We start from the raw sequence: 56089 nt of genomic DNA, 5'->3' as shown, positions 1-56089 counted from the left end.
CGTCCGGACACGTGACGATCGGCGGCCACGCCTTCCGCAGCCTTCCCAACGCCCCCCGCCAGGTCGGGGCGCTGCTCGACGCCAAGGCCGTGCACGGCGGGCGCAGCGCCCGTAACCACCTGCTGTGCCTGGCCCAGCTGGCGGGTATCCCGGCGGCCCGGGTGGACGAGGTCCTCGGCGTCGTCGGGCTGCAGGACGTCGCGAAGAAGCGGTCCAAGGGCTACTCCCTGGGCATGGGCCAGCGGCTCGGGATCGCGGCGGCGCTGCTCGGCGACCCGCAGGTGCTGCTCTTCGACGAGCCGGTCAACGGGCTCGACCCCGAGGGCATCCTCTGGGTCCGCAACCTGATGAAGCAGCTGGCGTCCGAGGGCCGCACGGTCTTCGTCTCCAGCCATCTGATGAGCGAGATGGCGGTCACCGCCGATCATCTGATCGTGATCGGGCGCGGGCAGCTGCTCTCCGACATGAGCATCAAGGAGTTCATCTCCGCCAACTCCGCCGACTTCGCGCGGGTCCGGGTCGCGGCGGGCCCGCCGGAGGAGCGGGAGAAGCTGACGGCCTCACTCACGGAGGCGGGCGCCGGGGTGATGACGGAGCCGGACGGCGCGCTGCGCGTCACCGGGCTGCCGCTGCCCCGCATCAGCGATCTGGCCCACGCGTCGGACGTCCGGCTCTGGGAGCTCTCGCCGCACCAGGCGTCGCTGGAGGAGGCGTACATGCGGATGACGCAGTCCGCCGTGGACTACCGCTCGACGGCGGACGCCAAGGAAGGGCTCCAGCCGCCCCCGCCGGGCTACGGACAGCCCGGTCACGAGGGCTACGGGCAGCCCGGGTACGCACCCGAGCCTCCCCCGGAGGTCCCGCAGCAGGGCTGGTACGCCCCGCCGCCCCCGGGACAGAACCCGTACGCCGCGCCCGCGCCCGCCGCGGACCCGGCCGCACGCAAGAGCAGCGAGGACCCCCGATGACGATGCCGCCGCCCCCGCAGGCGCACCCGGCCCCCCAGCCGCCGCAGCAGCAGGGCTGGGACGGCGCACCCGGCCTGTACTCCTCTCCGATCCCCGTGCGCACCCCCGGCCTCGGTGACGCGATCGCCTCCGAGTGGACGAAGATCCGCTCCGTGCGCTCCACGATGTGGACGCTCGGCGTGATGATCGTGCTCCTGATCGGCGTCGGGCTGCTCACCGCGCTCGCCGTGAGCCTGTCGGACTCCCCCATGGACGAGACGCCCGTGCTCAGCCTCGGATTCTTCGGCGTCCTGCTCGGGTCGATCTGTGTGATCACCCTCGGCGTGCTGACCATCGCGTCCGAGTACGGCACCGGGATGATCCGTACAACGCTGACCGCGTGCCCGAGCCGGGCCCGGATCCTGTGCGCGAAGTCGATCGTCTTCTTCCTGCTCGCCTTCACGATCACCACGGTGACCACCGGGATCGTCGGCGTGCTGCAGACGGCCCTGCTGGACGGCGCGACGCCCGACACCGGCTTCTGGGTGCGCTCCACGGTGGGGATCGGCCTCTACGTCGCGACGCTCGGGCTGCTCTCGCTCGCGCTCGGGGCGATCATCCGGCACTCGGCCGGTGCCATCACGATCATGATCGCGCTGGTGCTGCTCCCGCTCGTGCTGGCGATGTTCATGTTCTCGCCGACGCTGGCCCGGGTGCAGCAGGCGCTGTTCGAGTACTCGATCCCCAACCAGCTCGGGGCGATGTACGACGTGTCGGTGACCGCGTCGGGCCCGACCGGCTGGGAGCCGCTGTTCATCATCCTCGGGGTGACCGCGGTGGCCATGGCCGGCGCCCTCCTGTCGCTGGACCGGCGGGACGTCTGACCCGGAGGCCTTCTCAGTAGCGCGGGGCGTTCCTGGACCGCTGCACCCGTGTGGTGCGGCGGTCCTTCGCGTTCCAGCAGGCCTTGTGCCAGTGCCTGCGGTCGTCGATCCCGCCGAACTCGGGCCAGGCGACGAGGTGCGGCACCCCGGACGGGATCTCCTGGTCGCAGCCGGGGCAGCGGTAGCGCTTGCCCGCCGCGCTCGCGCCGCTCACCGGGCGCACCGACCACTCCTCGCCCTGCCAGCTCTCCGTGGCGCCGCCCCCGCCGTACCGCTCCCCCGGCCCTCGGTCGTTGCCGGCAGGACTCTCGCCGCCTCGGGGGCGGTTACGGCGCGGGGACACGGGACACCTCACGGGGCGGGCACGGGCGGATTGTTCCGTCCAGCCTAGAGCCACCGGCCCCCGGACTGTGTCGGGAGTGGCTGGTGAGCATGTGCGGGGCGGGTGGGTTACCGGAAAATCGCAACAACTTCGCCGTGGACCGTGCCTTTGGCACGTGTCAGACGTTGTTGCCAGTGAGGGGGACAGCCGCGTCGGCCGTAAGGAGGCAGAAGGCGATGCGCGTAGGAACGTTCGTACTGGCAGCTCAGTTTCCGGGCCAGGGACAGGGTGAGGCCCTGCACCGGGCCGTCCGCTCCGCGGAGGTGGCGGAGGAGTCCGGGCTCGATTCCGTCTGGCTGGCGGAGCATCATTTCGTGCCGTACGGGGTGTGCCCGTCCGCCACGACACTGGCCGCGCTGCTGCTCGGCCGCACCCGCAGGATCCGCGTGGGCACGGCGGTCAGCGTGCTGCCGAACCAGCACCCGGTCGCGCTCGGCGAACAGGCAGTGCTGCTGCACCTGACCAGCGGCGGGCGCTTCTCCCTCGGGGTGGGGCGTGGCGGCCCCTGGGTCGACCTGGAGGTGTTCGGAGGCGGACTCGAGGCGTACGAGCGGGGCTTCCCCGAGGCGCTGGAGCTGCTGCTCGACTGGCTGGACAAGCCCCGGGTGGCGGGCAGCGGGGAGCGTTACGGCTTCCGTGAGGTGGCCGTGGTGCCCCGCGCCGACGAGCTCCTCGGGGACGGTCCGCCGGGCCCCGAGGTGATCGTCGCCTGCACGTCGCCGAAAAGCGTGAAACTCGCCGCTGAAAAGGGTTTGCCGATGCTCCTCGGGATGCATTGCGGCGACGAGGAGAAGGCCGACATGGTCGCTCTGTGGCGATCGGCGGCCCGGGAGGCCGGTCAGCCGGCGGAGGTCTCGGAGCGTGTAGCACATGTGTCCGCAGGGGTGGCTCAGATCGCCGACCGTCCGGCCGACGCCGTGGAGACGCTCGTGAAGGCCATGCCGGGCTGGCTGCGGCAGGGGCTCGACGCCCATGTGACGGTCGACGGCCGGCACCGGGTGATGCGGGATCCCGTCGCGTACACGGAGTTCCTGTGCGGCCTGCATCCGGTGGGTCCGCCCCGCTTCGCCGCGGACCGGCTCGCGGCCACGGCGGAGCGCACGGGCATCACCCGCTTCGCCCTCATGGTCGAGGGGTCGGGTGATCTCGCGTCGACGGAGACGAATGTGGAGCGGCTGGGCACGGAAGTGCTGCCGCTGCTGGAGTGACGCGTTCACGCTGGTAGTCCTGGTGGTGCGGTGGTGCGGGAGCTGCCGCCCCGGAGCCAGTTGCACCTCCCGCGGCCCGAAGCGGCAGCAGAAGCGTTCAGCAGTCCCGTAGTTCGGGCGACTGGTTGAGCAGCTGGCCCCTCACCGAGGTGAATTTGGCCAGCCGGTCGTCGACCGAGGCGTCCAGCGGGAACACCGCGACGCGGTGGCAGTTCTGGAATGCCAGGCGCACTCCGAAGTGCCGCTGCAGCGCGCCGCGTATCGCATCACTCGCGAGCGCACGCAGCAGCTGACCACGTGCCTGCTCGTCCGGCGGGGGCGTCTGGTTGTCGGCGAATTCTCCGCCGTCCACCTTCAGCTGGGCCACCAGGGAGCTGATCATCTCCCATGCGTAGGGCAGGGAGGTCCGGACGCAGTCGACGAAGTCGGCTTCGTCGACCTCGCCTCGCTCGGCCTGTTCCAACAGCGCCGGTGAGACGTCGAGCGACATGGGTTCTCCTCTCGCGACCCCGACAGGTGGCCGGGGCCTTACGGGCAGGGCAGGGTGGCGACGCTGCGTACACAGACGACGACCTCCTGCTTCCACGGTAAGGGCGCAGTCCGGGCCGCACCAGGAGATTGGGAACACAACCGGCCAATAACGAACGGTCGCAAAGAGGGGCAAGCCAGATCGGTCCGGGGCGGGAGGTGCGCCGGGGGCGTCCGGGAATCGCGTCGACCAGGGGTCGTCGAGTAGCGTTGCCGACCATGCGTCTCGTCATCGCCCGTTGCTCCGTCGACTATGCGGGCCGGCTCACTGCCCACCTGCCCTCCGCCCCCCGTCTGATCCTGGTGAAGGCGGACGGCAGCGTCTCGATCCACGCCGACGACCGGGCGTACAAACCTCTCAACTGGATGTCCCCGCCGTGCACCCTGAAGGAGGGCGCCGACGACAGCGAGGGCGTCTGGACCGTGGTGAACAAAGCGGGCGAGAAACTGATCATCACGATGGAGGAGATCCTCCACGATTCGTCGCATGAGCTGGGCGTCGACCCAGGGCTCATCAAGGACGGTGTGGAGGCGCACCTCCAGGAGCTGCTCGCCGACCGCATCGAGACGATCGGCGAGGGCTACACCCTGATCCGCCGGGAGTACCCGACCGCGATCGGCCCGGTCGACATCCTGTGCCGGGACGCGGACGGCGCGACGGTGGCCGTGGAGCTGAAGCGGCGGGGCGACATCGACGGGGTGGAGCAGCTGACGCGTTATCTGGAGCTGCTCAACCGCGATCCGCATCTGGCGCCGGTGCGGGGCGTGTTCGCGGCGCAGGAGATCAAGCCGCAGGCCCGGGTGCTGGCGACGGACCGTGGGATCGGGTGCCTGGTCCTGGACTACGACGCGATGCGCGGCATCGAGGACGACAAGCTGCGACTGTTCTGACCCGGGGCCGTTGCCCCGTGACGCCGTACGGTCCTGGATTCCGGGCCGTACGGCGTTCTCGTGCTCTCAGGCCGTCGTCGGGGAGACGGATCCGTCCTCGGTCGTCGAGGCGGTGACGCTCTCCGCCGGGCCGCTCGCGGAGTCGGACATCGACGGTTCCGTGGTCGTCTCCGACTCCGACGGGGTGGGCTCCGGGGACTCGGGGTCGGTCGGCGTCCCGCTCGGGGACTCGGACGCGTCGGGCGGGGTGGTCGGCGGCTTCGTCGGCTTCTTCGTCGGCGTGGGGCTGCCGTGGGTCGGCCGGTCGCTGGGGCTACCGCTCGACGAGGTGCTCGCTCCCGGGCTGGTGGCGGGGCCGGAGGCGCCGGGGGACGGGCTGCCGCTCGCGGAGGGGGTGGCGGTGCCGGACGGTCCGGGGGACTCGGAGCCGTCGTCGGCCTCGTTCTCCTCGGTGGCCGGGTCGTCGGTCGGCTCGTCCGCGGGGAGGCCGTTCTCGCTGTCGTCCTCGTTCGCGGACTGTTCGGTCGTGACGTTCTGCCCGTCGGGGTCCTCGCTCCCCGAGGTGGCGCCGAGCGTCACCACGGTGCCGAGCACGGCCGCCAGCAGCGCGCCCGCACCCACCGCGACGAGATTGCGCCGGGCCCCTCGAAGCACGCCCATGCGCCCGGCGGGCGGGCCGGGGGGCGGCGTGGCCTGACGGGCGATCAGGGTCGCGGAGGTGTCGGTCAGCCGGGGGAAGAGCGGCTTGGCCTCCGGGACACCGCCGGGGGGCGAGGCCGACTCGTCGTGGCGCGGGGCCGGCACCTCATCGCCCGCCGGGGTGCTGAGCACCGGTTCGCCCGAGCGGTCCGCGACGAGGGCGAGCGCCCGGCGTCCGGCGACCGCGCCGGGCTTGTCGGCGAGCGCCCCGCGCATGCCGATGGACGCCTCCAGTTCGGCCCTGGCCCGGTCCAGCTGGCCGGAGCAGAGCGCGAGGACACCCAACTCATGGTGGAAGTACGCCTCTTCCGCCACCTCACCGGCGATCCGTGCGGCCTCCTGGCCGGCCCTGAGGGCCTTCTCCCAGGCGCCCCACTGCATGCCCGCCGCGAAGGCGGGAGCGGCGCTGCGGGCCAGCAGGACGGCCACGCTGGCCTGTCCCGGCGCCTCGCCGGGGACGAGGCGGGTCATCGAGGCCAGGAGCGCGTCCGCCTCGGCGACCGCGCGTTCCGGGGTGACGGAGGGGTGCCCCGCCCACCAGGCGTAGTGCTGGGCGGCGCTGCGGGCGTGCGCGTCCGCGCTCTCGTCGTATCCGCTCGCCTCCAGCTGGGCCAGGACGCCGGCGGCCAGCCGGTAGCGGGGTCCGGCCGGGGAGAGCAGTCCGCTGAGGGCCAGCTCGCCCAGGGCGGCGTCGGCGTGGGTGTCCCCCACGAGGGCGGGCAGGTGCGCCTGGTGCGGCACCTCTCCGCCCAGCGCGACGGCGAAGCGCAGGGTCTCGCGGGCGGCCTCGCTGAGCCGGGAGGCGAGCAGGGCGGCGGGTGCGGCGCCCTCACCGAGGCTGGGCAGCGGGAGGCCGGCGGGCTCGGCCCGGCCGAAGGGGGCGTCGGCCGGGTCTTCGTCGTAGGCGTCGAAGGCGTCCTGACCGGCGCGCTGGTCGTCGCGCTGGCGCAGCAGGGCGCCGGCCTGGACGAAGCGCAGCGGCAGGCCTTCGGACTCGAACCAGAGGTCTCCCGCCCAGTTCGCCTCCTCGTCGGTGAGCGTGCGCTCCACGACGTGTTCCATCAGTTCGATGGAGGCGCTGCGGTCGAGACCGGTGAGGAAGACCTCTTCGAGGTTCGCCTCGGCCGCGGGGGCGGGGACGTCGGGGGTCGCGGCGAGGAGGAACGCGCACTCCGGGGTGGCGTCGAGCAGCTCCTGGAGCGCGGCGCCGCCGAGCTCCAGGTCGTCGACGACGACGACGGCGCCGATGCCGTGGACGAGCCCGAGGAGCCCTTCGCGGTCGGGGCGGTGCAGCGGAGCACGGTAGACGGCCTCGAAGAGTCCGTGGAGCAGTTCGGTGGCGGTCCGCTTGTAACCGGAGAGCCGTACGACGCCGTCCGGTGCCAGGTCCGCGCAGTCGGCGGCGACGGCGTCCAGGAGTGCCGTCCGTCCCGAACCGGCCGGTCCGGTGAGGCACACCGAGCGGCCCCGGGCGAGCAGCCGGACCAGCCGCTCGCGCTCCTCCTGGCGTTCCAGGAGGGGCATCTGCGGTGCGGGCGGCCCCGGAGGGACGGGCGGCGCGGCTGCGCGCTCGCGCTCCACGCGCTGGGCGGCGGTGTGCCGTACGGGCGGGTCGGGCTGTTCCCCCGGCCTGCAGGGCTCGATCTCGCTGCCGTCGACCGGATTGACGGTGAGCAGGAAGTCACCCGATATCAGCTGCACCGTGCGCGACTGCTGGGGTGTCTGGTGCCCGAGGTCGGGTGTCAGCGGGTCGCGGGACTGCCGCCGCCGCCCGGCGTCGTCGCCGGAACGGTCGGTGCCGTGGCCGTACTCTTCCGGTCCCCGGTTGATCGGGTCCATCGTCAAAGTCCCCCAGACGCGCAGCGCGCGGTTGCCCCCTCCGGCCTCGCACGCCCCGCTGTCGCTGTCGCTCCCGGTCCGGTGTCCGCCAGTGGGTCTCGTCGATCGGCAGACGGCCGAACCCTAAACCTTCGCACAGTATCTACGAACCGGCGGGGGGCCGCGCGGCCCGCGACATCACATTCTCGTGAGGATTGTGCGTGTATCGCCGCCCACGGGCGCTCCGCCCGGCCCCGGCCGGGCAGGCGGACCTTCACCACACGTGCTTAGACGCGTGGCAGGGAGTCCGCGGCGATCCCGCCCTCGATGGCCAGGATCCTGTGCAGCCTCGTCGCCACCAGCAGGCGCTGCATCTGCGGCGGCACGCCGCGCAGCACCAGCCGCCGGCCGGCCCGGCCGGCTCTGCGGTGCGCGCCCATGATGACGCCGAGTCCGGTGGCGTCCCACGAGTCGAGCTCGGTCAGGTTCAGCACGAGATCGCCGGCTCCGTCGTCGACGGCCGAGTGCAGGACCGTACGGGCGTCCGCCGCGCTTCGGACGTCGAGGCGGCCCCCGACGAGCAGCTCGGCGTGGTCGCCCCTGATGTGCATATGCGCTCCCCGGAAGTACTCCGCAGCAAGGTCGGTCTGTCTTTTTCTCTTTCTTCCTCTGCCACAACTGACTGCCGCAGCGACAAGGAAGTTGCCGTCTGTAAGCGAACCGATACCGAATTCACCCCGAGGGGTGAAGCAGGTCCGGCGATACCCGCTGGATCCGTGCGCCGGGCGGCGCCGGATCCCGGAACCCCGGCGCTGAATGACGGCACATCAGGCAGCCGGGGACCCGGTCGTGATCAGTAGGTGTAGAAGCCCTGCCCGCTCTTGCGCCCGATGTCACCTGCGTCGACCATCCGGCGCATCAGTTCCGGAGCGGCGAACTTCTCGTCCTGCGACTCGGTGTAGATGTTGCCCGTGGCGTGCAGGAGGATGTCCACGCCGGTCATGTCGGCCGTCGCGAGCGGGCCCATGGCGTGGCCGAAGCCCAGCTTGCACGCGGTGTCGATGTCCTCGGCCGAGGCCACGCCCGACTCGTACAGCTTGGCCGCCTCGACGACCAGCGCCGAGATCAGCCGGGTGGTGACGAAGCCGGCGACGTCGCGGTTGACGACGATGCAGGTCTTGCCCACGGACTCGGCGAACTCCCGCGCGGTGGCGAGCGTTTCGTCGCTGGTCTTGTAGCCGCGCACCAGCTCGCAGAGCTGCATCATCGGCACCGGCGAGAAGAAGTGCACACCGACGACCCGCTCCGGGCGCTCCGTCACGGCCGCGATCTTGGTGATCGGGATGGCGGAGGTGTTGGAGGCGAGGACGGCGTCCTCCCGTACGACCTTGTCGAGCGTACGGAAGATCTCGTGCTTGACCTCGAGCTTCTCGAAGACGGCCTCGACGACGACGTCGGCGTCGGCCACCGCGTCCAGGTCGGTGGTCGTGGTGATCCGGGCGAGCGCGGCCTCGGCGTCGGCCGCCGCCAGCTTGCCCTTGGCGACGAACTTGCCGTAGCTGGCCTCGATGCCGCCGCGCCCGCGGGCCAGGGCCTCGTCGGTGACATCACGCAGCACGACGTCCCAGCCCGCCTGGGCGGAGACCTGCGCGATACCGGACCCCATGAGTCCGGCGCCGATGACGGCGAGCTTCCTGGCCACGTTTCGCACCCCAATGCTTGTCAGTCGTTCGCATGCTCTCCGGCGGAGATTAGTACCCGTGAGGGTCGTTACGGCCCTGAAGAGATGCGCGTCACGTCTCACATGACGGACATCACACCGCCCGGCGTCACCCGGCGGCGCGTCGTGCGTAGTTGAGCACCTTCTCACCGAGGAGGTCCTCCATGTCGTCGAGCAGGACGAGCGCGTCGCGCGAGACCTCGTCCGTCCGGCGGCCCGCGACCATCTCGCCGCCGATGTACGCCATGAGCGTGCTGTGCACCCAGGAGAGCTGACCGGCCACCAGGACCGGGGCTTGGTCGCCGGGGTCCGCACCGGACTCCTCCCGCAGGGTCCCCTCCAGGTGGAGCTGTGCCTCCTGCCCGATGTGCCAGAGGCGGGCCTTGAGCGTGTCGGCGCCCTCGATGACCCGCATGAAGTCGGCGTACCCGTCGATGAGGCCGACCGTCGGCGAGACGCCCTCCACCTGGATCCGCAGTTCGCGCAGGACGGCTTCGGCGGCGGACTCGCCCGTGTCGCGGCCCCGCACGCAGCGCGAGAGCCGGTCGACGATGCCGCGGCTGCGGTCCAGGAAGAGGTCCTCCTTGGCCGGGAAGTAGTTGTAGACCGTGTTCACCGAGACGTCGGCGGCCTCGGCGATCTCGGCGATCGTGACCGCGTCGAAGCCCCGCTCCACGAAGAGCCCGGTGGCCACGTCCGAGAGGTGCTGCCTCGTCCGGCGCTTCTTCCGCTCCCTCAGTCCCTCTGCCATGGGTCCATCGTACGGATGCCGTGGTGCCGATGAAATTTTGGAGCCATTGCAATTTTTCATTGACTCTGTTTTTGTGGTCACCATGCCAATCATCAGCACGTCCGGGCTCGCCCGGACCTTCACCACCAAGGCGGGGCCGGTCCACGCCGTGCGCTCGGTCGACCTCGCCGTCATGCCGGGCGAGATCGTCGGCCTCCTGGGACCCAACGGCGCGGGCAAGACCACCACCCTGCGGATGCTCACCACCCTGCTCGCCCCGACCGGCGGCGCGGCCACCGTGGCCGGCTGCGATCTGACGGCGGACCCGGCGGGCGTCCGCGAGAAGTGTGGTTACGTCGCCCAGTCGGGCGGGGTCGACCCGCACATCAGCGTGCGGGAGGAGCTGGTCACCCAGGGGCGGCTGTACCGGCTGAGCAAGGCGGACGCCATCGCGCGGGCGGACGAACTGGCCGCACATCTGGGCCTCGGAGAGCTGCTGGACCGCAGGACGGCCGCGCTCTCCGGCGGCCAGCGGCGCCGGCTGGACATCGCGATGGGCCTCACCCACCGTCCGGCCGTGCTCTTCCTCGACGAGCCGACCACCGGGCTCGACCCGGGCAGCCGGGAGGATCTGTGGGACCTGGTCCGGGGGCTGCGGGACGACTTCGGCACGACGGTCGTGCTCACCACCCACTACCTCGACGAGGCCGACGCCCTCGCGGACCGGCTGGTCGTCATCGACGGCGGCCTGGTCGTCGCCGAGGGCGCGCCCGCCGCGCTGAAGACCGAGCACGCCGGCTCCCCCGACGCCTCGCTCCACGAGACCTTCCTCGCGATCACCGGGCGCACCCCGGCGCCCGCCGACCCCGCCCCCGTCGCCGTATAGGACCCCCATGCTGATCCACGACACCTCGCTGATCTTCGGCCGGTACGTCCGGCAGACCCTGCGCTCCCGGTTCCAGATCTTCTTCGGGATCCTGATGCCGCTGCTCTACCTGCTCTTCTTCGGCCCGCTCCTCACGGGCCTCCCGCTCGGCTCCACCGGTGACTCCTGGCAGGTCCTGGTGCCCGGGCTGCTCCTGCAACTGGCGCTCTTCGGGGCGTCGTTCACCGGCTTCGCGATCATCATCGAGCAGTCGACCGGGGTGGTGGAGCGCATGCGCGTGACCCCCGTCAGCCGGCTGGCCCTCCTGCTGGGCCGGGTCCTGCGGGACGCCCTGCTGTTCATGTTCCAGGCCGTACTGCTGGTGCTCGCCGCGCTGGTCATGGGGTTGCGCGCCCCGCTGCCCGGGGTGCTCGTCGGCTTCGCGTTCGTGGGCCTGCTGACGGTCTCGCTGGCCTCGCTGTCGTACGCGCTGGCCATGAAGGTGCGTACGCCGCAGGAGTTCGGGCCGGTGATCAACTCGCTGACCATGCCGGCGATGCTGCTCTCCGGCCTGATGCTGCCGATGACGCTCGGCCCCGCGTGGCTGGACGTGCTGTCGCACTTCACGCCGTTCCGCTACCTGGTGGACGCCGTGCGGGACGCGTACGTCGGCTCGTACGCCACGGCGCACATGCTGTACGGGGGGCTGGTGGCGCTCGCGTTCGCCCTTCTGGCCGTGACGGTCGGCACACGCGTCTTCCGTAAGGCCGGAGCGTAACTACGCTGACCTCATGGTCAATCTGACGCGCATCTACACCCGCACCGGCGACAAGGGCACCACCGCCCTCGGCGACATGAGCCGGACCGCCAAGACCGATCTGCGGATCTCGGCGTACGCCGACGCCAACGAGGCCAATGCCGTCATCGGCACGGCCGTCGCGCTCGGGAACCTCCCCGAGGACGTCGTGAAGGTCCTCGTCCGGGTCCAGAACGACCTGTTCGACGTGGGCGCGGACCTGTCCACGCCGGTGGTGGAGAACCCGGAGTACCCGCCGCTGCGGGTGGAGCAGTCGTACGTCGACAAGCTGGAGGCGGACTGCGACACCTTCCTGGAGGAGCTGGAGAAGCTCCGCAGCTTCATCCTCCCGGGCGGGACCCCGGGGGCGGCGCTGCTGCACCAGGCCTGCACGGTCGTGCGCCGCGCGGAGCGCTCCACCTGGGCGGCTCTGGAGGTGCACGGCGAGGTCATGAACGCGCTGACGGCGACCTATCTCAACCGCCTCTCCGACCTCCTGTTCATCCTGGCCAGGACGGCGAACAAGGAGGTCGGGGACGTGCTGTGGGTGCCGGGCGGCGAGCGCTGAGTCAGCGGCCCGCCCCGACCCGGTCCTCCGGTTCCCGCTTCGGGGCGACGGTGTAGCCCACGGCGATGATCAGGTTGATCCCGATCACCCAGAGCATCTTCTGCTGCCACATCCGCAGCGAGCCGGTGTCCCCGTCGGCGCCGACGTACCAGACCGCCGCCTGGAGCAGGGCCGCCGCCGTCACCGCGGCGACGGTCCAGCGGGCGGCGGTGCGCCACTCGTGGGCGGCCCGCGCCATCCCGTACTTCGGGGGCCTCACCGGCGGCGGTCCGCCCGCGAAGCGGTGGGCGACCCTGGCGTCCACCCACCTGATGGTGGAGTGGCCGAGCCCCACCGTGAAGCCGATGTAGACGGCGGCCAGGCCGTGCTTCCAGTCCGGCTCGGCGCCGTTCTTCAGGTCGACGGCCGTCACCACCAGCAGGACCACCTCCAGCAGGGGCTCGCACAGCAGGACGGCGGCCCCCAGGCGGGGCTTCTTCGCGACGTACCGCAGCGCGAGTCCGGTGGCCAGCAGCACCCAGAAGCCGACCTCGCACAGCACGATCAGTATGACGATCACAGCGCCTCCCCTTCCGGTCCCTTCCAGGCTGCCTTCCGTACGGCGCCGGATCGTCGTCGGCAGTGACGAGACGTGACTGCATCCTTCGATGTACCGGCGCCTCCGCCCGGGTACGGACGTGGCGCGGGCCCGCGCCGTGTTGGATGGACGGGTGTTCACCTCTCCGCGTCCGCACCGCCATGACGTACTGATCGCGGTGACCGGGCTGGCGGGCGGGCTGGTGCTCTGGACCGCCGGGCTGCACACCCAGGGCGGCCGGGCCTTCGGCGCCCACTGGGTCGCCCTGCTGCCGCTGGTGGCGACGGCCGGCCTGGAGCTGCTGCGCAGGAGCCGGCCGCAGACCGCGGTCGCCCTGGGGACGCTCGCGCTGGTCGCCGACCAGTTCACGACGGGCAGCCTGGCGACCGTCCTGATGTACACCGACCTCATGTACGCGGCCGTGGTCTACGGGACCCCGGCCGCCGCCCGCCGGATCCCGGTGGCCACCTTCCTGGTCACCGTCGCGTTCACCATCGGCTTCCTCGCCTGGTTCCGGGACCCCGAGGCCCTGCTGGTCGCCGTGGCGACCGGGCTGGTCCTCTTCGCGCCGGCCCTCACCGGCGTCAGCGTGCGCAACCACCGGGAGGCCGCCGAGGCGGCCCGGCTGCGCGCCGACCAGACCGCGCTGCTGGCCGAGATGGACCGGGTGCAGGCGGTGACCGCCGAGCGCTCCCGGATGGCCCGCGAGCTGCACGACATGGTCGCCAACCACCTCTCCGCGATCGCCATCCACTCCACCGCGGCGCTCTCCATCGACGACCCCGGCACCTCCCGCGAGGCCCTCGGGGTGATCCGGCGGAACAGCGTCGACGGGCTGGCCGAGATGCGGCGGCTGATCGGGCTGCTGAGGGAGAGCGGCGCGGGCGGACCGCCGAGCGCCGCTCCGACCCTCGCGTCCCTGGACACCCTCGTGGGGCAGGCGGGCGCGAACTCCGCGTCGAGCGGGCTCACCGTCACCCTGGAGGACGGCCGCGAGGAGTCCGGGCCGCTGCCCGCTCCGGTGGAGCTCGCGGCGTACCGCATCGTCCAGGAGTCGCTGACGAACGCGCTGAAGCACGCGGCGCCCGGGCCGGTGACGGTCCGGCTGGGGCGCTCGCGCGAGGTGCTGACGGTGGAGGTGAGCAGCGTGCTCGGCGAACGGCCCGGCCCGCGCGCGCCCGGTTCGGGGGCCGGCCTGGTGGGGATGCGGGAACGGGTGGCGCTGCTGGGAGGGACCATCGCGGCGGCGCCGGAACTCCGGGGTGACGGCACGAGGATCTGGCTGGTGCGGGCCGAACTGCCCGTCGAGGAGAGGACGTACCGGACATGACGATCCGGGTGCTGGTCGCGGAGGACCAGTCGGCGGTGCGCGCGGGGCTGGTGCTGATCCTGGGCAGCGCACCGGACATCGAGGTCGTGGGAGAGGCGGCCGACGGCGAGGCCGCCGTACGCCTGGCGCGTGAACTCCGCCCGGATCTGGTGCTGATGGACGTACAGATGCCACGGCTGGACGGGGTGTCCGCGACCCGGTTGGTGGTGGCGGAGCAGCTGGCGGACGTGCTGGTGCTGACCACCTTCGACCTGGACGAGTACGTCTTCGGCGCGCTCCGCGCGGGGGCGTCGGGCTTCCTGCTGAAGAACACCGACGCGCGCGATCTGCTGGAGGCGGTCCGCACCGTGGCGCGCGGCGAGGGCATGATCGCCCCGGCCGTCACACGCCGGCTGATCGCGGAGTTCGCCGGGGCGGCGCCCGTGCGCAGGGCCGACCCCGCGGCACTGGACGTGCTGACCCGCCGGGAGCGGGAGGTGCTGGGGTGCCTCGGCGAGGGGCTGTCGAACGCGGAGATCGCGGAACGGCTCCGGATGGCGGAGGCGACGGTGAAGACCCATGTCAGCAGGCTGCTCGGAAAGCTGGAGCTGCGCAGCAGGGTCCAAGCGGCGGTGCTCGCTCAGGAGTTGGGCCTCTGACCTCCGAGGAAACTTTGGTCTGGACCTCTTGACGATTGGTCCAGACCTTCCTAATCTCACCGGACACACTGCGGTGAGTACGCCATGACAAAGCGAGCTCAGGGCGACGCAGGGTTTGACGGACCATCCCGATTGCCGGACCTCACCCGAGGAGCACCGTTGAGCACTGACACCCCCGTACGCCTCTCCCGGTTCAGACGGAGACCCACAGCCGGCACAGCCATCAGGTCCAGGACGGTCGCGGGTCTCACCGCGCTGCTGCTCCCCCTCGCCGCGATGGTGGGCCTGGCATCCCCCGCCGAGGCAGCCACCTCCGCCACCGCCACCTACGTCAAGAAGTCCGACTGGGGCACCGGCTTCGAGGGCCAGTGGACGGTCAAGAACACCGGCACGACCGCCCTGTCCTCCTGGACGATCGAGTGGGACTTCCCCTCCGGCACCGCGGTCGGCTCCGCCTGGGACGCCACCGTCACCAGCTCCGGAACCCACTGGACCGCCAAGAACCTCAGCTGGAACGGTACGGTCGCCCCCGGAGCCAGCATCAGCTTCGGCTTCAACGGCACCGGCTCCGGCTCCCCCGCCGGGTGCAAGCTGAACGGCGCCTCCTGTGACGGCGGCAGCGTCCCCGGCGACAACCCGCCGTCCAAGCCCGGCACCCCCACCGCGAGCAACGTCACCGACACCTCGGCGAAGCTCAGCTGGAGCGCCGCGACCGACGACAAGGGCATCAAGAACTACGACGTCCTGCGCGACGGCGCCAAGGTCGCCACGGTGACCACGACGACGTACACGGACGCCGGCCTCACCAAGGGCACCGACTACTCCTACACGGTGCAGGCCCGTGACACCGCCGACCAGACCGGTCCGGTCAGCGCCTCGGTCGCCGTCCGCACCACCGGCACCACCGACCCGGGCCCCGGCCCCGGCGACAAGGTCAACCTCGGCTACTTCACCGAGTGGGGCGTCTACGGGCGCAACTACCACGTGAAGAACCTCGTGACCTCCGGCTCCGCCGCGAAGATCACGCACATCAACTACGCGTTCGGCAACGTCCAGGGCGGCAAGTGCACCATCGGTGACGCCTACGCCGACTACGACAAGGCCTACACCGCCGACCAGTCGGTCGACGGCGTCGCCGACACCTGGGACCAGCCGCTGCGCGGCAACTTCAACCAGCTGCGCAAGCTCAAGGCGAAGTACCCGAACATCAAGGTCATCTGGTCCTTCGGCGGCTGGACCTGGTCCGGTGGCTTCGGTGCCGCGGCGCAGAACCCGGCCGCGTTCGCCCAGTCCTGCTACGACCTGGTGGAGGACCCCCGCTGGGCCGATGTCTTCGACGGCATCGACATCGACTGGGAGTACCCCAACGCCTGCGGTCTCACCTGTGACACCAGCGGACCGGCCGCGCTGAAGAACCTCTCCTCGGCGCTGCGCACCAAGTTCGGCTCGAACAACCTGGTCACCGCCGCGATCACCGCGGACGGCTCGTCGGGAGGCAAGATCGACGCGGCCGACTACGCGGGCGCCGCGGCGTACTTCGACTGGTACAACGTCATGACGTACGACTTCTTCGGCGCCTGGGAGGCCAAGGGTCCGACGGCTCCGCACTCCCCGCTGACCTCGTACAGCGGCATCCCGCAGGACGGCTTCAACTCCGCCGCCGCCATCGCCAAGCTGAAGGCCAAGGGCGTCCCGGCGAAGAAGCTGCTGCTCGGCATCGGCTTCTACGGCCGCGGCTGGACCGGCGTCACCCAGGCGGCACCCGGCGGTACGGCGACCGGGGCGGCCCCGGGCACGTACGAGGCGGGCATCGAGGACTACAAGGTCCTCAAGAACAGCTGCCCGGCCACCGGAACGATCGCCGGTACGGCGTACGCCCACTGCGGCACCAACTGGTGGAGCTACGACACCCCGGCGACGATCACGTCCAAGATGGCCTGGGCGAACAGCCAGGGTCTGGGCGGGGCGTTCTTCTGGGAGTTCAGCGGTGACACCGCGAACGGTGAGCTCGTGAGCGCGATGGACAGCGGCCTCAACTAACCCCCACTCGTAGCTGTACGAGGAAGCCGCACCCCGAAAAGCGCCGGGGAGACAGGTCCGCCCCCTGTCTCCCCGGTTTTCGCATGCCTGGATCCCTCAGGCCACGTTCACCCTCTGGCCAGGAGGCGCCGCCTCCAGCCAGGCGAGGAAGCCGGTCAGGGCGTCCTCGCTCATCGCCAGCTCCAGGCGCGTCCCCCGGTGGAGACAGCCGAGCACGACGGAGTCGGACAGGAGCGCGAGCTCCTCCTCGCCGTCGGGCAGCCGGCGCGCGACGACCTCGATGGCGGAGCGCTCAAGACCGCGGCGCGGACGCGGCGAGTAGGAGAAGACCCGGAACCAGTCGACGCGGTCACCGCTGTACCGCGCGACCCCGTACACCCAGCCCTTGCCGGACGGATCCGGCTCCTCGGACACGTCCCAGCGCAGGCTGCAGTCGAAGGTCCCGCCGGAACGCTGGATCAGCCGCCTGCGGAGGCCGAAGACGAACAGACCCACCGCGACCAGTACGACGACCAGACCGCCAACCCACAGAGCGAGGACCATCTCCACCGACCTCCTCGCATCGTCGAGTAACGGATACCGAACCGAGCCGAACCGAACTGCACCTGCATCGCCTCAGCCGCGACACGGTCTGGATGTCTCCAGCTCGGGCCGCGGCTGAGTAAAAAACTGCCTGTGGGGACGCTCAGTGCGCCGCCACCGCACGCAGTCGCACGTCGGCGCGCCGCTCGGCGGCACCGTCCGTGTCCGACTTCGCGCGCTCCAGCGCACGCTCGGCGCGCTGGACGTCGATCTCGTCCGCAAGCTCAGCGATCTCCGCCAGCAGCGAGAGCTTGTTGTCCGCGAACGAGATGAAACCGCCGTGCACAGCGGCGACCACGGTCGCGCCGTCACTCGTACGGATCGTCACAGGGCCCGATTCCAGCACACCCAGGAGCGGCTGGTGACCGGGCATGACGCCGATGTCGCCGGACGTGGTACGTGCGACAACGAGGGTGGCCTCGCCGGACCAGACACTGCGGTCCGCGGCGACCAGCTCGACATGCAGCTCAGCAGCCAAGGGTGGCTCCTCGGGTCACCACCCGGCGGTCGTGCCGGGTGTCGGTTCAATTCTACGGGGCGTGGTGAGGGGGGCGGGACACACCCACCCCCCTCGGTGAGCCGGAGGCTCAGGAGACGCCGAGCTCCTTGGCGTTGGCCTTGAGGTCCTCGATGCCACCGCACATGAAGAACGCCTGCTCGGGGAAGTGGTCGTACTCCCCGTCGCAGATCGCGTTGAACGCGGCGATCGACTCGTCGAGCGGAACGTCCGAACCGTCCAGGCCGGTGAACTGCTTGGCGGCGTGGGTGTTCTGCGACAGGAAGCGCTCGACGCGACGGGCACGGTGGACAACGAGCTTGTCCTCCTCGCCCAGCTCGTCGATACCGAGGATCGCGATGATGTCCTGGAGGTCCTTGTACTTCTGCAGGATCCCCTTGACACGGCTGGCCGTGTCGTAGTGGTCCTGCGCGATGTAGCGCGGGTCCAGGATGCGGGACGTGGAGTCCAGCGGGTCCACGGCCGGGTAGATGCCCTTCTCGGAGATCGGACGGGAGAGAACCGTCGTCGCGTCGAGGTGGGCGAACGTGGTGGCCGGGGCCGGGTCGGTCAGGTCGTCCGCGGGGACGTAGATCGCCTGCATCGAGGTGATCGAGTGACCACGCGTCGAGGTGATGCGCTCCTGGAGCACACCCATCTCGTCGGCCAGGGTCGGCTGGTAACCCACCGCGGACGGCATGCGGCCGAGCAGCGTGGAGACCTCGGAACCGGCCTGCGTGAAGCGGAAGATGTTGTCGATGAAGAGCAGCACGTCCTGCTTCTGCACATCGCGGAAGTACTCCGCCATGGTCAGGGCGGACAGCGCGACCCGCAGACGGGTGCCCGGCGGCTCGTCCATCTGGCCGAAGACCAGCGCGGTCTTCTCCAGGACGCCCGAGTCGGTCATCTCGTCGATGAGGTCGTTGCCCTCACGGGTGCGCTCGCCGACACCGGCGAACACCGACACACCGTCGTGCAGCTTCGCCACACGCATGATCATTTCCTGGATGAGGACCGTCTTGCCGACGCCCGCACCACCGAACAGACCGATCTTGCCGCCCTTGACGTACGGGGTCAGCAGGTCGACGACCTTCAGGCCGGTCTCGAACATCTCGGTCTTCGACTCGAGCTGGTCGAAGGCCGGGGCCTTGCGGTGGATCGGCCAGCGCTCGGTGATCTGCGCCTCGGCCTCCGGCTCGTTCAGGATCTGACCGAGGGTGTTGAACACCTTGCCCTTGGTGACGTCACCGACCGGGACGGTGATGCCCGTGCCCGTGTCGGTCACCGGGGCCTGGCGGACCAGACCGTCGGTGGGCTGCATCGAGATCGCGCGGACCACGCCGTCGCCCAGGTGCTGGGCGACCTCGAGGGTCAGCGTCTTACGAGCGCCGGCCTCGGCCGGGTCGTCGACCTCGACGTGCAGGGCGTTGTAGATCTCCGGCATCGCGTCGACGGGGAACTCCACGTCGACGACCGGGCCGATGACCCGGGCGACGCGGCCCGTGGCAGCGGCCGTCTCAACTGTCGTCGTCATTACTTGTCACTCCCCGCGGACGCGTCGGCCAGCGCACCTGCACCGCCGACGATCTCGCTGATTTCCTGGGTGATTTCGGCCTGTCGGGCCGCGTTGGCAAGCCGGGAGAGGCTCTTGATGAGATCCCCGGCGTTGTCGGTCGCCGACTTCATCGCACGGCGGCGGGCAGCGTGCTCGGAAGCGGCGGCCTGCAGCAGTGCGTTGTAGATACGGCTCTCGACGTAGCGCGGCAGAAGGGCGTCGAGGACGTCCTCAGCCGACGGCTCGAAGTCGAACAGCGGAAGGATCTCACCCTTCTCGGTGCTCGCCTCCTCGACCTTGTCGAGCGACAGCGGCAGCATCCGGCCGTCGACCGCGTTCTGCGTCATCATCGACACGAATTCCGTGAAGACGATGTGCAGCTCGTCGACGCCGCCCTCGGCCGTGTCCTTCTGGATGGACGCGATCAGGGGCTCGGCGATCTTCTTGGCATCCGAGTACTCGGGGCTGTCGGTGAAGCCGGTCCACGACTCCGAGACCTTGCGCTCACGGAAGCCGTAGTACGCGACACCCTTGCGGCCGACGATGTACGTGTCGACCTCCTTGCCCTCGGCTGCCAGCCGCTCCCTCAGCTTCTCCGCGGCCTTGATGGCGTTGGAGGAGTAGCCGCCGGCCAGACCGCGGTCGCTCGTGAGGAGCAGGACCGCCGCCCGGGCCGGGGACTCGGCCTCGGTGGTGAGCGGATGGTTGGTGTTCGAGCCGGTCGCGACCGCGGTCACCGCACGGGTGAGCTCGGTTGCGTACGGCATCGACGCCGCCACCTTGCGCTGCGCCTTGACGATGCGCGAGGCGGCGATCATCTCCATCGCCTTGGTGATCTTCTTGGTCGCGGTGACGGCTTGGATGCGGCGCTTGTAAACGCGAAGCTGAGCGCCCATCGATCAGCCCTCGCCCAGGAGCTTGCCGTCCGAGGTCTCGAACTGCTGCTTGAAGGCGGCGATCGCGTCGGCGATCGACTGCAGCGTGTCGTCGGACATCTTGCCGCCCTCGGCGATGCTGGTCAGGAGGTCCTTGCGCTCGCGGCGCAGGAACTCCAGCAGCTCGCTCTCGAAGCGGCGGATGTCCTCGACCGGGACGTCGTCCATCTTGCCCGTGGTGCCGGCCCAGACGGAGACGACCTGCTCCTCCATCGGGAACGGGGCGTACTGCGGCTGCTTCAGCAGCTCGACCATGCGCTTACCGCGCTCCAGCGACGCCTTGGAGGCCGCGTCCAGGTCGGAACCGAAGGCGGCGAACGCCTCCAGCTCGCGGTACTGGGCGAGGTCCACGCGCAGTCGGCCGGAGACCTGCTTCATGGCCTTGTGCTGGGCGGAGCCACCGACTCGGGAGACCGAGATACCGACGTTGAGCGCCGGACGCTGACCCGCGTTGAACAGGTCGGACTCCAGGAAGCACTGGCCGTCGGTGATGGAGATGACGTTGGTCGGGATGAACGCCGACACGTCGTTCGCCTTGGTCTCGACGATCGGGAGGCCCGTCATCGAACCGGCGCCCATGTCGTCGGAGAGCTTGGCGCAGCGCTCCAGCAGACGCGAGTGCAGGTAGAAGACGTCGCCCGGGTAGGCCTCACGGCCCGGCGGACGGCGCAGCAGAAGCGACACGGCGCGGTAGGCGTCGGCCTGCTTCGACAGGTCGTCGAAGATGATGAGGACGTGCTTGCCGTCGTACATCCAGTGCTGGCCGATGGCCGAACCGGTGTACGGCGCCAGGTACTTGAAGCCGGCCGGGTCGGACGCCGGGGCGGCGACGATGGTCGTGTACTCGAGCGCGCCGGCCTCTTCGAGGGCACCGCGCACGGAGGCGATGGTGGAGCCCTTCTGACCGATGGCGACGTAGATGCAGCGCACCTGCTTGTTCACGTCGCCCGAGCGCCAGTTGTCGCGCTGGTTGATGATCGTGTCGACGGCCAGAGCGGTCTTACCCGTCTGACGGTCGCCGATGATCAGCTGACGCTGGCCGCGGCCGATCGGCACCATGGCGTCGACGGCCTTGTAGCCGGTCTGCATCGGCTCGTGCACCGACTTGCGGACCATGACGCCAGGGGCCTGCAGCTCGAGGGCGCGACGGCCTTCGGTCGCGATCTCGCCGAGACCGTCGATCGGGTTGCCGAGCGGGTCGACGACGCGGCCGAGGTAGCCCTCGCCGACGCCGACGGAGAGCACCTCACCGGTGCGCTGCACCGGCTGGCCCTCCTCGATTCCGCTGAACTCGCCGAGGACGATCGCACCGATCTCGCGCTCCTCGAGGTTGAGGGCGAGACCGAGGGTGCCGTCCTCGAACTTCAGCAGCTCGTTCGCCATGGCGGAGGGCAGGCCCTCCACCTTCGCGATGCCGTCGCCGGCAACGCTGACCGTCCCGACCTCCTCGCGCGAGGCCGCGTCCGGCTGGTACGACTGGACAAAGTTATCCAGTGCGTCCCGGATCTCCTCCGGCCGGATCGTAAGCTCCGCCATCTGGGGTTCCCTGCTCTCCTTGTTGGGCCCGAAGTTTCTCAAAGGGGTCTGGGGGCGACCCCCAGGAATCTTCTGCAATTTCTGCACGGCCCAACCGGGCCGCAATTCTTGCTCGTTCAGTTGGTGCGGGTGGGCGCTGCGCGCTGTCAGCCGGCCATCCTGCGGGTGACCTCGTCGAGGCGCTCCGCGATCGTGCCGTTGATGACCTCGTCACCGACGCGCACCGCGATCCCACCGAGGACCTCGGGGTCCACGTCCAGGTTCAGGTGCATCTGCCGGCCGTAGATCTTCGCCAGGGCGGCGCCGAGGCGCTGCTTCTGGCGATCGGACAGCGGCACCGCCGAGGTGACGACGGCGACCATGCGGTCCCGGCGCTCCGCGGCGAGCCTGGACAGGGAGTCGAGTCCCGCTTCCAGGCTACGTCCTCGGGGCTGCGTCACGAGGCGCGTGATCACGCGCTCGGTGACGGGCTGGGCCTTGCCGCCGAGCAGGCTGCGGAGCAGCGCGCTCTTGGCGGAGGCCGTGGCCTTCCGGTCGGTCAGGGCGGAGCGCAGCGCGACGTCGGAGCCGACGATCCGGCCGAACCGGAAGAGCTCGTCCTCGACGTCGTCGAGCGCACCGGCGCGCTGGGCCGCGGTGAGATCCGCGGTGTTCGCCAGTTCCTCGACCGAGTCCACCAGGTCACGGGACTGCGACCAGCGGGACCGGACCATGCCGGAGACCAGGTCCACGGCTTCGCCGCCGACCTGACCGCGCAGCAGCCGTCCGGCCAGCTCGGCCTTGGCCTCGCCGCCCTGCGACGGGTCGGTGAGGACCCGGCGCAGCGATACCTCGCGGTGGAGCAGCGCGGTGACGGCTGCCAGCTCCTCGGCGAGCTTCGCCGCGTCGACCGACGTGGAGTCGGTCAGTGCGTCGAGACGCTCGCGTGCGGCGGCCAGCGCCTCGCGGCTCGCGCTGTTCATCGGACAGCCTCGGCCTTCGCCTCGAGCTCGTCGAGGAACCGGTCGACGGTGCCGCTCTGCCGGGCGTGGTCCTCGAGGGACTCGCCGACGAGCTTGCCGGCCAGGGCGGTGGCGAGGGTGCCCACGTCCTGGCGCAGCGCGGACGCCGCTGCCTTGCGGTCGGCCTCGATCTGGGCGTGGCCGGCCGCGATGATCTCCTCGCGCTGCCGCTGACCTTCCGCCCTCATCTCCTGGATGATGACGGCACCCTGCTCCTGCGCCTCCTGGCGCAGGCGGGCGGCCTCGTGGCGGGCCTCGGCGAGCTGAGCCTTGTACTGCTCAAGCACGCTCTGGGCCTCGGTCTGGGCCGCGTCGGCCTTCTCGATTCCGCCTTCGATGGCCTCGCGGCGCTCGTCCAGAACCTTCTCGATGTTCGGGAGGAGCTTCTTGGCGAGGAAGCCGAAGACGATGGCGAAAGCGATCAGGCCGATGACGATCTCGGGGATCGCCGGAAGCAGAGGGTTCTGGATCTCTTCCTCTGCAGCCAGCTGTAGGGCGATCACATCAATGCCTTTCGTCGAATCGGGCTGGGAATGCCGCGACTAGAACGGGTAAACGAAGGGCATGACGAGACCGATCAGGGCCAGCGCCTCACAGAGCACGAAGCCGAGGATCTGGTTCGACCGGATCAGGCCGGCAGCCTCGGGCTGACGGGCCAGCGCCTGCGTACCGTTACCGAAGATGATGCCGACGCCGACGCCGGGGCCGATCGCGGCCAGGCCGTAGCCGATCGAACCGAGGTTGCCCGAGATGTTGACTTCGGCGAGGGTCTGGAGAGCGGACATGCCGTTTCTTCCTTCTCTTTCAGAACCGGTGGGGGTTGGCCACCGGACGACTATCGGGGGTGGAGCTGGGCTGGTCAGTGGTGCTCGGCGAGAGCGCCCTGAACGTAGTTGCAGGCCAGAAGGACGAACACGTAGGCCTGCAGCGCCTGGATGAACAGTTCGAAGGCGGTCATCAGGATGACCATCACGAAGGAGACACCGGCGTAGGCGATGCCGATGCCGTTCAGCAGGTACCAGCTGGCGATCGTGAAGATCAGCAGCAGCACGTGACCGGCGAACATGTTGGCGAAGAGTCGCACGGCGTGGGTGAACGGCCGGATCAGCAGGTTCGACATGATCTCGATGACCATGACGAACGGGAGGGCCGGGCCGATCGACGGGTCGTAGCCGGAGATGTTCTTCCAGCCGCCGACGAAGCCGTGCCGCTTGAAGGTCAGGCTGACCCACAGGATGTAGACGATCGCAGCCAGCGCCACCGGGAATCCGATGACCGAGACCACCGGGAACTGGGCGAACGGAATGATCGCCCAGAGGTTCATGATCCAGATGAAGAAGAACAGCGAGACCATGAGGGGCACGTACTTCTTGCCCTCACGCTTGCCGAGCGACTCGTACACCACACCGGTGCGGATGAAGTCGTAACCCGCCTCGGCGACCATCTGGAGCTTTCCGGGCACCAGCTTCGGCTTGTTGAAAGCGGCCCAGAAGAAGCCGACGACGACAACGGTGCTCAGGACCGCCAGCAGCATCGGCTTGTTGATCTCGATGCCGCCGACCGTGAACATCGGCTCGAAAACAAAGGAGTGCAGGCCAGGAGCCGGGAAGCCGCATCCGTCGAAGATGTGGCAGTCGGTCTCGAAGGCGAGCACCGTCGTCGGGTCAGCACTCACCGCGGGCTCCTTCAGCGTGGCGCATAGGTACGGCAACCTCGTTGTGTCGGCGCGGCAAGCAGCCGCTGGTCGGCACTGGACTGGTGTTACGGATGGGGGGCGGCTCAGGCATTACGCCTCGCGATGAAGCAGGCGCCGTTCTCGATGCCCGCGCCCGCAGTGCCGCAGTTGGCACCGGACGATAGCAGGGTCTCGAACGTGCGCTTATCCCGGCCCTACCCCTCACGTCGACGACCCCATGTTCTCGGGCTTCTTGCCCGCGGACGAGTCCGGTTCGACGTAGAGGATCTTGGTCTTCATGTGCACGCGGATCTGCGCCGCGACCCAGACGAGCGTCGCGACCATCACCGCGGCCGCGAAGGCGCGCGGGTTGAACAGCGTCGTGTTCTTGAAAGCGGCCACGAAGACGAAGAGCAGCAGCAGTTCGGTCGTGTAGAGCAGGAGCCCCATCGACTGGAACAGGTGCGGCAGGGACTTCGCGGTGCGCTGCAGAACGCCGAGTCCGATCCCCATGAAGAGGATCACCACCAGCGTCCCGACCGCTGCGCCGATCGCTCCCTGGCCGCCGGCGACCGCAGCGCTGACGGCAACGGCGATGACGCCGGCGGCAGCGGTGGGCACGGCGGTGTGAAGGAGAGTCCGGACGTCGTTGGACGGCATGGCGGTTACTCCGCATTGCAGGGGATGGTCAGTGGTCGTCAGGGACGAGCGTAGGCCCGGTCCGAGTCGATGCTTCGGGCCAAAGGACCGTGCTACTCAGGTCCTTCGGCCTCCTCACCGGGCTTCGTGAACGGTATCACAAACTATTTGATGAGGTCTTTACTCAGAAAGTGTGCCAGCTGTCACACATGAGGGTTAACCCGCGCGTGTGTGCAGAACATCACGCCGCATTGTCTGATAAAGGGGCTTCTGCGTCGGTGGTGCTAACGCGATGAGTCGGCCCGGTCCCGGTCCGTGAAGCGCGAACGGGGGCCGATCGCGGTCGCTCCGTTGACGCCGGAGACACCCACGGACACCGGGGCCGGACCCGGCCCGGGTGAGGCCATCTGCGCGCTCTCCGAGCCGTGTTGGCCCTCGGGTGCGTCACCGGCTCCCTCGCCGTGCTCCTCCCGCCCGCGGCGCCGGTAGCGCGGCGGCACGAAGGCCTCCGCCCAGTGCGGGGCGCGTGGCGTGAAGCGCGGCATGAGCAGCAGGATCAGGCCCACGGCGCTGAGTCCCACGATCACGAACACGATCCACGTCGACGCGGAGTGCACCGAGTAGCCGACGGCTCCGAACGCGATCAGCGCCGACCAGAAGTACATGATCAGGACGGACCTGCTGTGCGAGTGCCCGATCTCCAGCAACCGGTGGTGCAGGTGCCCGCGGTCGGCCGCGAACGGCGACTGGCCGTTCCAGGTGCGCCGCACGATCGCGAGCACCAGGTCGGCCGCCGGGAGCGCGATGATCGTGAGCGGCAGGAGCAGCGGGATGAAGACCGGCAGCATCGCGTGGGTGGCCTCGCGCTCGCCGCCCTCGAAGAGCTTCATCGTGTCCGGGTCGACCTGGCCGGTGACGGAGATCGCGCCGGCGGCCAGCACCAGACCGATCAGCATCGACCCGGAGTCGCCCATGAAGATCCGGGCGGGGTGCATGTTGTGCGGCAGGAAGCCGAGGCACATGCCCATCAGGATCGCGGCGAAGAGCGTCGCGGGGGCAGCCGCCTCGATCATGTGCCCGAACCAGAGCCGGTACGTGTAGAGGAAGAACGCGGCTGAGGCGATGCACACCATGCCCGACGCCAGGCCGTCCAGGCCGTCGACGAAGTTGACGGCGTTGATGGTGATCACCACCAGCGCCACGGTCAGCAGCGTGCCCTGCCACTGGGTCAGGGCGACCGTGCCGACTCCGGGAATGGGCAGCCACAGGATCGTCAGACCCTGGATGACCATGACCGCCGCGGCGATCATCTGGCCACCCAGTTTGATCAGGGCATCGAGCTCGAACTTGTCGTCCAGGACGCCGATCAGCCAGATCAGGGCGGCACCGGAGAGCAGAGCCCGTGGTTCGTTGGAGAGCTCGAAGACTCCGGAGAGGTGCTCCAGGTGATCGGCGACGATCAGCCCCGCGCACAGTCCGCCGAACATGGCGATGCCACCGAGCCGAGGTGTCGGTTCCCGGTGTACGTCACGCGCGCGGATCGCGGGCATCGCCCCGACCGCGATGGCGAACTTCCGCACCGGTCCGGTCAGCAGATAGGTAACTGCGGCCGTGACACAGAGCGTCAGCAGGTAATCACGCACGGGCTGCCCCACAGAATTCGCCGGCCATCTCAGCCCCACACCCTAGTCTCATGAGCGAGGACACCGAGCCACGGGTAATGGTTCCACGGCCCTCGCCTACCCCGGATACGGCGGATTGCGCTCGGCCAGTCCGCGCACCTCGGCCCGCAGCAGCCCCGGGCTGCTCTCCTCACGCACGGCCGCGCCGAACAGCTCGCCGATCCGCGCCATGTCGTCCTCGTCCATGCCCTGGGTGGTGACGGCCGCGGTGCCCAGCCGGATCCCGCGCGCCTCCCCGTACGGCAGGGCGCAGGTGTCCAGGACCATACCGGCGGCCATGAGCCGCTCCCGGGCGGTGCGGCCGTCGACGCCCAGCGGTGCGGGGTCCGCGACGACGATGTGGGTGTCCGTGCCGCCCGTGGTGACCTCGAAGCCCTCGGCCTCCAGGGCGGCCGCCAGGGCGCGGGCGTGCGCGACGACCCGGTGGGCGTAGACCGCGAAGCCCGGGGTCGCCGCCTCGCCGAACGCGACGGCCTTCGCCGCGACCGTGTGCATCTGGGCGCCACCCTGGGTGAACGGGAACACCGCGCGGTCGATCCGCTCGGCCAGCTCGACGCCGCACAGGATCATGCCGCCGCGCGGCCCGCGCAGCACCTTGTGCGTGGTCGCGCACACCACGTCCGCGTACGGGACCGGGCTGGGCGCCGCTCCCCCGGCGATCAGCCCCATGGGGTGGGCGGAGTCCGCGATCAGATAGGCGCCGGCCTCGTCGGCGATGTCCCGGAACTGCTCGTAGTCGGGGTGCCGGGGGTACGAGATCGAGCCGCAGACGATCGCTTTGGGGCGCCGGGCCCTGGCCAGGGCGCGTACCTGTGCGTAGTCGATGAGTCCGCTGTCGGGGTCGACGCCGTAACCGGCGAACTCGAACCAGCGTCCGGAGAAGTTGCCGGGGGCGCCGTGGGTGAGGTGTCCGCCGTACGGGAGTCCCATGGCCAGCACCGTGTCACCGGGGCGCAGGAGCGCGGCGTACGCGGCGAGGACGGCCGAGGAGCCGGAGTGGGGCTGGACGTTGGCGTGCTCGGCGCCGAACAGCGACATGGCCCGGCCGACCGCGAGACGTTCCGCGGCGTCGGCCTGCTCGCAGCCGCCGTGGTGGCGGGCCCCGGGGTAGCCCTCGGCGTACTTGTTGGCGAGGGGCGAGCCGAGGGCGGCGAGTACCGCGGGCGAGGTGAAGTTCTCGGCTGCGACGAGCTGGAGGGTGCTCGACTGCCGCCCGGCCTCGGCCAGCAGGATGCCGCCGATCTCCGGGTCCTGGCGGAGCAGCGCGCCGAAGTCCTGCGGCATGGCGGTGTGGGCGTCCGGAAGGGACGGCGGTGGCGCGGCTGCGCGTGCGGCTGGAGTGGTGACCGGCATCTGACGGCTCCGGGCCTGGAGGAGGGGGGTGCGTGGCGTCAGATCCAATGTAGGCCCGCCCCGGGCCGCCTGCCCGCTGCCGTGCGCCCCTCTACGCCGGTCGGCGCAGCTCAGTGCGGGGCGCGTACCCCCGTCAGTGCCGTCATGACGGGATCGAGGGCCTGGCTGATCTCGTCGCCGATGGACCGGAAGAACGTGATCGGGGCGCCGTACGGGTCGTAGACCTCGTCCGCCTCCGCGGTGGGGGCCAGCAGCCAGCCGCGCAGCGCCGCGGCGGCGCGCACCAGTGCGCGGGCGCGCTCGACGACGCCCTCCTCGCGGGCGTCGGGCAGCGTCGCGGGGTCTATGGCCCGCACCAGCCGGGTGAACTCCTTGAGCGTGAAGGTCCGCAGGCCCGCCGAGTGGCCCATGGAGATCACCTGGGCGCGGTGGTCGCGGGTGGCGGTGAGCACCAGGTCGGCGCGGATCACGTGCTCGTCGAGGAGCTCGCGGCCCACGAAGCCGGTGGCGTCGGCGCCGAAGTCGGCGAGGACGACCTCGGCGTTGGCCTCCATGGGCGCGCCCTCGTGCCCCCAGGTGCCCGCGCTCTCCACGATGAGCCCGCCGCTGAGCGGATCTCCCAGGCGGTCCACCAGGGCATGGCGGGTCAGCCGCTCGGTGATGGGCGAGCGGCAGACGTTGCCGGTGCTGACGTGGAGGATGCGGAAAGTGTCGTGCCGCCCCGTTATGCCACGCCCCTCAGGGGCGGTCAATTGGCCACCTCGAGGTCGGGTACCACCTTGCGGAGGTCCTCCACCGAGAGCGCGCCCGCCCGCAGCAGGACCGGGATCCTGCCGGTGACGTCGACGATCGAGGACGGGACGATCCCGGGGGTGGGGCCGCCGTCGAGGTACACGGAGACGCTGTCGCCGAGCATCCCCTGGGCGGCGTCGCAGTCCTCCGGAGAGGGGTGTCCGGTGAGGTTGGCGCTGGAGACGGCCATCGGGCCGACCTCCGTGAGGAGCTCGATGGCGACCGGGTGCAGCGGCATCCGGACGGCCACGGTGCCGCGGGTGTCGCCGAGGTCCCACTGGAGGGACGGCTGGTGCTTGGCGACGAGCGTGAGGGCGCCGGGCCAGAACGCGTCGACGAGCTCCCAGGCCTGCTCGGAGAAGTCGGTGACCAGGCCGTGCAGGGTGTTCGGGGAGCCGATCAGGACAGGGGTCGGCATGTTGCGGCCGCGGCCCTTGGCGTCGAGCAGGTCGGCGACGCCCTCCGAGCTGAAGGCGTCCGCACCGATCCCGTACACGGTGTCGGTGGGCAGCACGACCAGTTCGCCGCGGCGGACGGCGGACGCGGCTTCACGCAGGCCGGTCGTACGGTCGGTCGCGTCGTTGCAGTCGTATCGCCGTGCCATCAGCCGGCCTCCTCGGACATGTACGGGTCTGTCGGGTGGGGTTCGTGCGGTGCCGGTGTCCCGGTGGTCACGGCATGGCCTTGCGGGCCGTCGCGAACCGGGGGCGCTTGTTGAGGTCGGGGTGGTCGGCCGCGTCGGCCCAGCCCCGCTCCTCGGTGAAGATCCACGGCACCTGGCCGCCCTGCGTGTCCGCGTGCTCGATGACGACGAGCCCGCCGGGGCGGAGCAGACGGTGCGCGGTGCGTTCTATGCCGCGGATGGTGTCGAGGCCGTCCTCGCCGGAGAAGAGCGCCATCTGCGGGTCGTGGTCGCGGGCCTCCGGCGCCACGTACTCCCACTCGGTGAGCGGGATGTAGGGCGGGTTGGAGATCACCAGGTCGACCTGGCCGTCGAGCTCGGGGAGGGCGCTCAGCGCGTCGCCGCGGTGCACGGTGACCCTGGACCCCTCGGCGTTCTTCCGGGTCCACCGCAGGGCGTCCTCGGACAGCTCCACGGCGTGCACACGGGAGCGCGGCACCTCCTGCGCCATGGCGAGCGCGATCGCGCCCGATCCGGTGCAGAGGTCGACGATCAGCGGTTCGACGACGTCCATCGCGCGGACCGCGTCTATCGCCCAGCCGACGACCGACTCGGTCTCCGGGCGCGGGACGAAGACGCCGGGCCCGACCTGGAGTTCCAGGTAGCGGAAGAAGGCGCGGCCGGTGATGTGCTGGAGCGGCTCGCGGGCCTCGCGGCGGGCGATCGTCTCCCAGTAGCGGGCGTCGAAGTCGGCGTCCGGCACGTGGTGCAGCTCGCCCCGCTTGACCCCGTGCACGAACGCGGCGAGTTCCTCGGCGTCGAATCGCGGTGAGGGGACACCGGCGTCGGCCAGCCGCTGGGTGGCCTGGGCCACCTCGGCGAGCAGCAGGTTCATCGCGGTTCTCCGTACGGGTTCACGAGCGGGGCGGGGCTGTGGGGCTCACTGCTTATGCGGCGGCGAGCTTGGCGGCGGAGTCGGCGTCGACGCAGGCCTGGATGACGGCGTCGAGCTCACCGTCGAGCACCTGGTCCAAGTTGTACGCCTTGAAGCCGACGCGGTGGTCCGAGATCCTGTTTTCCGGGAAGTTGTACGTCCGGATCTTCTCGGACCGGTCCACGGTACGCACCTGGCTGCGGCGTACGTCGGAGGCCTCCTGCTCGGCCGCTTCCTGGGCGGCGGCCAGCAGCCGGGAGCGCAGGATGCGCATGGCCTGCTCCTTGTTCTGGAGCTGGCTCTTCTCGTTCTGGCAGGAGGCGACGACGCCGGTCGGCAGGTGCGTGATGCGTACGGCGGAGTCCGTGGTGTTGACGGACTGGCCGCCGGGGCCCGAGGAGCGGTAGACGTCGATGCGGAGGTCGTTGGCGTGGATCTCGACGTCGACCTCCTCCGCCTCGGGCGTGACGAGCACACCGGCGGCCGAGGTGTGGATGCGGCCCTGCGACTCGGTGGAGGGCACGCGCTGCACGCGGTGCACACCGCCCTCGTACTTCATCCGCGCCCAGACGCCCTGGCCGGGCTCGGTGGCGCCGTTGCCGCCCTTGGTCTTCACCGCGACCTGGACGTCCTTGTAGCCGCCCAGCTCGGACTCGGTGGAGTCGATGATCTCGGTCTTCCAGCCCACGCGCTCGGCGTAGCGGAGGTACATGCGGAGCAGATCGCCGGCGAAGAGGGCCGACTCGTCGCCGCCCGCGCCCGCCTTGATCTCCAGGAGCACGTCCTTGTCGTCGCTGGGGTCGCGCGGGACCAGGAGGAGACGCAGCTTCTCGGTGATCTCCTCGCGCTGCTTCTCCAGGACCTTGACCTCGGCGGCGAAGTCCGGGTCGTCGGCGGCGAATTCGCGGGCGGTCTCGATGTCGTCGCCGGTCTGCTTCCAGGACCGGTAGGTGGAGACGATCGGGGTCAGCTCCGCGTAGCGCTTGTTGAGCTTGCGCGCGTTGGCCTGGTCGGCGTGGACCGACGGGTCGGCGAGCTTCTTCTCGAGATCGGCGTGCTCGCCGATCAGTTCCTCGACCGCCTCGAACATCTTCGGGCTCCTGGTTTCTGCGTACGTCTGCGGGCCTGGCTGGACGGTGTGCCGCCGGACCGCACCACGGAGGGGCGGCCGGCCGCACAGCCGGAAAAAACGCCGGTCCCGGCGCCCCGGTGAGGGCGTCGGGAACCGGCGCAGTGGCTCGCTACTTGCTGGCGGAGCCGGCAGCCTTGCCGAAGCGGGCCTCGAAGCGGGCCACGCGGCCGCCGGTGTCGAGGATCTTCTGCTTGCCCGTGTAGAACGGGTGGCACTCGGAGCAGACGTCGGCGCGGATGGCGCCGCCGTCGAGGGTGCTCCGGGTGGTGAACGACGCACCGCAGGTGCAGCTGACCTGCGTCTCGACGTACTCGGGGTGAATGTCGCGCTTCAAGGTGTCTCCTAGATTCGGGAGGGCTCCGGGTCGTTCGCGCGGATTGCGCGTCCGTGAACCGGGGCCGACGTACCAGTCTGCCAGGACCGGCCGTATCTCCCAAAACGAGGACCCGGCCGTGTGTATTCCCGTACGTCCGGGGAACGTTCCGCGACCGCACGGTGACGGAAGGTGTCTACCGTACGACCTTTCCCGCCCCGCCCTTGTCGCCGGCCGACTTCGCGGTCGCGGACGCCGGGACCGGCTTGTCCTGCTTGAGCGCCGTCCACACCTGCTGTCCGGCCTTCTTCTGGGGCAGCACGCGGTTGGGGTCCTGGGGGTCGTACTCCACGGGGAGCGTGATCATGTCGACGTTCTTCGAGCCGAGGCCCTTGAGCCCGTTCGCGAAGCCGGTGAGCTTCTTGACGGAGGCCAGCTCGGAGTCGGTGGTGACGGCCTTGGTCGCGGTGTCGGCGAGGCCGAAGAGGGTCTTCGGGTTCGAGAACACCCCGACGCTCTTCGCCTGGTCCATCAGCGCCTTGACGAAGGCCTGTTGGAGCTGGATGCGGCCCAGGTCACTGCCGTCGCCGACGCTGTGGCGCGTGCGGACGAGGCCGAGCGACTGCTCGCCGCTGAGGGTGTGGGTGCCGGGCTTCAGGGCGAGGTGGCTGTCGGGGTCGTCGATCGCCTGCGAGGTGGTGACCTCCACACCGCCGAGCTCGTCGACGAGCTTCTCGAAGCCGGTGAAGTCGACCTCGACGTAGTGGTCCATGCGGATGCCGGACATGGCCTCGACGGTCTTGACCGCGCAGGCGGGCCCGCCGACCTGGTACGCAGAGTTGAACATCGTCTCGTGCTCCGCGCCGACCTGCTCACCGGTCGTGTCGCTGGTGCAGGCGGGACGGTCGACGAGGGTGTCCCGCGGGACCGAGACCACGCTCGCGGCGGTGTGGCCCTCGTCGACGTGGACGACCATCGCGGTGTCCGCCCGCGCGGAGCCCTCGTCGGTGCCGTACTTCGCGTTGGCACCGGAGCGGGAGTCGGAACCCAGCACCAGGATGTCCTGCGACCCGTTGTCGACGTCGTCGGGGCGCTCGGCGCCCAGCGCGGCGTCGATGTCGACACCCTTCAGGTTCCCGTCGAGCGTGAAGTACGCGTAACCGAGCCCGGATCCCCCGACGACCACCAGGGCGGCGGCGCCCCACAGGGCGATCCTCTTGGCCCTGCGGGCCGTGGACGGCTTCCTCCGGCGGCTGCCGGTACCGCGTATTCGGCCGGCGCTCCTGCTCTGCTCGCTCATGCGACTCCCTCTTCCGCTTCTCGCTGTTACCCCCTGCCGTGGTGCACGGGCGCGGTCCGGCGTCACTCGGTGGGACGACCGGAGCAGCGAGAAGCGTTGCACAGCGAGCTGAGGCCCCCGTCGGGCGACGGGGGCCTCAGGAGGAGCGGGTGAGGTCCGGAAACGGGTCTCTCACCTGGTGATTCCGGGGTCGGGCCTAATCCGCCGGGCCGGGTGTCAGGACCCGGCGGATGTGGGGAATGCCACGGTGCGCGCCGCCCCGTCGTCCGGCGGCGCGACGCGGAACTGCCCCCGTCATCGTGATGACGGGGGCAGTTCCGGGTGACTCCGGTGCGACGTCAGTCGTTGCTGCCGTTGCCCGGCGTCGTCTTCTGGATCTGGAGCAGGAACTCCGCGTTGGACTGCGTCTTCTTCATGCGGTCCAGGAGCAGTTCGATGGCCTGCTGCTGGTCGAGCGCGTGCAGCACCCGGCGCAGCTTCCAGACCACGGCCAACTCGTCGGTGCCGAGCAGGATCTCTTCCTTACGGGTGCTGGACGCGTCGACGTCCACCGCCGGGAAGATGCGCTTGTCCGAGAGCTTCCGGTCGAGCTTGAGCTCCATGTTGCCGGTGCCCTTGAACTCCTCGAAGATCACCTCGTCCATGCGCGAGCCGGTCTCGACGAGCGCGGTGGCCAGGATGGTCAGCGAGCCGCCGTCCTCGATGTTGCGCGCGGCACCGAAGAAGCGCTTCGGCGGGTACAGCGCGGTCGAGTCGACACCACCGGACAGGATGCGGCCGGAGGCCGGTGCCGCCAGGTTGTAGGCGCGGCCCAGACGGGTGATCGAGTCCAGCAGGACCACCACGTCGTGACCGAGCTCCACGAGGCGCTTCGCGCGCTCGATGGCGAGCTCGGCGACCGTGGTGTGGTCCTCGGCGGGACGGTCGAAGGTCGAAGAGATGACCTCGCCCTTCACCGACCGCTGCATGTCGGTGACCTCTTCCGGACGCTCGTCGACCAGGACGACCATCAGGTGGCACTCGGGGCTGTTGACCGTGATCGCGTTGGCGATGGCCTGCAGGATCATGGTCTTACCGGTCTTCGGCGGGGCCACGATCAGGCCACGCTGGCCCTTGCCGATCGGTGCGACCAGGTCGATGATCCGGGTGGTCAGGACGTTGGAGTCGGTCTCCAGACGGAGCCGGTCCTGCGGGTACAGCGGGGTCAGCTTCTGGAACTCGGGACGGCCACGGCCGGTCTCCGGCGCCATGCCGTTGACGGAGTCGAGACGGACCAGCGCGTTGAACTTCTCGCGGCGCTCGCCGTCCTTGGGCTGGCGCACCGCACCGGTGACGTGGTCACCCTTGCGCAGGCCGTTCTTACGGACCTGGGCGAGCGAGACGTACACGTCGTTCGGGCCCGGCAGGTAGCCGGAGGTCCGGATGAACGCGTAGTTGTCGAGGATGTCGAGGATGCCCGCGACGGGGATCAGGACGTCGTCGTCGGCCACCTGCACGTCGGTCGCGAAGTCGTCGCGGCCACGACGGCCACGGCGGTCGCGGTAACGGCCGCGACGGCCACGGCGGCCGCCCTCGTCGTCGTAACCGTCGTCCTGCTGGCCGCCGCCGCCCTGCTGGCTCTGGCCCTGGCCCTGGTTCTGGCCGCCGCCCTGCTGGCCCTGACGGCGTCCGCCGCCCTGCTGGCCCTGGTCGTCGCCCTTGCCGCGCCGGTCGCGCTGGCGGTCCCGGCGGTCACCGCGGTCCTGGCGGTCGCCGCGGTCACGCCGGCCGTCCTGGCGGTCGCCGCGCCGGCCCTCGGCCGTGTCGGCGGCGGACTCGGCCTTGGCCTCGCCCTTCGTCTCGGCGCGCTCGTCACCGCGGTCCTGACGGCCCTCGGCCTTGGGCTCGCTCTTGGGCTCGGCCTCCGCCTTGGACTCGGCCTTGGGCTCCGCCTTGGTGTCGGGGCTGCCCGCCTGCGCGGTCGCCCGGCGACGGCGGCGCTCGCCCGTCGGCTGGTCGTCACTGGCCGGCTGGCCCGGAATGTCGATCTGCTGCTGGGCGGCGGCCTTGTCGGCGGCCGGGGCGGCAGCGGTCTCGTCACCCGTGCGGGTCTTGGACGTGGCACGCCGCTTCGGCTTGCTCCCGGCGTCCGTACCGGCGGATGCGGCGGCCTTGGGGGCGGACGTGGAGGATCCTCCCGCCTGCGCCTCCTTGATGACCTCGATCAGCTGGCTCTTGCGCATCCGCGCAGTTCCCCTGATGCCGAGGCCGGACGCGACCTGCTGCAGCTCGGCCAGGACCATGCCCTCGAGGCCGGTGCCGGAGCGGCGGCGCCGTGCGGTGGTGCCAGTGGCAGCACCTTCGGCGGGCACGGAGCTGTCGACGCTCTTGTCGGCAGTCACGCCCATCAGATCGGTGGTGTCGCTCACGAAGGGTCCTTCCCTGGAGCGGACGTCGGCCTTCTGGCTCGGCGACCGGTTGTGCTGTCCGACTGCGGTCTGTTGATCGTGTCGATCGCGGACCTTGCCGGGGCGGTGGTCCGCCGGGTACGGCGGAGAGACGAATGTGCGGGGTTCCGGCGCGAGATCCCCCTGCTCGGCCCACTCCTGGACGAGCAAGAGGGTGTCGTGCCGGTTCCGGAGCGTGCTCGAAAGCTCAGGCAGGCTGCTCAGGCAGTCGGGGAGGCTCCCGGAAGAGTGGTGGTCCCGAAGGGGGACGCGAAGCAACGCGCCACGAAGACGTCGATTGCTGACTTGAGGTTAACACTACCGGCTCCAACAAACATTCCCCCTCTCATGCACCGGCAATCACGTGGGACTACGCGGCGAGCGGCAACACGCTCGCACCCGTGGCGTCGAGAGCGAGCCGGTTCGCCGCCCAGCCCTCACCCGCCAGCCGTGCGACCTTGTCGGCCGAACCCTCCTCCGTCAGTGCGAGCACGGTGGGCCCCGCACCGGAGATGACAGCAGGGACACCGTCGGCGCGCAGCCGGTTGACCAGCTCCACGCTCTGCGGCATCGCGGGACCCCGGTACTCCTGGTGGATGCGGTCCTCCGTGGCGGCGAGAAGCAGCTCGGGCCGCCGGGTCAGCGCCTCGACGAGCAGGGCCGCGCGGCCGGCGTTGGCCGCGGCGTCCACATGGGGGACGGTGCGCGGCAACAGGCCACGGGCGGTCTCGGTGAGCACCGGGGTGGCCGGGACGAAGACCACCGGCACGACGGAGTCCGCGGGGTCCATCCGGATCGCCCTGGCCGCACCGCCGTCCATCCAGGCGAGCGTGAATCCGCCGAGGAGACAGGCGGCGACGTTGTCGGGGTGCCCCTCGATCTCGGTGGCCAGCTCCAGCAGAGCGGCGTCGTCGAGACGGGCCTCGCCGCCCGTCGTCACGGCTCGGGCGGCGACGATGCCGGCGCAGATGGCGGCGGACGAGGAGCCGAGACCACGGCCGTGCGGGATGCGGTTGGCGCAGACGATCTCCAGGCCGCGGGGCTGTCCGCCGAGCAGGTCGAAGGCCGTGCGCAGCGAGCGTACGAGCAGGTGGTTCTCGTCGCGGGGCAGCGTCTCGGCGCCCTCACCCGCGATGTCGATGTGCAGCCCGGAATCGGCGACCCGGACGACGACGTCGTCGTAGAGCCCCAGCGAGAGGCCGAGGGCGTCGAAACCCGGGCCCAGATTGGCGCTGGTTGCGGGGACGCGCACCCGGACGGCGGCGGCTCGGAACGCGGGACCGGCCATCGGTTCGACGACTCTTCCTGTACGGCGGCGGGGATGTGGTGCAGGGTACTTCGATGTGCGTGGGGTGCCGTTGCGCGGGGGGACGGGGGCCCGGCAGTCACGACGGCTGCAGCACCGCGGCGGATGCGGCGGGCGGGTCGGGTACAGCTTATCGAAGGAAGGTTCTGTGGCGACATAGGGCGCACGGGAGGCGCACGATGCGTGTCGCACACCTCCCATGCGCTCTCCGCCCCGGAAGGGCGGCTGAGCTGCGGCAAGGGCCGGCTACGCGAGGCCCAGCTTCTCGGCCGCGGCGACCGCGTCGACCGGGACGGTGACCGGCTGCGGGGCGCCCGCGACGGCCCAGTCGGGGTCCTTGAGCCCGTTGCCCGTGACGGTGCAGACGATCTTCTGGCCGGGGTCGACCTTGCCCTCGTCGGCGGCCTTGAGCAGACCGGCCACGGAGGCGGCCGAGGCGGGCTCCACGAAGACGCCCTCCTGGGAGGCCAGCAGCCGGTAGGCGGACAGGATCTGACGGTCCGTCACCTCGTCGATGAAGCCGCCCGACTCGTCCCGCGCATCCAGGGCGAACTGCCAGGACGCCGGGTTCCCGATGCGGATCGCGGTGGCGATGGTCGCCGGGTCCTTGACGATCTCGCCGCGCACGATCGGCGCGGAACCGGATGCCTGGAAGCCCCACATGCGCGGGGTGCGCGTGGAGATCGCGTCCTTCGCGTACTCCTTGTAGCCCCTCCAGTAGGCCGTGATGTTGCCCGCGTTGCCCACCGGCAGTACGTGGATGTCGGGGGCGTCGCCGAGCGCGTCGACGATCTCGAACGCGGCGGTCTTCTGGCCCTCGATCCGGACCGGGTTGACCGAATTGACCAGCGCCACCGGGTAGTTGTCCGAGAGGCTGCGGGCCAGGGTCAGGCAGTCGTCGAAGTTGCCGTCGACCTGGAGGATCTTCGCGCCGTGGACGAGCGCCTGCCCCATCTTGCCGAGCGCGATCTTGCCCTGCGGCACGAGGACGGCGCAGACCATGCCCGCGCGCACGGCGTACGCCGCGGCGGAGGCGGAGGTGTTGCCGGTGGAGGCGCAGATGACGGCCTGCGCGCCCTCCTCCTTGGCCCGGGTGATCGCCATGGTCATGCCGCGGTCCTTGAACGAACCGGTGGGGTTGGCGCCCTCGACCTTGAGGTGCACCTCGCAGCCCGTGCGCTCGGAGAGGACCTGCGCCGGGACGAGCGGCGTGCCGCCCTCACGGAGCGTGACGACCGGCGTCGTGCTCGTGACCGGAAGCCGGTCCCGGTACTCCTCGATGATGCCGCGCCACTGGTGGGTGCCCTTGCTGGTCATGGGTCCTTACTCCCCTTCAACACGCATGATGCTGGCGACACCGCGCACGGTGTCCAGCTTGCGCAGCGCTTCGACGGTCCCGGAGAGGGCGGCGTCGGGCGCGCGGTGGGTGACGACGACGAGAGATGCCTCGCCGCCGGTTTCCTGACTGTCCGGCCGACTCTGCTGGCGGACCGTATCGATGGATACGCCCTGTTCGGCGAAGACCGTCGCGACCTGGGCGAGTACGCCAGGCTTGTCGGCCACGTCGAGACTGATGTGGTAGCGCGTGACGACATCGCCCATGGGGCTGACCGGCAGACGCGTGTACGCGGACTCACCGGGACCGGTGGTCGCGCCGATGATGTTGCGGCACACGGCGACGAGGTCGCCCAGGACCGCGGAGGCGGTCGGGGCGCCGCCGGCGCCGGGACCGTAGAACATGAGCTGCCCGGCCGCCTCGGCCTCGACGAAGACCGCGTTGTACGCCTCGCGGACGGAGGCCAGCGGGTGGCTGAGCGGGATCATCGCGGGGTGCACGCGGGCGGTGACGGAGTTGCCGTCGGCGGCGCGCTCGCAGATCGCGAGAAGCTTGACCGTACAGCCCATGCGCCGGGCGGAGGCGATGTCGGCGGCGGTGACCTCGGTGATGCCCTCACGGTGCACCTCGCCGATCTTCACCCGGGTGTGGAAGGCGATCCCGGCGAGGATCGCGGCCTTCGCGGCGGCGTCGAAGCCCTCGACGTCGGCGGTGGGGTCGGCCTCGGCGTATCCGAGGGCGGTGGCCTCGTCGAGCGCCTCGGAGTACCCGGCGCCGCTCGTGTCCATCCGGTCGAGGATGAAGTTCGTCGTGCCGTTGACGATGCCGAGCACCCGGTTGACCTTGTCCCCGGCGAGGGACTCGCGCAGCGGACGTACGAGCGGGATGGCGCCGGCCACGGCCGCCTCGTAGTACAGGTCCCGGCCGTTCTTCTCGGCGGCGGCGTGCAGCGCGGAGCCGTCCTCGGCGAGCAGCGCCTTGTTGGCCGAGACGACGCCGGCGCCGTGCTCGAAGGCCGTCGTGATGAGCGTACGGGCGGGCTCGATGCCCCCGATGACCTCGACGACGACGTCGATGTCGCCCCGTTTGACCAGGGCGGTCGCGTCCGTGGTGATCAGCGCGGGGTCGATGCCCTCCCGCACCTTGGAGGGCCGGCGGACGGCGACACCGGCGAGCTCGACCGGCGCGCCGATGCGCGCGGCGAGGTCGTCGGCGTGCGTCGTCATGATGCGCGCCACCTCTGAGCCGACCACTCCACAGCCCAGCAGCGCCACCTTCAGCGGACGCGTACGCATCATCCGACCTCGTTTCTCATACTTCTGATGTGTGGACCAGTCTCACTCACCGGACGGGCGTTTCTGCCACCCGTCCGGATTTTGAGATGTGAATTTCATCAGCCGACATCGAGACGCAGGAGATCTTCCTCCGTCTCGCGCCGGACGATGACCCGCGCCTCCCCGTCGCGCACGGCGACGACGGGCGGGCGCAGGGCGTGGTTGTAGTTGCTCGCCATGGAGCGGCAGTACGCACCGGTGGCGGGCACCGCGATCAGGTCGCCCGGAGCCAGGTCGGACGGCAGGAACGCGTCCTTGACCACGATGTCACCGCTCTCGCAGTGCTTGCCCACGACCCTTACGAGCATGGGGTCGGCATCGGAGCTGCGGGAGACCAGCGCCACGCTGTACTCGGCGTCGTACAGGGCGGTGCGGATGTTGTCCGACATGCCGCCGTCGACGCTGACGTACGTCCGCAGGCCTTCGAGGGGCTTGATGGTGCCGACCTCGTACAGCGTGAACGCGGTGGGGCCGACGATCGCGCGGCCCGGTTCGACGGAGATGCGCGGGGTCCGCAGACCGGCCGACTCGCACTCGCGGGTCACGATGTCACTGAGCGCCTTGGCGATCTCGTGCGGCTCGCGGGGGTCGTCCTCGGAGGTGTACGCGATCCCGAGGCCGCCGCCGAGGTCGATCTCGGGGAGCTCGACGCCGTGCTCGTCGCGGATCTCGGCGAGCAGCTGCACCACGCGGCGCGCGGAGACCTCGAAGCCGGCCATGTCGAAGATCTGCGAGCCGATGTGCGAGTGGATGCCGATGAGCTCGAGGCCGTCCAGGGTGAGTGCCCTGCGGACCGCCTCGGCCGCCAGTCCGTCGGCCAGCGCGATGCCGAACTTCTGGTCCTCGTGCGCGGTGGCGATGAACTCGTGGGTGTGGGCCTCGACACCGACCGTCACGCGGATCTGCACGCGCTGACGGACGCCGAGCCGCTGGGCGACGTGCGACACGCGGGCGATCTCCACGAAGGAGTCGAGCACGATCCGTCCGACGCCCGCCTCGACGGCCCGCTCGATCTCGGCGACGGTCTTGTTGTTGCCGTGGAAGGCGATGCGCTCGGCGGGCATCCCGGCGTCCAGCGCGGTGGCGAGCTCGCCGCCGGAGCACACGTCGAGGTTCAGCCCCTCCTCCTGGAGCCAGCGCACCACGGCGCGCGACAGGAAGGCCTTGCCGGCGTAGAAGACGTCGGCGTCCGGCCCGAAGGCGTCCGCCCAGGCGCGGCAGCGCGCCCGGAAGTCGGCCTCGTCCAGGAAGTACGCCGGTGTACCGAACTCCTCGGCCAGCCGGGCGACTTCGATCCCCCCGACGGTGAGCGCACCGTCCGCGTCACGGGTGACGGTGCGGGACCAGACCTTCGCGTCCAGCTCGTTGAGGTCGGTGGCCGGGGCGGTGTAGTGGCCCTCGGGGTAGACGTCGGCGTGACGGGGCCCGGCGGGGTGTGCGGATCGGCTCATCGTTCTGCTCTGCTCTCTCGGGTCTCTTGTCAGAGGTGGGGGGGCGCGCTGATGCCGAGCACGAACAGGCCGCCGGCCAGCACCTTCCCGGCGGCATCGGCAAGGGCCAGCCGGGAGCGGTGGGCGGCCGAGGGTTTCTCGTCACCGACGGGGAGCGGCGGGGCCGTGGCGTGGAGTTCGAGGAGGGCGTCCGCCACGGTTTCGAGGTGCCGGGCGACACGGTCGGGCGCGTGACGGCGCGCGGCCGAGGCGAGTACGCCGGGGTGGTCGGCGAGCGCGGTGTGCAGCGCGGGCGCCTCGACGTCGATGTCGTATCCGGCGGTGAGGCCGAGCCGCTCCGCCTCACGGGTGAGTGCGCGGGTACGGGCGTAGGCGTAGCGGACCAGGAAGAACGGGTTGGCCTCCCCCTGTACGAGGAGGTCGTCGCCCAGGGGTGCGTGGTCGTGGGCGGCGGGCCGCTGGAGCCCCCAGAGCACCGCCTCGCGTCCGAGCCGGTCCACCAGCGCCCCGGCGGTGGCGCCGGCGGGCACGGGGCGGATCTCGGCGCTCTCCTCGGCCCCGTGCCGGCGGCCGGCCCTGACGCGCAGCTCCTCCCAGCGGGGGGCGGGCTCCTCGGTGCAGCCGACGAGCACCTGGCCGCCCTGGGTGCGCAGGAGGCGCGCGACGCCCTGGGCGACGACGGCGGCCCTGACCTCGCGGGGGTGGTGGAGGCGGTGGAGGCGCCCGGCCTCGGTGGTGACCCGCCCGTACCGGAGGCCCAGCTCGCGGACCTCGCGGACGCGGGCGGCGCGGGCGTCGGCGCCGGTCGCGGCGTCGAGGGTGAAGTTCAGAAAGCCGGGCCCGGTGATCTCGACCCGTCCGATTCCGGGCTCCCCCGCGACCCGGTCCCGCAGCAGTGCGGCGACCTCCCGGGCCGGGAGCGCGGCGGGGCCGGCCAGCTGGAGGGCGACGGCGCAGGCGTAGTCGCCGCTGCCGCCGGGCCGTGTCCGCTCCACCCGCACGCGCGCGGGCACCGGCGCGCGCAGGGCGTTCTCGTCGACCGCGCGGCGCACAGCGCGCAGCACGGTCCGGGAGAGATCTGCGGGGGTCACGGCACAAGCGTATGGGAGGAAGGGGGGCACTTCGCCAACCGGTTTCGCCATACGGGCAACGACGCGGCCGCCCGCGCCCTCAGCCGGCCGCGCTCCCGGCCGTCCCCGCACCGCGCCGGTCGTCGATCGGCATGGGGCCGTCCCGGTACGCGAGGCGCCGCACCAGGCGCACCAGCTCGCTCGGCTCGAAGGGCTTCGCCAGGAACGCGTCGACCCCGGCGGCCACCCCGGAATCCACCTCGTACGGGGTGCACGCGCTGATGACGGCGACGGGCAGATGCCCGGTCCGCGGGTCGGCGCGCAGCCGGGCCGCGGTCTGCATTCCGTCGAGCCGGGGCATCACGACATCGAGGGTGATCACATCCGGACAGACCTCGTGGACCAGGTCCAGGCACTCGACGCCATCGGCCGCGGTCACGACCTCGAAGCCCTCCAGCTCGAGATTGACCCTGATCAGCTGCCGGATGACCTTGTTGTCGTCCACAACAAGCACGCGGCCGTACGCCCCTGGCACCCTTCGAGGGTAGGTCGGGCGGAGGAGCTGCGTCCGGGTTTTGCCCACTTCCGCCCCCGGACGGCGGTCGGCAGCCCGCCGCGCGCGGGTACCGCCGACGCGCAAATACCCGTTCCCGGACACCCCGTCGGAGCTGGTAGGGTTTCACTCGTCGCCGCCGAACGCAGCGGCAACGCCCCCGTAGCTCAGGGGATAGAGCATCGGCCTCCGGAGCCGGGTGCGCAGGTTCGAATCCTGCCGGGGGCACTTCGCAGGAAGTGCCGAAAAGACCCTCTCGTCAGTGGAAACGCTGCCAGGGGGTCTTTTTGCGTCTCCGGTTCGCCGAGGCCCGGAACGGTGTCGCGGCCCGCCGGCGCGCGGCCCGAGCGGACCACAGCGCCGGAAGCCCCATGGGCACCATGCCTGACCTTGCCACGAACCCCTGCCGCCACCCCGGGGGCGCCGGCTCCCGTGTCGCGTCCGGAACCGGGCGCCACGAGGGTGCGTCACCATGGATGCCCTCTCAAGTGAGTTACTGAACACGCGAGTTGGGGGGCGGGGTGCGAGTGGGGCGATCTCCTGCCGCAGCAGGGGATCCGTGACGGGAGGATCAATGATCACTTGCGATTGCTCGGTCATCGCCGGGGCAGGGGGAATCGAGCTCACCGAGGCAATTCCAGCACCTCTACTGTGGTATTTTCTGGGATTCCTGACGGCTTGCGCGAGCGAGTTCATCCTGCCTCGAATCGTACGATTCTGGCGATATGCCGCGATCTTCATTCTTGCATTCCAAGGCATATCCCCCGTCTACCTTTCCGGAATACTGCTCGGCCTCTCCCTGTTTGTTGCGTTCGGGGCACAAGGAAGGACTCGGCGCCAGACGATCGGCGTGCTGCTGCAGACCCTGGTTCCTGTTCTGCTTGTCGCCATGGCTTACCGCTCCTTGACTCTCCCCGATAACGACGACCCGGCGGGTCCATGGGCGGTCGCCCTGGCGATCCCGCTCGCTACCGCAGGTATTTTCTGGGCCATCCCGTACGGCAAGAAGCAGTACTGGCATGACTTATGGGCTTTCCGTAGCCCTCACATTCCCTTTCTGGATCTGTCGCGGGACGGCAATCGAAATGTGCCCTTCATGGCCGCACTTCCCGGCCAGCACGCCCTACTGGGGCTCGGACTCTGGCTGGTCGGATGGCCATGCACCCTGGGGGCTCTCGGGATGTCGTTCTGGGGAATTCATCACGTACTGACCACACCGATCAAATCGTCGACGGACGGCCTGTTCGTACTGTTGGCACCGATGGGGGTGGCCATCTTCGACCGGAGCAGGAAACTGTTCCTGCTCGGCCGCAGACACATGGGAATGGTCGTCTCGGAGAAGAAATTCTTCCGACCCGGCACCTACGTGCTCTACCTGAGGTCGTTCGAGGACGACAAGCAGCGCGCCGTACTGAAGGACCAGATATGGCCACGCGGTGTCGGCCATAACCCGGATCCGGCAGGTGGCACGATCTTCCTCGTCACGTCCAGTCGCGACGAGGAGGAGCACATCGCGGACGCGATGCGCCCCGTCGGCCAGCTGATCGCCATCGGTGCCCCTGAAGAAGTCCTTCCCTTCGCGGGAGCGGTACGCATGTATCTGCCGAAAGAATCCTGGAAGCAGCCGGTGAGGGAACTCATGGAGCATTCCCGCCTGGTCACTCTCAGCTTGGGATCGAGCGCCGGCACAGTCTGGGAGCTCTCCGAAGCCATGCGCATTCTGCCGCCCCAGCGTCTGCTCCTGATGATGCCCGGAGCCACGAGCAAGGAGGAGTACGGGAAGATCCGCGAAGAAGTCGGGACGGCCCTGCGTGCCCTGCCGGACTCCGACATGAACAAGACATGGAGGGGCAAGGTTCCGCCAACCCTTCCTGACTACCCGCATGAGAAACCCGAGAACAGCCCGGTAAGTGGCCTCATCCACTTCTCCGCCGACTGGCAGCCCGTGTTCACTCCCACTCCCCCCTTGCGTCGCCCTTGGGGAAATCTCTTCATGCAGCTCATCCGCGGGCTGCGCCCGGCCTTCGACCAGTTGGCCTCGTACGAGGACAGGACCGGCCGGCGCTTCGGCTGACGGAGTGAGCCCGGACGAGACCCGGAACCCCGGACTCCGCACCCGACCCCGAGATCCGATCCAGCGACACGACGTCAGAATTCCCACCGGAGGCAGCCCATGACGACACCTCCCGATCCGAGCCACCGCACGGAGGTCCTGGAGCTCTACAAGCTCGCTGTGGAGATGGCGGACCGCCTCTCCGCGCGCCGCGGGACCGCCAACGCCTACTTCCTGTCCGTGCAGACCGCTTTCGTCGCCCTCGCAGGTTTCGGGTTCCGGGAACTCGCCAGGTCCCCGTGGTGGGCGGCACTCGCCGTGACTTTGGCCGGCGTCACCCTGTCGGCCACCTGGTGGCTGCAGCTGCGCAGTTACCGGGACCTCAACACCGCGAAGTTCAAGGGCATCAACAAGATCGAGGAACGTCTTGAAGTCAAGATCTTCTCGGACGAGTGGGAGGCTCTGGCACGCGATCCGATCGTCGGATGGCGCAGACGCTACGCGGAGCTGGGAGTCTCGGAGCGCGTCGTACCCGTGGTGTTCGTAGCCGCACACCTGCTCCTGTTCGCGGGCACACTGACCGTGTGACCTACCTCGATCCTCTCGCCGACCTGATTCGTTCCTGCCTCTCCCCCGACGCGGCACCTCCCGCGGACTCGGCCGCCCTGTTCCGCATCTACGCCGTGCTTCTGGAGGCCAAGGGGGAGCAGGTCACCGACGAGGACGTCCACAACGCCTGGTCCGCCTGGATGCAGTCCGTGGACGACTCCCATGCCGCGCTCGTTCCGTTCCACGACCTGTCTCCGGAAACACGCGCCTTCGATTCCCCGTACGCCGAAGCCATCCGCGAGGCAGCACGACGGGTACGCCGCCAGTCGCACGACGTGTGACGCCGGCAGCGGGGTCAGGCCAGCGGGTAGCCCACGATGCTGTGGGTGGTGGCCGGGCTGTCCTCGGTCGTGTAGTAGTGGCTGGCCCGGCCGTCGAAGCGGGCGCTGTCCCCGGCGTGGAGGTCGTGGGGCACCTCGTCGACGACGAGGGTCACCTGGCCGGCGACGACCATGACGTACTCGACGGAACCGGTGCCGTGCGAGCTGAGCTGGCTCTGGGCGTGCGGGTGGAGGCGGGAGCGGTAGACCTCGAAGCGGCTGTGGCCGTGTGCGGCGAAGAGGAGGTTGACCGCGCTCTCCCCCTCGGGCTCGTCGAGTTCACCGGCGCGCAGGATCTCCGGTTCGCGCAGCGAGGTGCGCAGGAGGTCGACGGGGTCGGTGCGGAGCACGGTGGAGATACGGGTGACGACGTCCAGCGTCGGATTGGCCTCGCCGCGTTCGATCTGGGAGAGCAGGGCCTTGCTTATCCCGGTCGCGGCGGACATCTCGCGCAGACTCCACCCCTGGGCGAGGCGGCGGCGGTTGAGGTTGACCGACAGGGCGTCCCGTACGGAGTCGGCGGCCGTCGGGCGGCCCGCGTCCGCCTTCCGGGCGGGCTCGGGCGGCAGCGGGCCTTCCGGCGCTGACATCGCGGACGTCTCCTTCGGCCTGGCGGAGGCCCCGGGGAGCGGCACCCTTACTCCTCGGCGGCTCGTCGGTGTGGTGGCGTGGGCGGTTGCGGTGGGGCGTCAGTCTAGGCCGTGTCCGGGGACGGCATCGAGCATGCGGCGGGTCCACGGGTGCCGGGGCCGGTCCAGGACCTCGGTCACCGTGCCGCGCTCGACGAGTTCGCCCCGGACCATGACGGCGACCTCGTCGGCGATCTGCCGCACCACCCCCAGGTCGTGGGTGATGAACAGCACCGCGAAGCCGTCGGTGCGCTGCATGTCGGCCAGCAGGTTGAGCAGTTGGGCCTGTACGGAGACGTCGAGTGCGGCCACCGCCTCGTCGCAGATCAGAAGCCGGGGCCTCACGGCGAACGCCCGTGCCAGGGCGACGCGTTGGCGTTCCCCGCCGGAGAGCCCGGTGGGCCGCCGGCCGGCGTAGGACGGCGGCAGGCCGACCTGGGTGAGCAGCCGGCCGACCTGTTCGTCGCGCTGCCGGCGGCGTTGGGCGCGTGAGCCGCCGGAGATCCGGCCGGCGGCGGTCAGCGCCTCCGCCAGGGTGGTGCCGACGGTGCGCAGCGGGGGCAGCGAGGAGTACGGGTCCTGGAAGACGATCTGCACCTGCGGGGCGAGCCGCGAACGCTCCGCGCGGGTGGGCAGCCGTCCGGCGGTCAGCGGCAGACCGCCGACGTCGACGGCGCCCTCGTCGAAGCTCTCCAGGCCCACGGCGATGCGGGCCAGGGTGGTCTTCCCCGAGCCGGACTCACCGACCAGCGCGGTGATCCGGCCGTCCGGCACGGTCAGGTCCACGTCCCGGACGGCCGGATGACCGTCGCCGTCGCCGTCGCCACCGCCGTGGAAGGTACGGCGTACGCCCCGCACGCGCAGGGCCGGTACGGCGTCCTCTTCCGGCGCGGTCGCCCCGGCACCGGTGGCTCCGGCCGGTTCGGGGGACGGCGGCGTGAGGCCTCCGTCGATCTCGGCCAGCCGTATGCAGGCGGTGAGCCGGTCACCGGTGTGTCCGGGAGCGCCCTCGGGGGCTGCCGGCGGCACCCTGAGCGTCACGGCGGTGGTGCGGCATTCGGGAGCCGCGTGCGGGCAGCGGTCGGCGAACGGGCAGCCGGTGGTGCGGTCGCCCGGCGGGGGCACGGAGCCGGGGACCGTGGCCAGCCGTTCGTGCCGTACGTGCGCCGAGGGCTCGGCCGCCAGCAGCGCGGCGGTGTACGGGTGGCGGGGGGCGCGGCGCAGATCGGCCGCCAGGCCCTGTTCGAGCACGGCACCGGCGTACAGGACGTAGACCCGGTCGCAGGTGGAGAAGGCGACCGAGAGGTCGTGCGTGATCAGCAGCAGGCCCATGCCCCGGCGTTCGAGCAGGCCGCGCAGCAGGTCCAGGACGGCACGCTGGTTGGCGGCGTCCAGTGCGGTGGTCGGTTCGTCGGCGATGAGCAGGTCCGGGTCGCCGGCCAGGGCCGCCGCGGTGGCGACGCGCTGACGCATGCCGCCGGAGAGTTCGTGGGGGTAGCGGTCGGCGACGTCCGGCGCCAGGCCGACCTCGGCGAGCCGCCGGGCCGTCTCGGCGCGCAGGGCCGTGCGCCGCGCCCGCCTGCCGCGGGCCCCGGCGAGGGCGGGCAGGTCGTCGCGGAGGCCGTCGGCGATCTGCCGGCCGCAGGTGAGTTGCGGGTGGAGCATCGTGAAGGGGTCCTGCATGAGCAGGGCGACCCGGCGTCCGCGCAGGGCGTGGCGTGCGGCCCGGGGCAGTTCCCGTACCTCCTGGCCGGCCAGCCGGATGCTGCCGCCGGTCACGGTGACCCCGTCGGGGAGCAGTCCGGCCACGGCGCGTACGGCGAGCGACTTGCCGCTGCCCGACTCCCCGACGACGGCGACGCACTCCCCCGCCGCGACGGACAGGCCGACGCCGTCGAGGAGCGTGGTGGGACCGGGCGCGGCCCCTGTCGCGGTGAGCCGCAGACCGGTGACCTCCAGCAGGGGTGCGGAGGCGGTCGTGACGGCGGGGGCTTCGGCGTGGACCTCGGTCATCAGGGCCTCCGGTCGGAGAAGTACTCGAACAGCCGGTCACCGAGCAGGTTCACCACGACCGCGGAGACGATCACGGCCACGGCCGGTGCCAGGGCCGCCGCCGGGTTGTCGTACAGGAGGGTGCGGTTCTCGGCGAGCATCCGGCCCCAGTCCGGGGCGCCGGGCGGCACTCCCAGGCCGAGGAAGGACAGCGAGGACAGGGCGACGATCGCGCCCGCGAAGTTGAGCATCGTGTTGGCCACGACCACCGGCAGCACATTGGGCCAGATGTGCCGCACCATGATCGTCCGGGAGGGCAGGCCGAGGGTCCTGGCCGCCTCCACGTAGGGGCGGTGGCGCTGTTCCCGGACCGCCGAGCTGACCAGCCGGATGTCCCCGGGGGAGGTCAGCACGACCAGGACGCCGACCGCGAGGGCGTACCCTCCGCCGCCGATCCCGGCGACGACGATGGTCACGAGCAGGGCGGGCAGGGCCAGCAGCAGGTCGGCCAGGCGGCGTACGGCGGTGTCGGCGATCCCGCCGAAGTAGCCGGCGGTCAGGCCGAGCACATTGCCGATGAGCATGGAGCCGACGGCGACCAGTGCGGCCCCTGCCAGGGTGCTGCGCGCGCCGGCGGCCAGCATGTGCCAGACGTCGCGGCCGAGTTCGTCGGTGCCGAGGAGGTGTCCGTCGCCGGGCATCGCGCCGGTGGCCATCAGGTCCTGCCGGTTCCAGTCGGGGAACACCCACTGGCCGGCGACGGCTGCGGCGACCAGGAGGACGGCGATGGCGGCGCAGACCGTGGTGAGGGGGCCGAACAGGCGCCGGGCGCCCTTCCTCTCGGACGCGGCGGATGCTGTGTCGGGGGTGACGGTTCGCGTGGTCATGCCTTCACCTCGGGGAGTCCGGCCCCCGCGCGCCGGGCGGGACGGCGGCGGCGTTCGGTGCGCAGCCGCGGGTCGACCAGGGGGTGGGTGAGGTCGGTGGCGAGGTTGGCGAGACAGATCAGGGCGGCGACGAGGAGGGCCTCGGCCTGGACGACGGGGACGTCCTTGAACGTCACGGACTGCACGAGGAGCTGCCCGAGCCCCGGCAGCGCGAACACCTGCTCGACCAGGACGGTGCCGGCCAGCAGATAGGCCAGGACCAGTCCGATGCCGGTGGTGACCGGGACGACGGTGCCCCGCAGCACGTACCGGAAGAGCACCGTGCGGTTCGCCACGCCACGGGCCAGGGCGAACGTCACGTGTTCCCGGGCCAGTTCGCGGATGACGGCGGCCCGGACGAGTTTGATCAGTACGGCGGTCACGGCGAGGCCGAGGGTGATGCCGGGCAGCACCAGATGGAGCAGCCGGTCGGTGCCGCCGGTGCCCGGTCCGTACGCGGGCAGCCCGCCCAGCATCAGGGAGAAGACGTAGATCAGGAGCAGTCCGCCGGCGAAGGCCGGGGTGGACAGGGCCAGGACGCCGAGGCTCTGTACGGCGCGGTCGACGGGCCGCCGGGCGCGCAGGCCCGCCAGTACGCCGAGCGGGAGGCCCAGCAGCAGCGCGACGGCGAATCCGGCCAGCACGAGCTGTCCGGTGAGCGCCAGCCGGTCGCCGAGCGCCGCGGCGACGCTCTCACCGGTGCGGATGGAGGTGCCGAGATCGCCGCTGAAGGCACCCGTCAGCCACCGTACGTACTGCGTGACGAGCGGTTCGTCCAGGTGGTGTGCGGCGCGTACGGACGCCAGGGCCTCGGGGGTGGCGCTGCGGGTGCCGAGGAGGGTGCGGGCGGGGTCACCGGGCGCGAGCCGCAGCAGCGCGAACACGGCGAGGGAGAGGACGAACAGGAGCCCGGCGGTGCCCGCGAGCCGCCGCAGCACGTAGTGGACGGGCAGCGCGGCCCGCAGCCGGGTGTGCCAGGGCGGAGGCGGGGCGGCCTGGGGGTGGCCGGGGTCGGTCACGGTGCTCCCTTCGTACCGGGGACGAGGCCGGGGTCCGCGTCCCGCGCCCGGGTGTGGTGCGCGGCGCAGGCCTGCGCCTCGCCCACGACGTGCCGGGTGAGCCATTCCTCGGCCCGGGCGGCGGCGTCCAGCAGGTGGGCGGGGCCGGTGAACTCGTGCCCCTCGGCGGGGTAGACATGGAGCTCGACGGGTGCCGTGCCGCGGCGGGCCAGCGCGCGGTACAGCTCGTGCGCCTGTCCGAGCGGGGTGACCCGGTCGTGTTCGCCGTGCAGGACGAGCGTGGGGGTTCCGCTGCCGCCGTCGGCGAAGAGCGGGGAACGGCCGATCAGGGCGGTGCGGCCCTCGGGGGTGCGGGCGTCGCCGATCGCGTACGTCTGCTCGTAACCGCCGCCGATGACGGAGGTGTGGGCGAAGCTCAGCCAGTCGGTGGGCGCGGAGACCACGACCGCGGCGCGGAAGACGTCGGTGCGGGCGGCGGCGAGGGCGGCGAGGAAGCCGCCGTAGCTGTGCCCGAGTACGGCGAACCGGCCGGGCAGCGCCTCTCCCTCCGCGACCAGGTGCGCGACGCCGCTGAGGACGTCGTCGAGGTCGCCGTCGCCGACGGCGCCGACGGCGGCGCGCGCGTGGTCCAGCCCGTAACCGCTGCTTCCGCGCGGATTGGGCAGCAGGACCAGCCAGCCCGCGGCGGCCAGAGCGGGGGCCAGGCCGAGCACGTCGGCCGGCGCGTATCCGGCGGACCACTGCCAGGAGGGGCCGCCGTGCAGCGCCACCGCGAGCGGGCGCGCACGAGGGGCGGTACGGGGCATTCCGGCGGGCACCGGGGTGCCGGGCGCGTCGAGCAGCAGGCCGTGCACCGGTGCCCCGTCCGAGGCGGTCCAGGCGATCTGCCGGGTCCGGACCCGGGCGAGGTCACCGTGGCCGCCGTCCCGGCGTGCGGCGGCCGGGTCCGGTGCGGTGACGGGCCGCCAGGTCCAGGCGTCCGGGCCGGACGTCGGCGCGACGACGGCCTGCGGCGGGATGCCCGGCGCCTCGCGTACGGTCGCGGCGGTCAGGCCGTCGCCGCTGAGGCTGAGGGCGGGCTGCGCGCCGGCGCCGGTGAGCACGGCCTGTTCCTCGCGGAGCACGGTGACCCCGGCGCCGGAGGGCACCGTCCCGGCGCGCACGTCGGCGACGCGGGTTCCGGTGCCGCTCGGGCCGGCGGTCAGCAGCCGGTCCGGGTCGTGCGGGTGGAACTGGAGCCAGGTGACGTCCTCGGCACCGGCGACGGTCGTGACGGTGTCGTCGGCGAGGTCCACGAGGAGCGGCCGGCCGGCGACGATGGAGATGCCCTCGGCGGCCGCCGCACGGCGGCCGTCCGCGCTGAGCGCGGGTGCGGCGAGCTGCCCCCGGGGTTCGTGGAGGGTGACGGCGCGGCCGTCGGCGAGGTCGATCCGGGCGAGGCGCGCGTGGTAGTAGCCGGCGGGCAGCGGGTCCTCCGAGACGGTGGCCACGACCGTACGGCCGCCACGCCAGGCGGCGTTCCAGACGGTCAGTCCGGCGGGCCCGGCATCCCGCAGGACGACCGGCGCGGACGGCGAGGACGCGTCGGCGGACGGAAGCAGCCCGTGCAGCAGCCGGCGCCGTCCGGCGTCCGGGCGGTAGGAGACCGGGGTGGGGTCCGGGCCGAGCCGGACCGGCAGCCCCAGGTTCATCCCGTCGCGTTCGGCTCCGTCGTCGGCGATGAGCAGCAGGACCTCGGTGCCGTCGTCGGACACGGTCAGGTCCTCCACGGCGCCCGGTACGGCCGCGAGTTCACGGCGGGCGCCGGTACGGGTGTCCCACGCGGTGAGCACCGGGCGGCCCGGGCCGGCCGGTTCGGTGACCAGCAGGACCGTCCGGGAGTCCGGCAGCCAGCGCGGGGTGTGCCGGGACCCCCCGTCGGGGTCCGAGGGTGCGGTGGGCAGCGGGAGCGCGGGCCCGTCGGCCGGTGCGATCAGGACGTCGGCGCCCCGGGGCCCGAGGACGGTGACCGCCACGCGGCGTCCGTCGGGGCTGATCCGGCTGTCCGTCGGCGCGGTCAGGTCCGACATGGCCGTACGGACGCGGCGGACGACTGCGGCCGGCTCTCCGGCGGGGCCGGGTACCGGGGTGGGGCGGGGCATGTGCGTTCCGTTCGTGCTGCGGACGGTACGGACCGTGGCGCCGGGCGGGGGCGGGACCGGTGGTCCGGTGGGGGGTGCGTGCCGGGCGGGCTCGGGGGGGTGTGCTCGCCCGGCACGCGGTCTCAGGAGGCCGCCTTCTTGACCCTGGTCGCCCAGGGACCGACGAGGGCGAAGGGGCCGGGCTCCTCGAACACGAGGTCCTTGGAGAAGGCCGTCGCGGTCTGCGCCCACCACAGCGGGAGGTAGGGAAGATCCGCGGCGGAGGTGGTGACGGCGGTCATCAGGTGCGCACCGCGCGCTGCCGGGTCGGTGGCCTCGCGGGCGGCGGCCAGTGCCGTGTCGACGACGGGGCTGTCGTAGTGCGGCAGATTCGTCGCGGTGGCCCGGCCGTCCAGGTAGGCGTTGGTGAGCTCCGCGGGGTCACCGGTGACGGGGTAGTACCAGAGGAACTGCAGCGGCTTCTTTCCGGGCAGGAGGTCGGCGATCCACTGTTCGAGCGTCGTCTCCTTGACGTTCAGCGTGATGCCGAGCTCCTTCAGCGAGGCGGCCAGCGCCAGCGCCGCCTTGCCCAGCTGGGGGCCGCTGCCCGGGTACGAGAGGTCGACGCTGAAGCCGTCCTTGTGGGCCGACTTCGCCAGTTCGGCCCTCGCCAGGCCGAGGTCGAAGTCCCAGGCGGGCAGCTCGTCGTAGGCGGCGTCGACCGCGTCTGCGTCGAGCAGGTCGCCCCACATGTCGGGCGAGACGAGGGTGGACGCCACCTCGGCCTTGCCGTGCAGGATGCCCTTGGTCATGCCCGCCCGGTCGGCGGCGTGGGCGAAGGCCTTGCGCACGTGCACGTCGTCGAAGGGCGCCTTGGCGGTGTCGAAGGCCAGGGCGACCACCGAGCGGTCACCGGTGTAGGTGACCTGCGCGTCGGCCTCCCAGCTGCGGGCCTCGTCGGAGGGAAGACCCAGCGCGCCGTCGACGGACCCCGACTTCATGGCGACGAGCCGGGTCCCGGCGTCGGGTATGAACGACAGCTTCAGCGACCGCACCGACGGGCGGTCGCCCCACCAGTCGTCGTTGCGCTCCAGGCCGACGTGGTCGTCGGCGGCGAAGGACGTCACCTTGTACGGCCCCGACCCCAGCAGCAGCGTCCTGGGGGTGCCGACCTTGCCCTTGTTCCGGGAGAGGAACGCCTTGCTGCTGATCAGCAGGGTGCCGGGGGTCGGTGTCCAGGCGAAGGCCGCGTCGGGCTTCTTCAGACGTACGGTGATCTCGCGCGCGCCGGTCGCCTTGACGGAGGCGACGTCGGCCCAGGCGTAGGCCAGTCCGCTGGCGTCGTCCCGGGCGGCCTCGACCGAGGCGAGAACGTCGTCGGTGGTCACCGGGGTGCCGTCGGAGAACTTCGCGTCACGGCGCAGGGTGTAGACGTACGTCGTGGCGTCGGGCTGCTTCCAGCTCTCGGCGAGGCCCGGCAGGAGCTTGCCGGTGGGCCCGACGGAGAGCAGGGACTCCTGGACCAGGCAGGCAACGACGTAGTTCAGGATGCCGGACTCGCGGCTGACGTCCAGGGTCGAGACGGACGAGGGCAGCGCCAGGGTCAGAGTGTCGACCGGATCGTCGGTGCCCTGGCCGGCGGTCCCGTCGGCCGAGCCGCTCCCCTCGGGCTTCTGCGGCGAACACGCCGAGAGGACCGCCGAGAACGCGAGCACACCGATGCCCGCTCCCGCCGCGCGGAGGACTCCGCGCCGCCCAATCAGTCCGTTCGGTCCCGAATGCATGGGAACCACCTATCCGTCCGCCTGGGCGTCCACCGAGAATGCCCAACTGGGAACGGAAGCTATACGCGAAGCTTTGAGAGTGTCAAAGGAGTCCTAGGATGTGGTCGGAGTCGATGCGCTTTGGGTGGTTATGACGTGATGTGCCGATGTTCGGCCACTTATGGGCGGACATGGCGGAGCCCGGGAGTCGTATCCAGCTCCCGGGCCCCTGGGGTTGCCACCCAATTGCGCTTGCCAGCGCCGTTTAAGAGTGCGGATCAGTCGTCAGACCGTCGCGTTCTTCCTTTGAACTACCGCGCCGCGTAGAGGCGCAGGCCGGATTCGAACCAGCATTCAACGGTGTTCGTCCGCACTCGGTCGATCTGGCAATCGGCGGCGATACTGAAGCTGGAGCGAGAGTCTGAAATTGATCGCGGCTGCCTCTGCCATGTTGGGCCACCCCGGCAAGTGGTGCCGGGGGAAGGACTCGAACCTTCACCGTTACCGCGTCTTCAGGCTGAACGTCAGTTTCAGCTTGCGCTCATCACACGGGGCGGACCTCATTCCGCCTCGTGCAGGGTGCGCACCCCCACGACATGCGCGGGGGCGTTCTCGGGGGTGCCGCCTGGCGCCCTTTTTTAACCGAAGAGGTAGCCGAACACCGCGTCTCCGACCCGCCGGTCGGTGACTTCGGCGCCGTTGGCCTCCTCGCGGGCGAACTTCACCGCGTGCTGGAGCTTCTCGACCCGCTCCAGCAGCTCGTTCACCCGCCGCGCCGGAAGCGCTCCGGAGAACTTCACGGTCGTCCAGTACCCGATGGGCACGTCCTCGTAGTAGACGTCGACCTGCGCCGGGTGCTTGTCGGTCGCCTCGGCCTTGACGTGGTTGCGCGGGACCTTCTTCGTCCGGATCGTGCGGACGGGGTCCGTCTTCCACAGGTCCGTCGACGGGTCGAGCGACCAGGACTCGGAGGCGTCCAGGACGGGAAGCTTCTTGACGAAGGTGTGCAGGTCGGTGAGCTGCTTCTCCAGGAAGAGCAGGTAGCTGACCGGGACCTCGCCGACGACCGTCCGTCCGTCCACGATGACGTCCGCGCGGGCCGAGCAGTTCGCCCAGTCCTTCGTCGCGGTCACGTCGAACAGCCGGGTCAGCGACGCGGACATCTCACGCAGCGCCTCCTCGGCCTTGATCTGCACCCGCGCGGACTCGGGCGGAAGCTGCTCGCCCTCTTCGTCCTTCGGCTGGTACGTACGGGAGATGCCTGCCAGCAGTGCCGGCTTCTGCACCTTGTGGTGGGCCGCGGTGATGTCCTGGAGCGACTTGCCCTTGACACCCTTCTCCACGGCGATGATCTGGTTGAGCTTGGTCACTTCGCCCCCTTCGAGTGACAGAAACGTACCGCACTCGCTTTCGATCAGCCCCTGGGTTTTCCGTCGCCTACGAACTCCGCGAACCGGGCCGGCCCCGGTACATCTCCCCGAGCAGGAAGGCCAGATCGAGCGACTGGGTGTGGTTGAGGCGTGGGTCGCAGGCCGTCTCGTAGCGGTGGTGCAGATGCTCGGCGAGGACGCCGTTGCCGCCCCCGACGCACTCGGTGACATCGTCCCCGGTGAGCTCCATGTGCACTCCGCCCGGATGGGTCCCGAGGGCCCTGTGCACCTCCACGAACCCGCGTACCTCGTCGAGGATGTCGGAGAAGTTCCGGGTCTTGTGGCCGCTGGGCGCGGTGATGGTGTTGCCGTGCATGGGGTCACTGACCCAGCAGACCGGGGCGCCCTCCGCGCGTACCTTCTCCACCAGGGTGGGCAGCACGTCCCGCACCCGGTCCGCACCGGCGCGCACGACGAATGTCAGCCGCCCCGGCTCGCGCAGCGGGTCGAGCCTCTCGATGAGCGCCAGTACGGTGTCCGCGGTGGCGCCGGGGCCCAGTTTCACGGCGATGGGATTGGCGATCCGCGAGAAGTACTCGACGTGGGCGCCGTCCAGGTCGCGCGTCCGCTCCCCGATCCAGAGC

Annotated in this window: 53 protein-coding genes and 1 tRNA gene (2 of these 54 cut by a window edge); 14 read left to right on the top strand and 40 right to left on the bottom strand. The window is 70.8% G+C overall.

From position 1 onward, the window contains the following. Positions 1 to 968, top strand: partial view of an ABC transporter ATP-binding protein gene (locus ACIRD8_RS17325; RefSeq protein ID WP_403991609.1) — the 3' portion only. Its footprint begins 160 nt before the window's first position; 968 of the gene's 1128 nt are visible here — the last part of the coding sequence; its start codon lies off the left edge, out of view; it ends in the stop codon at positions 966 to 968. Beyond that, complete coding sequence (locus ACIRD8_RS17320; RefSeq protein ID WP_403991606.1) at positions 965 to 1831, top strand: ABC transporter permease subunit; 867 nt, start codon at positions 965 to 967, stop codon at positions 1829 to 1831. Before ACIRD8_RS17325 ends, ACIRD8_RS17320 begins: the two co-directional genes overlap by 4 nt. 13 nt (positions 1832 to 1844) lie before the next feature. Here ACIRD8_RS17320 and ACIRD8_RS17315 read toward each other — a convergent pair whose 3' ends face one another. Next, positions 1845 to 2174 (bottom strand): ATP/GTP-binding protein, encoded by a 330-nt coding sequence (locus ACIRD8_RS17315; protein ID WP_403991603.1) that lies wholly within the window; start codon positions 2172 to 2174, stop codon positions 1845 to 1847. Positions 2175 to 2389: 215 nt separating this feature from the next. On the opposite strand from ACIRD8_RS17315, the gene ACIRD8_RS17310 reads away from it, so the two are divergent. Beyond that, complete coding sequence (locus tag ACIRD8_RS17310; RefSeq protein WP_403991599.1) at positions 2390 to 3421, top strand: LLM class flavin-dependent oxidoreductase; 1032 nt, start codon at positions 2390 to 2392, stop codon at positions 3419 to 3421. 97 nt (positions 3422 to 3518) lie between these two features. On the opposite strand, the gene ACIRD8_RS17305 is transcribed toward ACIRD8_RS17310, so the two are convergent. Next, positions 3519 to 3911 (bottom strand): SCO5389 family protein, encoded by a 393-nt coding sequence (locus ACIRD8_RS17305; protein ID WP_403991596.1) that lies wholly within the window; start codon positions 3909 to 3911, stop codon positions 3519 to 3521. Positions 3912 to 4168: 257 nt separating this feature from the next. On the opposite strand from ACIRD8_RS17305, the gene nucS reads away from it, so the two are divergent. Further along, a complete protein-coding gene (gene nucS, locus ACIRD8_RS17300) occupies positions 4169 to 4840 on the top strand; it encodes an endonuclease NucS (protein ID WP_104789156.1) in 672 nt (223 codons plus the stop codon). A gap of 66 nt (positions 4841 to 4906) precedes the next feature. On the opposite strand, the gene ACIRD8_RS17295 is transcribed toward nucS, so the two are convergent. The 4 genes from ACIRD8_RS17295 to ACIRD8_RS17280 all read right to left on the bottom strand — a co-directional run bounded on the left by ACIRD8_RS17295 (position 4907) and on the right by ACIRD8_RS17280 (position 9828). Beyond that, positions 4907 to 7378 (bottom strand): ATP-binding protein, encoded by a 2472-nt coding sequence (locus tag ACIRD8_RS17295; RefSeq protein WP_403991593.1) that lies wholly within the window; start codon positions 7376 to 7378, stop codon positions 4907 to 4909. Positions 7379 to 7644: 266 nt separating this feature from the next. Continuing rightward, positions 7645 to 7968 carry an STAS domain-containing protein gene (locus ACIRD8_RS17290; RefSeq protein WP_403785399.1) on the bottom strand — a complete coding sequence of 108 codons (324 nt, stop codon included), beginning with the start codon at positions 7966 to 7968 and terminating at the stop codon, positions 7645 to 7647. 242 nt (positions 7969 to 8210) lie between these two features. Beyond that, complete coding sequence (locus ACIRD8_RS17285; RefSeq protein WP_403991590.1) at positions 8211 to 9059, bottom strand: 3-hydroxyacyl-CoA dehydrogenase family protein; 849 nt, start codon at positions 9057 to 9059, stop codon at positions 8211 to 8213. A 127-nt stretch (positions 9060 to 9186) separates the two neighbouring features. After that, on the bottom strand, positions 9187 to 9828 hold the full coding sequence (locus ACIRD8_RS17280) for a TetR/AcrR family transcriptional regulator (RefSeq protein WP_403991587.1): 642 nt from the start codon (positions 9826 to 9828) through the stop codon (positions 9187 to 9189). A gap of 82 nt (positions 9829 to 9910) precedes the next feature. On the opposite strand from ACIRD8_RS17280, the gene ACIRD8_RS17275 reads away from it, so the two are divergent. Genes ACIRD8_RS17275 through ACIRD8_RS17265 form a run of 3 tightly spaced genes read left to right on the top strand, consistent with a single transcriptional unit; the run spans position 9911 to position 12036 of the window. Then, on the top strand, positions 9911 to 10693 hold the full coding sequence (locus ACIRD8_RS17275; RefSeq protein WP_403991584.1) for an ABC transporter ATP-binding protein: 783 nt from the start codon (positions 9911 to 9913) through the stop codon (positions 10691 to 10693). Positions 10694 to 10700: 7 nt separating this feature from the next. Continuing rightward, complete coding sequence (locus ACIRD8_RS17270; RefSeq protein ID WP_403991581.1) at positions 10701 to 11450, top strand: ABC transporter permease; 750 nt, start codon at positions 10701 to 10703, stop codon at positions 11448 to 11450. Between the two features lie 13 nt (positions 11451 to 11463). Further along, on the top strand, positions 11464 to 12036 hold the full coding sequence (locus ACIRD8_RS17265) for a cob(I)yrinic acid a,c-diamide adenosyltransferase (protein WP_099174449.1): 573 nt from the start codon (positions 11464 to 11466) through the stop codon (positions 12034 to 12036). Position 12037: 1 nt separating this feature from the next. On the opposite strand, the gene ACIRD8_RS17260 is transcribed toward ACIRD8_RS17265, so the two are convergent. After that, positions 12038 to 12595: a hypothetical protein gene (locus tag ACIRD8_RS17260; protein ID WP_403991578.1), complete on the bottom strand. Its 558-nt coding sequence runs from the start codon at positions 12593 to 12595 to the stop codon at positions 12038 to 12040. A 151-nt stretch (positions 12596 to 12746) separates the two neighbouring features. Between ACIRD8_RS17260 and ACIRD8_RS17255 the strand changes: the two genes are divergently transcribed. The 3 genes from ACIRD8_RS17255 to ACIRD8_RS17245 all read left to right on the top strand — a co-directional run bounded on the left by ACIRD8_RS17255 (position 12747) and on the right by ACIRD8_RS17245 (position 16621). Next, positions 12747 to 13943: a sensor histidine kinase gene (locus tag ACIRD8_RS17255; protein WP_403991576.1), complete on the top strand. Its 1197-nt coding sequence runs from the start codon at positions 12747 to 12749 to the stop codon at positions 13941 to 13943. Then, positions 13940 to 14581 carry a response regulator gene (locus tag ACIRD8_RS17250; protein ID WP_403991573.1) on the top strand — a complete coding sequence of 214 codons (642 nt, stop codon included), beginning with the start codon at positions 13940 to 13942 and terminating at the stop codon, positions 14579 to 14581. Before ACIRD8_RS17255 ends, ACIRD8_RS17250 begins: the two co-directional genes overlap by 4 nt. Positions 14582 to 14740: 159 nt before the next feature. Then, complete coding sequence (locus tag ACIRD8_RS17245; RefSeq protein WP_403991570.1) at positions 14741 to 16621, top strand: glycosyl hydrolase family 18 protein; 1881 nt, start codon at positions 14741 to 14743, stop codon at positions 16619 to 16621. 96 nt (positions 16622 to 16717) lie between these two features. Here the strand turns inward: ACIRD8_RS17245 and ACIRD8_RS17240 are convergent, their stop codons facing one another. From ACIRD8_RS17240 to ACIRD8_RS17120, 25 genes are all read right to left on the bottom strand, one after another. After that, positions 16718 to 17164, bottom strand: coding sequence for a DUF2550 domain-containing protein (locus tag ACIRD8_RS17240; RefSeq protein WP_403991567.1), 447 nt, complete (start codon positions 17162 to 17164; stop codon positions 16718 to 16720). Positions 17165 to 17306: 142 nt separating this feature from the next. Next, positions 17307 to 17681, bottom strand: coding sequence for a F0F1 ATP synthase subunit epsilon (locus tag ACIRD8_RS17235; RefSeq protein WP_382984617.1), 375 nt, complete (start codon positions 17679 to 17681; stop codon positions 17307 to 17309). Positions 17682 to 17790: 109 nt separating this feature from the next. After that, complete coding sequence (atpD, locus tag ACIRD8_RS17230) at positions 17791 to 19233, bottom strand: F0F1 ATP synthase subunit beta (protein WP_403991563.1); 1443 nt, start codon at positions 19231 to 19233, stop codon at positions 17791 to 17793. Beyond that, positions 19233 to 20150, bottom strand: coding sequence for a F0F1 ATP synthase subunit gamma (locus ACIRD8_RS17225; RefSeq protein ID WP_403991560.1), 918 nt, complete (start codon positions 20148 to 20150; stop codon positions 19233 to 19235). The genes atpD and ACIRD8_RS17225 overlap by 1 nt, the downstream gene beginning before the upstream one ends. Before the next feature lie 3 nt (positions 20151 to 20153). Further along, complete coding sequence (gene atpA, locus ACIRD8_RS17220) at positions 20154 to 21725, bottom strand: F0F1 ATP synthase subunit alpha (RefSeq protein ID WP_099174457.1); 1572 nt, start codon at positions 21723 to 21725, stop codon at positions 20154 to 20156. A 146-nt stretch (positions 21726 to 21871) separates the two neighbouring features. After that, on the bottom strand, positions 21872 to 22687 hold the full coding sequence (locus tag ACIRD8_RS17215; RefSeq protein ID WP_319654118.1) for a F0F1 ATP synthase subunit delta: 816 nt from the start codon (positions 22685 to 22687) through the stop codon (positions 21872 to 21874). Beyond that, positions 22684 to 23229 carry a F0F1 ATP synthase subunit B gene (locus ACIRD8_RS17210; RefSeq protein WP_403991557.1) on the bottom strand — a complete coding sequence of 182 codons (546 nt, stop codon included), beginning with the start codon at positions 23227 to 23229 and terminating at the stop codon, positions 22684 to 22686. Before ACIRD8_RS17210 ends, ACIRD8_RS17215 begins: the two co-directional genes overlap by 4 nt. Positions 23230 to 23268: 39 nt before the next feature. Continuing rightward, complete coding sequence (gene atpE / locus ACIRD8_RS17205; protein ID WP_124274697.1) at positions 23269 to 23511, bottom strand: ATP synthase F0 subunit C; 243 nt, start codon at positions 23509 to 23511, stop codon at positions 23269 to 23271. Between the two features lie 74 nt (positions 23512 to 23585). Further along, complete coding sequence (gene atpB / locus ACIRD8_RS17200; protein ID WP_124274696.1) at positions 23586 to 24401, bottom strand: F0F1 ATP synthase subunit A; 816 nt, start codon at positions 24399 to 24401, stop codon at positions 23586 to 23588. A gap of 222 nt (positions 24402 to 24623) precedes the next feature. Next, positions 24624 to 25061 (bottom strand): hypothetical protein, encoded by a 438-nt coding sequence (locus tag ACIRD8_RS17195; RefSeq protein WP_403991555.1) that lies wholly within the window; start codon positions 25059 to 25061, stop codon positions 24624 to 24626. Positions 25062 to 25324: 263 nt separating this feature from the next. Beyond that, the gene (locus tag ACIRD8_RS17190; RefSeq protein WP_403991553.1) at positions 25325 to 26695 is read right to left on the bottom strand and encodes an MraY family glycosyltransferase; all 1371 of its coding nucleotides are present in this window, start codon (positions 26693 to 26695) and stop codon (positions 25325 to 25327) included. Positions 26696 to 26779: 84 nt separating this feature from the next. Next, on the bottom strand, positions 26780 to 28075 hold the full coding sequence (gene glyA / locus ACIRD8_RS17185; protein WP_403991552.1) for a serine hydroxymethyltransferase: 1296 nt from the start codon (positions 28073 to 28075) through the stop codon (positions 26780 to 26782). 110 nt (positions 28076 to 28185) lie between these two features. Beyond that, entirely contained in the window at positions 28186 to 28827 is a 642-nt protein-coding gene (locus tag ACIRD8_RS17180) for a protein-tyrosine-phosphatase (protein WP_104789118.1), read from the bottom strand. After that, positions 28824 to 29471, bottom strand: a complete 648-nt coding sequence (locus tag ACIRD8_RS17175; RefSeq protein WP_403991550.1) for an L-threonylcarbamoyladenylate synthase — start codon at positions 29469 to 29471, stop codon at positions 28824 to 28826. The genes ACIRD8_RS17180 and ACIRD8_RS17175 overlap by 4 nt, the downstream gene beginning before the upstream one ends. A 67-nt stretch (positions 29472 to 29538) precedes the next feature. Next, on the bottom strand, positions 29539 to 30384 hold the full coding sequence (gene prmC, locus ACIRD8_RS17170) for a peptide chain release factor N(5)-glutamine methyltransferase (RefSeq protein ID WP_398963957.1): 846 nt from the start codon (positions 30382 to 30384) through the stop codon (positions 29539 to 29541). Positions 30385 to 30436: 52 nt separating this feature from the next. Next, a complete protein-coding gene (gene prfA, locus ACIRD8_RS17165; protein ID WP_403991547.1) occupies positions 30437 to 31513 on the bottom strand; it encodes a peptide chain release factor 1 in 1077 nt (358 codons plus the stop codon). 151 nt (positions 31514 to 31664) lie between these two features. Beyond that, positions 31665 to 31889, bottom strand: coding sequence for a 50S ribosomal protein L31 (gene rpmE, locus ACIRD8_RS17160; RefSeq protein WP_033298361.1), 225 nt, complete (start codon positions 31887 to 31889; stop codon positions 31665 to 31667). A gap of 175 nt (positions 31890 to 32064) precedes the next feature. Next, positions 32065 to 33168: an LCP family protein gene (locus tag ACIRD8_RS17155; protein ID WP_403991545.1), complete on the bottom strand. Its 1104-nt coding sequence runs from the start codon at positions 33166 to 33168 to the stop codon at positions 32065 to 32067. A 338-nt stretch (positions 33169 to 33506) separates the two neighbouring features. Beyond that, positions 33507 to 35576, bottom strand: a complete 2070-nt coding sequence (gene rho, locus ACIRD8_RS17150; protein WP_403991542.1) for a transcription termination factor Rho — start codon at positions 35574 to 35576, stop codon at positions 33507 to 33509. A 388-nt stretch (positions 35577 to 35964) separates the two neighbouring features. Further along, the gene (gene thrB, locus ACIRD8_RS17145) at positions 35965 to 36882 is read right to left on the bottom strand and encodes a homoserine kinase (protein ID WP_403991539.1); all 918 of its coding nucleotides are present in this window, start codon (positions 36880 to 36882) and stop codon (positions 35965 to 35967) included. A 264-nt stretch (positions 36883 to 37146) separates the two neighbouring features. Beyond that, entirely contained in the window at positions 37147 to 38217 is a 1071-nt protein-coding gene (gene thrC, locus ACIRD8_RS17140; RefSeq protein WP_403991536.1) for a threonine synthase, read from the bottom strand. 6 nt (positions 38218 to 38223) lie between these two features. After that, positions 38224 to 39534 carry a homoserine dehydrogenase gene (locus ACIRD8_RS17135; RefSeq protein WP_403991532.1) on the bottom strand — a complete coding sequence of 437 codons (1311 nt, stop codon included), beginning with the start codon at positions 39532 to 39534 and terminating at the stop codon, positions 38224 to 38226. A 95-nt stretch (positions 39535 to 39629) separates the two neighbouring features. After that, positions 39630 to 41021, bottom strand: a complete 1392-nt coding sequence (gene lysA / locus ACIRD8_RS17130; protein WP_403991529.1) for a diaminopimelate decarboxylase — start codon at positions 41019 to 41021, stop codon at positions 39630 to 39632. Positions 41022 to 41050: 29 nt separating this feature from the next. Further along, positions 41051 to 42112: an ArgS-related anticodon-binding protein NrtL gene (gene nrtL, locus ACIRD8_RS17125; RefSeq protein WP_403991526.1), complete on the bottom strand. Its 1062-nt coding sequence runs from the start codon at positions 42110 to 42112 to the stop codon at positions 41051 to 41053. A gap of 79 nt (positions 42113 to 42191) precedes the next feature. Then, the gene (locus tag ACIRD8_RS17120; protein WP_403991523.1) at positions 42192 to 42674 is read right to left on the bottom strand and encodes a response regulator; all 483 of its coding nucleotides are present in this window, start codon (positions 42672 to 42674) and stop codon (positions 42192 to 42194) included. Positions 42675 to 42800: 126 nt separating this feature from the next. On the opposite strand from ACIRD8_RS17120, the gene ACIRD8_RS17115 reads away from it, so the two are divergent. The 4 genes from ACIRD8_RS17115 to ACIRD8_RS17100 all read left to right on the top strand — a co-directional run bounded on the left by ACIRD8_RS17115 (position 42801) and on the right by ACIRD8_RS17100 (position 45587). Beyond that, a tRNA-Arg gene (locus tag ACIRD8_RS17115) sits at positions 42801 to 42872 on the top strand. Positions 42873 to 43218: 346 nt separating this feature from the next. Then, positions 43219 to 44718, top strand: coding sequence for a hypothetical protein (locus tag ACIRD8_RS17110; protein ID WP_403991520.1), 1500 nt, complete (start codon positions 43219 to 43221; stop codon positions 44716 to 44718). A 99-nt stretch (positions 44719 to 44817) separates the two neighbouring features. Then, positions 44818 to 45285 carry a hypothetical protein gene (locus ACIRD8_RS17105; RefSeq protein ID WP_403991517.1) on the top strand — a complete coding sequence of 156 codons (468 nt, stop codon included), beginning with the start codon at positions 44818 to 44820 and terminating at the stop codon, positions 45283 to 45285. After that, a complete protein-coding gene (locus ACIRD8_RS17100) occupies positions 45282 to 45587 on the top strand; it encodes a hypothetical protein (protein ID WP_403991514.1) in 306 nt (101 codons plus the stop codon). Before ACIRD8_RS17105 ends, ACIRD8_RS17100 begins: the two co-directional genes overlap by 4 nt. 14 nt (positions 45588 to 45601) lie before the next feature. Here ACIRD8_RS17100 and ACIRD8_RS17095 read toward each other — a convergent pair whose 3' ends face one another. From ACIRD8_RS17095 to ACIRD8_RS17060, 8 genes are all read right to left on the bottom strand, one after another. Further along, entirely contained in the window at positions 45602 to 46216 is a 615-nt protein-coding gene (locus ACIRD8_RS17095; RefSeq protein ID WP_403991512.1) for a helix-turn-helix domain-containing protein, read from the bottom strand. Positions 46217 to 46315: 99 nt separating this feature from the next. After that, on the bottom strand, positions 46316 to 48268 hold the full coding sequence (locus ACIRD8_RS17090) for a dipeptide ABC transporter ATP-binding protein (RefSeq protein ID WP_403991509.1): 1953 nt from the start codon (positions 48266 to 48268) through the stop codon (positions 46316 to 46318). Then, positions 48268 to 49134, bottom strand: a complete 867-nt coding sequence (locus ACIRD8_RS17085; RefSeq protein WP_403991505.1) for an ABC transporter permease — start codon at positions 49132 to 49134, stop codon at positions 48268 to 48270. Before ACIRD8_RS17085 ends, ACIRD8_RS17090 begins: the two co-directional genes overlap by 1 nt. Beyond that, entirely contained in the window at positions 49131 to 50192 is a 1062-nt protein-coding gene (locus tag ACIRD8_RS17080; protein WP_403991502.1) for an ABC transporter permease, read from the bottom strand. The genes ACIRD8_RS17085 and ACIRD8_RS17080 overlap by 4 nt, the downstream gene beginning before the upstream one ends. Continuing rightward, positions 50189 to 52333, bottom strand: a complete 2145-nt coding sequence (locus ACIRD8_RS17075; RefSeq protein ID WP_403991499.1) for an alpha/beta fold hydrolase — start codon at positions 52331 to 52333, stop codon at positions 50189 to 50191. Before ACIRD8_RS17075 ends, ACIRD8_RS17080 begins: the two co-directional genes overlap by 4 nt. 122 nt (positions 52334 to 52455) lie before the next feature. Continuing rightward, positions 52456 to 54096, bottom strand: a complete 1641-nt coding sequence (locus ACIRD8_RS17070) for an ABC transporter substrate-binding protein (protein WP_403991496.1) — start codon at positions 54094 to 54096, stop codon at positions 52456 to 52458. A gap of 617 nt (positions 54097 to 54713) precedes the next feature. Beyond that, positions 54714 to 55445 (bottom strand): hypothetical protein, encoded by a 732-nt coding sequence (locus tag ACIRD8_RS17065; RefSeq protein ID WP_403991493.1) that lies wholly within the window; start codon positions 55443 to 55445, stop codon positions 54714 to 54716. A 67-nt stretch (positions 55446 to 55512) separates the two neighbouring features. Next, on the bottom strand, positions 55513 to 56089 hold the end of the coding sequence (locus ACIRD8_RS17060; RefSeq protein ID WP_403991490.1) for a class II 3-deoxy-7-phosphoheptulonate synthase. Its footprint extends 779 nt past the window's final position; the window shows 577 of its 1356 coding nt (coding positions 780–1356); its start codon lies beyond the right edge, outside the window; it ends in the stop codon at positions 55513 to 55515.

The organism is Streptomyces sp. NPDC102451 (genome assembly GCF_044765485.1).
GTDB lineage: Bacteria > Actinomycetota > Actinomycetes > Streptomycetales > Streptomycetaceae > Streptomyces.
The sequence above is the reverse complement of the archived record's forward strand: the minus strand, read 5'-3'. Positions and strand labels throughout refer to the sequence as shown.

Excerpts from the sequence above, each read along its gene's own strand:
- atpE (WP_124274697.1), bottom strand. The coding sequence starts at position 23,511 with ATGTCCGCTCTCCAGACCCTCGCCGAAGTCAACATCTCGGGCAACCTC.
- ACIRD8_RS17075 (WP_403991499.1), bottom strand. The coding sequence starts at position 52,333 with ATGCCCCGCCCCACCCCGGTACCCGGCCCCGCCGGAGAGCCGGCCGCA.
- ACIRD8_RS17310 (WP_403991599.1), top strand. The coding sequence starts at position 2,390 with ATGCGCGTAGGAACGTTCGTACTGGCAGCTCAGTTTCCGGGCCAGGGA.
- ACIRD8_RS17295 (WP_403991593.1), bottom strand. The coding sequence starts at position 7,378 with ATGGACCCGATCAACCGGGGACCGGAAGAGTACGGCCACGGCACCGAC.
- ACIRD8_RS17240 (WP_403991567.1), bottom strand. The coding sequence starts at position 17,164 with ATGGTCCTCGCTCTGTGGGTTGGCGGTCTGGTCGTCGTACTGGTCGCG.
- ACIRD8_RS17155 (WP_403991545.1), bottom strand. The coding sequence starts at position 33,168 with ATGAGCGAGCAGAGCAGGAGCGCCGGCCGAATACGCGGTACCGGCAGC.
- ACIRD8_RS17095 (WP_403991512.1), bottom strand. The coding sequence starts at position 46,216 with ATGTCAGCGCCGGAAGGCCCGCTGCCGCCCGAGCCCGCCCGGAAGGCG.
- ACIRD8_RS17135 (WP_403991532.1), bottom strand. The coding sequence starts at position 39,534 with ATGATGCGTACGCGTCCGCTGAAGGTGGCGCTGCTGGGCTGTGGAGTG.
- glyA (WP_403991552.1), bottom strand. The coding sequence starts at position 28,075 with ATGCCGGTCACCACTCCAGCCGCACGCGCAGCCGCGCCACCGCCGTCC.
- ACIRD8_RS17290 (WP_403785399.1), bottom strand. The coding sequence starts at position 7,968 with ATGCACATCAGGGGCGACCACGCCGAGCTGCTCGTCGGGGGCCGCCTC.
- ACIRD8_RS17085 (WP_403991505.1), bottom strand. The coding sequence starts at position 49,134 with ATGACCACGCGAACCGTCACCCCCGACACAGCATCCGCCGCGTCCGAG.
- ACIRD8_RS17320 (WP_403991606.1), top strand. The coding sequence starts at position 965 with ATGACGATGCCGCCGCCCCCGCAGGCGCACCCGGCCCCCCAGCCGCCG.
- thrB (WP_403991539.1), bottom strand. The coding sequence starts at position 36,882 with ATGGCCGGTCCCGCGTTCCGAGCCGCCGCCGTCCGGGTGCGCGTCCCC.
- ACIRD8_RS17105 (WP_403991517.1), top strand. The coding sequence starts at position 44,818 with ATGACGACACCTCCCGATCCGAGCCACCGCACGGAGGTCCTGGAGCTC.
- ACIRD8_RS17215 (WP_319654118.1), bottom strand. The coding sequence starts at position 22,687 with ATGAACAGCGCGAGCCGCGAGGCGCTGGCCGCCGCACGCGAGCGTCTC.
- ACIRD8_RS17090 (WP_403991509.1), bottom strand. The coding sequence starts at position 48,268 with ATGACCGAGGTCCACGCCGAAGCCCCCGCCGTCACGACCGCCTCCGCA.
- prmC (WP_398963957.1), bottom strand. The coding sequence starts at position 30,384 with ATGAACCTGCTGCTCGCCGAGGTGGCCCAGGCCACCCAGCGGCTGGCC.
- ACIRD8_RS17270 (WP_403991581.1), top strand. The coding sequence starts at position 10,701 with ATGCTGATCCACGACACCTCGCTGATCTTCGGCCGGTACGTCCGGCAG.
- nucS (WP_104789156.1), top strand. The coding sequence starts at position 4,169 with ATGCGTCTCGTCATCGCCCGTTGCTCCGTCGACTATGCGGGCCGGCTC.
- ACIRD8_RS17280 (WP_403991587.1), bottom strand. The coding sequence starts at position 9,828 with ATGGCAGAGGGACTGAGGGAGCGGAAGAAGCGCCGGACGAGGCAGCAC.
- ACIRD8_RS17110 (WP_403991520.1), top strand. The coding sequence starts at position 43,219 with ATGATCACTTGCGATTGCTCGGTCATCGCCGGGGCAGGGGGAATCGAG.
- ACIRD8_RS17250 (WP_403991573.1), top strand. The coding sequence starts at position 13,940 with ATGACGATCCGGGTGCTGGTCGCGGAGGACCAGTCGGCGGTGCGCGCG.
- ACIRD8_RS17305 (WP_403991596.1), bottom strand. The coding sequence starts at position 3,911 with ATGTCGCTCGACGTCTCACCGGCGCTGTTGGAACAGGCCGAGCGAGGC.
- ACIRD8_RS17275 (WP_403991584.1), top strand. The coding sequence starts at position 9,911 with ATGCCAATCATCAGCACGTCCGGGCTCGCCCGGACCTTCACCACCAAG.
- ACIRD8_RS17265 (WP_099174449.1), top strand. The coding sequence starts at position 11,464 with ATGGTCAATCTGACGCGCATCTACACCCGCACCGGCGACAAGGGCACC.
- thrC (WP_403991536.1), bottom strand. The coding sequence starts at position 38,217 with ATGACCAGCAAGGGCACCCACCAGTGGCGCGGCATCATCGAGGAGTAC.
- ACIRD8_RS17195 (WP_403991555.1), bottom strand. The coding sequence starts at position 25,061 with ATGCCGTCCAACGACGTCCGGACTCTCCTTCACACCGCCGTGCCCACC.
- lysA (WP_403991529.1), bottom strand. The coding sequence starts at position 41,021 with ATGAGCCGATCCGCACACCCCGCCGGGCCCCGTCACGCCGACGTCTAC.
- ACIRD8_RS17225 (WP_403991560.1), bottom strand. The coding sequence starts at position 20,150 with ATGGGCGCTCAGCTTCGCGTTTACAAGCGCCGCATCCAAGCCGTCACC.
- ACIRD8_RS17070 (WP_403991496.1), bottom strand. The coding sequence starts at position 54,096 with ATGCATTCGGGACCGAACGGACTGATTGGGCGGCGCGGAGTCCTCCGC.
- prfA (WP_403991547.1), bottom strand. The coding sequence starts at position 31,513 with ATGTTCGAGGCGGTCGAGGAACTGATCGGCGAGCACGCCGATCTCGAG.
- ACIRD8_RS17175 (WP_403991550.1), bottom strand. The coding sequence starts at position 29,471 with ATGGCACGGCGATACGACTGCAACGACGCGACCGACCGTACGACCGGC.
- atpA (WP_099174457.1), bottom strand. The coding sequence starts at position 21,725 with ATGGCGGAGCTTACGATCCGGCCGGAGGAGATCCGGGACGCACTGGAT.
- atpD (WP_403991563.1), bottom strand. The coding sequence starts at position 19,233 with ATGACGACGACAGTTGAGACGGCCGCTGCCACGGGCCGCGTCGCCCGG.